The 53,161-nt window shown below is 68.0% G+C and carries 62 protein-coding genes and 1 tRNA gene (2 of these 63 only partly in view); 34 read left to right on the top strand and 29 right to left on the bottom strand.

Annotated elements, in window-relative coordinates; genetic code table 11:
• Positions 1-635, bottom strand: the 5' portion of a protein-coding gene (locus E0H75_RS11875; RefSeq protein ID WP_131513555.1) for a lysophospholipid acyltransferase family protein. The gene continues 169 nt to the left of window position 1, outside the view; only the first 635 of its 804 coding nucleotides appear in the window; the start codon lies at positions 633-635; its stop codon lies beyond the left edge, outside the window.
• 148 nt (positions 636-783) lie between these two features.
• Here E0H75_RS11875 and E0H75_RS11880 point away from each other — a divergent pair, with 148 nt between their 5' ends.
• The 9 genes from E0H75_RS11880 (at position 784) to E0H75_RS11920 (ending at position 12,764) form a co-directional block, all read left to right on the top strand.
• The gene (locus tag E0H75_RS11880) at positions 784-3,045 is read left to right on the top strand and encodes a M64 family metallopeptidase (protein WP_131513556.1); all 2,262 of its coding nucleotides are present in this window, start codon (positions 784-786) and stop codon (positions 3,043-3,045) included.
• Positions 3,046-3,145: 100 nt separating this feature from the next.
• Positions 3,146-3,640, top strand: a complete 495-nt coding sequence (locus E0H75_RS11885) for an anthrone oxygenase family protein (protein WP_131513557.1) — start codon at positions 3,146-3,148, stop codon at positions 3,638-3,640.
• Between the two features lie 12 nt (positions 3,641-3,652).
• Positions 3,653-4,480 carry a TIGR03936 family radical SAM-associated protein gene (locus E0H75_RS11890; RefSeq protein ID WP_131513558.1) on the top strand — a complete coding sequence of 276 codons (828 nt, stop codon included), beginning with the start codon at positions 3,653-3,655 and terminating at the stop codon, positions 4,478-4,480.
• Between the two features lie 150 nt (positions 4,481-4,630).
• On the top strand, positions 4,631-7,894 hold the full coding sequence (locus tag E0H75_RS11895) for an Rne/Rng family ribonuclease (protein ID WP_131513559.1): 3,264 nt from the start codon (positions 4,631-4,633) through the stop codon (positions 7,892-7,894).
• A gap of 137 nt (positions 7,895-8,031) precedes the next feature.
• Positions 8,032-8,373 carry a 50S ribosomal protein L21 gene (gene rplU, locus E0H75_RS11900; RefSeq protein WP_131514084.1) on the top strand — a complete coding sequence of 114 codons (342 nt, stop codon included), beginning with the start codon at positions 8,032-8,034 and terminating at the stop codon, positions 8,371-8,373.
• A gap of 6 nt (positions 8,374-8,379) precedes the next feature.
• Positions 8,380-8,640: a 50S ribosomal protein L27 gene (rpmA, locus tag E0H75_RS11905; protein ID WP_131349792.1), complete on the top strand. Its 261-nt coding sequence runs from the start codon at positions 8,380-8,382 to the stop codon at positions 8,638-8,640.
• Between the two features lie 156 nt (positions 8,641-8,796).
• The gene (gene obgE / locus E0H75_RS11910) at positions 8,797-10,380 is read left to right on the top strand and encodes a GTPase ObgE (protein WP_131513560.1); all 1,584 of its coding nucleotides are present in this window, start codon (positions 8,797-8,799) and stop codon (positions 10,378-10,380) included.
• 4 nt (positions 10,381-10,384) lie between these two features.
• Positions 10,385-11,497 carry a glutamate 5-kinase gene (proB, locus tag E0H75_RS11915; RefSeq protein ID WP_131513561.1) on the top strand — a complete coding sequence of 371 codons (1,113 nt, stop codon included), beginning with the start codon at positions 10,385-10,387 and terminating at the stop codon, positions 11,495-11,497.
• Between the two features lie 22 nt (positions 11,498-11,519).
• Entirely contained in the window at positions 11,520-12,764 is a 1,245-nt protein-coding gene (locus E0H75_RS11920; RefSeq protein ID WP_131513562.1) for a glutamate-5-semialdehyde dehydrogenase, read from the top strand.
• Here E0H75_RS11920 and E0H75_RS11925 read toward each other — a convergent pair.
• Together E0H75_RS11925 and E0H75_RS11930 are read right to left on the bottom strand one after the other, a co-directional pair.
• On the bottom strand, positions 12,736-13,368 hold the full coding sequence (locus tag E0H75_RS11925; protein ID WP_165553654.1) for a 4'-phosphopantetheinyl transferase family protein: 633 nt from the start codon (positions 13,366-13,368) through the stop codon (positions 12,736-12,738). The two genes, E0H75_RS11920 and E0H75_RS11925, sit on opposite strands and share 29 nt — an antisense overlap.
• Entirely contained in the window at positions 13,365-13,943 is a 579-nt protein-coding gene (locus E0H75_RS11930; protein WP_131513564.1) for a PadR family transcriptional regulator, read from the bottom strand. The genes E0H75_RS11925 and E0H75_RS11930 overlap by 4 nt, the downstream gene beginning before the upstream one ends.
• A 65-nt stretch (positions 13,944-14,008) precedes the next feature.
• Here E0H75_RS11930 and E0H75_RS11935 point away from each other — a divergent pair, with 65 nt between their 5' ends.
• A complete protein-coding gene (locus tag E0H75_RS11935) occupies positions 14,009-14,896 on the top strand; it encodes an alpha/beta hydrolase (protein ID WP_165553656.1) in 888 nt (295 codons plus the stop codon).
• On the opposite strand, the gene E0H75_RS11940 is transcribed toward E0H75_RS11935, so the two are convergent.
• Positions 14,883-15,770 carry a winged helix-turn-helix transcriptional regulator gene (locus tag E0H75_RS11940; RefSeq protein WP_238162972.1) on the bottom strand — a complete coding sequence of 296 codons (888 nt, stop codon included), beginning with the start codon at positions 15,768-15,770 and terminating at the stop codon, positions 14,883-14,885. The two genes, E0H75_RS11935 and E0H75_RS11940, sit on opposite strands and share 14 nt — an antisense overlap.
• A 65-nt stretch (positions 15,771-15,835) precedes the next feature.
• Between E0H75_RS11940 and E0H75_RS11945 the strand changes: the two genes are divergently transcribed.
• On the top strand, positions 15,836-17,035 hold the full coding sequence (locus tag E0H75_RS11945; RefSeq protein ID WP_131513566.1) for an MFS transporter: 1,200 nt from the start codon (positions 15,836-15,838) through the stop codon (positions 17,033-17,035).
• Here E0H75_RS11945 and E0H75_RS11950 read toward each other — a convergent pair.
• Positions 16,968-17,417 (bottom strand): Lrp/AsnC family transcriptional regulator, encoded by a 450-nt coding sequence (locus E0H75_RS11950; RefSeq protein WP_131513567.1) that lies wholly within the window; start codon positions 17,415-17,417, stop codon positions 16,968-16,970. The two genes, E0H75_RS11945 and E0H75_RS11950, sit on opposite strands and share 68 nt — an antisense overlap.
• A gap of 147 nt (positions 17,418-17,564) precedes the next feature.
• On the opposite strand from E0H75_RS11950, the gene E0H75_RS44605 reads away from it, so the two are divergent.
• From E0H75_RS44605 to E0H75_RS11970, 6 genes are all read left to right on the top strand, one after another.
• A complete protein-coding gene (locus tag E0H75_RS44605; protein ID WP_272948904.1) occupies positions 17,565-17,693 on the top strand; it encodes a hypothetical protein in 129 nt (42 codons plus the stop codon).
• 77 nt (positions 17,694-17,770) lie between these two features.
• Positions 17,771-17,929, top strand: a complete 159-nt coding sequence (locus E0H75_RS43005; protein WP_165553658.1) for a hypothetical protein — start codon at positions 17,771-17,773, stop codon at positions 17,927-17,929.
• Positions 17,930-17,949: 20 nt separating this feature from the next.
• Positions 17,950-18,561, top strand: coding sequence for a nicotinate-nucleotide adenylyltransferase (gene nadD / locus E0H75_RS11955; RefSeq protein WP_131349812.1), 612 nt, complete (start codon positions 17,950-17,952; stop codon positions 18,559-18,561).
• Between the two features lie 9 nt (positions 18,562-18,570).
• Positions 18,571-18,948 (top strand): ribosome silencing factor, encoded by a 378-nt coding sequence (rsfS, locus tag E0H75_RS11960; RefSeq protein ID WP_131513568.1) that lies wholly within the window; start codon positions 18,571-18,573, stop codon positions 18,946-18,948.
• Positions 18,945-19,592 carry a histidine phosphatase family protein gene (locus tag E0H75_RS11965; protein ID WP_131513569.1) on the top strand — a complete coding sequence of 216 codons (648 nt, stop codon included), beginning with the start codon at positions 18,945-18,947 and terminating at the stop codon, positions 19,590-19,592. The genes rsfS and E0H75_RS11965 overlap by 4 nt, the downstream gene beginning before the upstream one ends.
• A 584-nt stretch (positions 19,593-20,176) precedes the next feature.
• Positions 20,177-20,249 (top strand) — tRNA-Ala (locus E0H75_RS11970).
• Positions 20,250-20,308: 59 nt separating this feature from the next.
• Here E0H75_RS11970 and E0H75_RS11975 read toward each other — a convergent pair.
• Positions 20,309-20,950, bottom strand: a complete 642-nt coding sequence (locus tag E0H75_RS11975) for a macro domain-containing protein (protein WP_131513570.1) — start codon at positions 20,948-20,950, stop codon at positions 20,309-20,311.
• 739 nt (positions 20,951-21,689) lie between these two features.
• Complete coding sequence (locus E0H75_RS43010) at positions 21,690-21,851, bottom strand: hypothetical protein (RefSeq protein WP_165553660.1); 162 nt, start codon at positions 21,849-21,851, stop codon at positions 21,690-21,692.
• Positions 21,852-22,202: 351 nt separating this feature from the next.
• On the opposite strand from E0H75_RS43010, the gene E0H75_RS11980 reads away from it, so the two are divergent.
• Entirely contained in the window at positions 22,203-22,982 is a 780-nt protein-coding gene (locus E0H75_RS11980; RefSeq protein ID WP_131513571.1) for a class I SAM-dependent methyltransferase, read from the top strand.
• Positions 22,983-23,080: 98 nt separating this feature from the next.
• Here the strand turns inward: E0H75_RS11980 and E0H75_RS11985 are convergent, their stop codons facing one another.
• The 3 genes from E0H75_RS11985 to E0H75_RS11995 all read right to left on the bottom strand — a co-directional run bounded on the left by E0H75_RS11985 (position 23,081) and on the right by E0H75_RS11995 (position 24,817).
• Complete coding sequence (locus tag E0H75_RS11985; RefSeq protein ID WP_131513572.1) at positions 23,081-23,755, bottom strand: hypothetical protein; 675 nt, start codon at positions 23,753-23,755, stop codon at positions 23,081-23,083.
• Between the two features lie 132 nt (positions 23,756-23,887).
• The gene (locus E0H75_RS11990; protein ID WP_131513573.1) at positions 23,888-24,523 is read right to left on the bottom strand and encodes a hypothetical protein; all 636 of its coding nucleotides are present in this window, start codon (positions 24,521-24,523) and stop codon (positions 23,888-23,890) included.
• A gap of 6 nt (positions 24,524-24,529) precedes the next feature.
• The gene (locus E0H75_RS11995) at positions 24,530-24,817 is read right to left on the bottom strand and encodes a hypothetical protein (RefSeq protein ID WP_131513574.1); all 288 of its coding nucleotides are present in this window, start codon (positions 24,815-24,817) and stop codon (positions 24,530-24,532) included.
• A gap of 249 nt (positions 24,818-25,066) precedes the next feature.
• Here E0H75_RS11995 and E0H75_RS12000 point away from each other — a divergent pair, with 249 nt between their 5' ends.
• Complete coding sequence (locus tag E0H75_RS12000; RefSeq protein ID WP_131513575.1) at positions 25,067-25,492, top strand: hypothetical protein; 426 nt, start codon at positions 25,067-25,069, stop codon at positions 25,490-25,492.
• Between the two features lie 166 nt (positions 25,493-25,658).
• Here E0H75_RS12000 and E0H75_RS12005 read toward each other — a convergent pair whose 3' ends face one another.
• Together E0H75_RS12005 and E0H75_RS12010 are read right to left on the bottom strand one after the other, a co-directional pair.
• Positions 25,659-26,243 carry a GNAT family N-acetyltransferase gene (locus E0H75_RS12005; RefSeq protein WP_131513576.1) on the bottom strand — a complete coding sequence of 195 codons (585 nt, stop codon included), beginning with the start codon at positions 26,241-26,243 and terminating at the stop codon, positions 25,659-25,661.
• A gap of 52 nt (positions 26,244-26,295) precedes the next feature.
• Positions 26,296-26,769, bottom strand: coding sequence for a hypothetical protein (locus E0H75_RS12010; RefSeq protein WP_131513577.1), 474 nt, complete (start codon positions 26,767-26,769; stop codon positions 26,296-26,298).
• 141 nt (positions 26,770-26,910) lie between these two features.
• Between E0H75_RS12010 and E0H75_RS12015 the strand changes: the two genes are divergently transcribed.
• Positions 26,911-27,579, top strand: coding sequence for a GPR1/FUN34/YaaH family transporter (locus E0H75_RS12015; protein WP_131513578.1), 669 nt, complete (start codon positions 26,911-26,913; stop codon positions 27,577-27,579).
• Between the two features lie 66 nt (positions 27,580-27,645).
• Here E0H75_RS12015 and E0H75_RS12020 read toward each other — a convergent pair whose 3' ends face one another.
• From E0H75_RS12020 to E0H75_RS12030, 4 genes are all read right to left on the bottom strand, one after another.
• Positions 27,646-28,032, bottom strand: a complete 387-nt coding sequence (locus E0H75_RS12020; RefSeq protein ID WP_131514086.1) for an SHOCT domain-containing protein — start codon at positions 28,030-28,032, stop codon at positions 27,646-27,648.
• A gap of 169 nt (positions 28,033-28,201) precedes the next feature.
• Complete coding sequence (locus tag E0H75_RS44040; protein WP_238162973.1) at positions 28,202-28,483, bottom strand: hypothetical protein; 282 nt, start codon at positions 28,481-28,483, stop codon at positions 28,202-28,204.
• Positions 28,480-29,226: an NAD(P)-binding domain-containing protein gene (locus E0H75_RS12025; protein ID WP_238162974.1), complete on the bottom strand. Its 747-nt coding sequence runs from the start codon at positions 29,224-29,226 to the stop codon at positions 28,480-28,482. The genes E0H75_RS44040 and E0H75_RS12025 overlap by 4 nt, the downstream gene beginning before the upstream one ends.
• A 204-nt stretch (positions 29,227-29,430) precedes the next feature.
• A complete protein-coding gene (locus E0H75_RS12030) occupies positions 29,431-30,111 on the bottom strand; it encodes a hypothetical protein (protein ID WP_202872963.1) in 681 nt (226 codons plus the stop codon).
• Positions 30,112-30,148: 37 nt separating this feature from the next.
• Between E0H75_RS12030 and E0H75_RS12035 the strand changes: the two genes are divergently transcribed.
• Genes E0H75_RS12035 through E0H75_RS12045 form a run of 3 tightly spaced genes read left to right on the top strand, consistent with a single transcriptional unit; the run spans position 30,149 to position 32,611 of the window.
• A complete protein-coding gene (locus tag E0H75_RS12035) occupies positions 30,149-30,661 on the top strand; it encodes a CGNR zinc finger domain-containing protein (RefSeq protein ID WP_131513579.1) in 513 nt (170 codons plus the stop codon).
• 32 nt (positions 30,662-30,693) lie between these two features.
• A complete protein-coding gene (locus tag E0H75_RS12040; protein WP_131513580.1) occupies positions 30,694-31,128 on the top strand; it encodes a VOC family protein in 435 nt (144 codons plus the stop codon).
• 16 nt (positions 31,129-31,144) lie between these two features.
• Positions 31,145-32,611 (top strand): serine hydrolase domain-containing protein, encoded by a 1,467-nt coding sequence (locus tag E0H75_RS12045; protein ID WP_165553662.1) that lies wholly within the window; start codon positions 31,145-31,147, stop codon positions 32,609-32,611.
• A 10-nt stretch (positions 32,612-32,621) separates the two neighbouring features.
• Here E0H75_RS12045 and E0H75_RS12050 read toward each other — a convergent pair whose 3' ends face one another.
• Together E0H75_RS12050 and E0H75_RS12055 are read right to left on the bottom strand one after the other, a co-directional pair.
• Positions 32,622-33,002 (bottom strand): VOC family protein, encoded by a 381-nt coding sequence (locus E0H75_RS12050; protein WP_131513582.1) that lies wholly within the window; start codon positions 33,000-33,002, stop codon positions 32,622-32,624.
• Positions 33,003-33,078: 76 nt separating this feature from the next.
• Positions 33,079-33,663, bottom strand: a complete 585-nt coding sequence (locus tag E0H75_RS12055) for a dihydrofolate reductase family protein (protein WP_131513583.1) — start codon at positions 33,661-33,663, stop codon at positions 33,079-33,081.
• A gap of 248 nt (positions 33,664-33,911) precedes the next feature.
• On the opposite strand from E0H75_RS12055, the gene E0H75_RS12060 reads away from it, so the two are divergent.
• Both E0H75_RS12060 and E0H75_RS12065 read left to right on the top strand, forming a co-directional pair.
• Complete coding sequence (locus tag E0H75_RS12060; RefSeq protein WP_131513584.1) at positions 33,912-34,847, top strand: ATP-binding cassette domain-containing protein; 936 nt, start codon at positions 33,912-33,914, stop codon at positions 34,845-34,847.
• The gene (locus E0H75_RS12065; protein ID WP_131513585.1) at positions 34,844-35,593 is read left to right on the top strand and encodes an ABC transporter permease; all 750 of its coding nucleotides are present in this window, start codon (positions 34,844-34,846) and stop codon (positions 35,591-35,593) included. Before E0H75_RS12060 ends, E0H75_RS12065 begins: the two co-directional genes overlap by 4 nt.
• Before the next feature lie 3 nt (positions 35,594-35,596).
• On the opposite strand, the gene E0H75_RS12070 is transcribed toward E0H75_RS12065, so the two are convergent.
• Positions 35,597-38,929 carry an ATP-binding protein gene (locus E0H75_RS12070; protein WP_238162975.1) on the bottom strand — a complete coding sequence of 1,111 codons (3,333 nt, stop codon included), beginning with the start codon at positions 38,927-38,929 and terminating at the stop codon, positions 35,597-35,599.
• A gap of 134 nt (positions 38,930-39,063) precedes the next feature.
• Positions 39,064-39,960, bottom strand: coding sequence for a LysR family transcriptional regulator (locus tag E0H75_RS12075; RefSeq protein ID WP_131513586.1), 897 nt, complete (start codon positions 39,958-39,960; stop codon positions 39,064-39,066).
• An 82-nt stretch (positions 39,961-40,042) separates the two neighbouring features.
• Between E0H75_RS12075 and E0H75_RS12080 the strand changes: the two genes are divergently transcribed.
• Entirely contained in the window at positions 40,043-40,510 is a 468-nt protein-coding gene (locus E0H75_RS12080) for a cupin domain-containing protein (RefSeq protein ID WP_202872964.1), read from the top strand.
• A 19-nt stretch (positions 40,511-40,529) separates the two neighbouring features.
• Here the strand turns inward: E0H75_RS12080 and E0H75_RS12085 are convergent, their stop codons facing one another.
• Positions 40,530-40,976 carry an iron chaperone gene (locus E0H75_RS12085; protein WP_131513588.1) on the bottom strand — a complete coding sequence of 149 codons (447 nt, stop codon included), beginning with the start codon at positions 40,974-40,976 and terminating at the stop codon, positions 40,530-40,532.
• 168 nt (positions 40,977-41,144) lie between these two features.
• On the opposite strand from E0H75_RS12085, the gene E0H75_RS12090 reads away from it, so the two are divergent.
• Positions 41,145-42,158, top strand: coding sequence for an NAD-dependent epimerase/dehydratase family protein (locus E0H75_RS12090; protein ID WP_131513589.1), 1,014 nt, complete (start codon positions 41,145-41,147; stop codon positions 42,156-42,158).
• Positions 42,158-42,784 carry a TetR/AcrR family transcriptional regulator gene (locus tag E0H75_RS12095; protein WP_202872965.1) on the top strand — a complete coding sequence of 209 codons (627 nt, stop codon included), beginning with the start codon at positions 42,158-42,160 and terminating at the stop codon, positions 42,782-42,784. Before E0H75_RS12090 ends, E0H75_RS12095 begins: the two co-directional genes overlap by 1 nt.
• 42 nt (positions 42,785-42,826) lie before the next feature.
• Here the strand turns inward: E0H75_RS12095 and E0H75_RS12100 are convergent, their stop codons facing one another.
• The gene (locus E0H75_RS12100; RefSeq protein ID WP_202872966.1) at positions 42,827-43,030 is read right to left on the bottom strand and encodes an NAD-binding protein; all 204 of its coding nucleotides are present in this window, start codon (positions 43,028-43,030) and stop codon (positions 42,827-42,829) included.
• 118 nt (positions 43,031-43,148) lie between these two features.
• On the opposite strand from E0H75_RS12100, the gene E0H75_RS12105 reads away from it, so the two are divergent.
• Positions 43,149-43,487, top strand: coding sequence for a GNAT family N-acetyltransferase (locus E0H75_RS12105; protein ID WP_337589505.1), 339 nt, complete (start codon positions 43,149-43,151; stop codon positions 43,485-43,487).
• Here E0H75_RS12105 and E0H75_RS12110 read toward each other — a convergent pair.
• Positions 43,472-43,867, bottom strand: coding sequence for a VOC family protein (locus tag E0H75_RS12110; protein WP_131513591.1), 396 nt, complete (start codon positions 43,865-43,867; stop codon positions 43,472-43,474). The two genes, E0H75_RS12105 and E0H75_RS12110, sit on opposite strands and share 16 nt — an antisense overlap.
• A 41-nt stretch (positions 43,868-43,908) precedes the next feature.
• Between E0H75_RS12110 and E0H75_RS44610 the strand changes: the two genes are divergently transcribed.
• Complete coding sequence (locus E0H75_RS44610; protein ID WP_131513592.1) at positions 43,909-44,433, top strand: NUDIX domain-containing protein; 525 nt, start codon at positions 43,909-43,911, stop codon at positions 44,431-44,433.
• Here E0H75_RS44610 and E0H75_RS12120 read toward each other — a convergent pair.
• The 5 genes from E0H75_RS12120 to E0H75_RS44050 form a co-directional block, all read right to left on the bottom strand.
• Entirely contained in the window at positions 44,426-45,034 is a 609-nt protein-coding gene (locus E0H75_RS12120; protein ID WP_131513593.1) for a mobile mystery protein B, read from the bottom strand. The two genes, E0H75_RS44610 and E0H75_RS12120, sit on opposite strands and share 8 nt — an antisense overlap.
• On the bottom strand, positions 45,031-45,378 hold the full coding sequence (locus E0H75_RS12125) for a helix-turn-helix domain-containing protein (protein ID WP_131513594.1): 348 nt from the start codon (positions 45,376-45,378) through the stop codon (positions 45,031-45,033). The genes E0H75_RS12120 and E0H75_RS12125 overlap by 4 nt, the downstream gene beginning before the upstream one ends.
• A 425-nt stretch (positions 45,379-45,803) precedes the next feature.
• On the bottom strand, positions 45,804-46,631 hold the full coding sequence (locus tag E0H75_RS12130) for a MauE/DoxX family redox-associated membrane protein (RefSeq protein WP_131513595.1): 828 nt from the start codon (positions 46,629-46,631) through the stop codon (positions 45,804-45,806).
• 13 nt (positions 46,632-46,644) lie between these two features.
• Positions 46,645-47,247 carry a cell wall protein gene (locus E0H75_RS12135; protein WP_131513596.1) on the bottom strand — a complete coding sequence of 201 codons (603 nt, stop codon included), beginning with the start codon at positions 47,245-47,247 and terminating at the stop codon, positions 46,645-46,647.
• A 13-nt stretch (positions 47,248-47,260) separates the two neighbouring features.
• A complete protein-coding gene (locus E0H75_RS44050) occupies positions 47,261-47,494 on the bottom strand; it encodes a septal ring lytic transglycosylase RlpA family protein (RefSeq protein ID WP_238162977.1) in 234 nt (77 codons plus the stop codon).
• Positions 47,495-48,095: 601 nt separating this feature from the next.
• Between E0H75_RS44050 and E0H75_RS12145 the strand changes: the two genes are divergently transcribed.
• Positions 48,096-49,082: a TerC/Alx family metal homeostasis membrane protein gene (locus E0H75_RS12145; RefSeq protein ID WP_131513598.1), complete on the top strand. Its 987-nt coding sequence runs from the start codon at positions 48,096-48,098 to the stop codon at positions 49,080-49,082.
• On the opposite strand, the gene E0H75_RS12150 is transcribed toward E0H75_RS12145, so the two are convergent.
• Entirely contained in the window at positions 49,083-50,345 is a 1,263-nt protein-coding gene (locus E0H75_RS12150) for an MFS transporter (protein ID WP_131513599.1), read from the bottom strand.
• A 339-nt stretch (positions 50,346-50,684) separates the two neighbouring features.
• Between E0H75_RS12150 and E0H75_RS12155 the strand changes: the two genes are divergently transcribed.
• The 3 genes from E0H75_RS12155 to E0H75_RS12165 all read left to right on the top strand — a co-directional run.
• On the top strand, positions 50,685-51,422 hold the full coding sequence (locus E0H75_RS12155; RefSeq protein ID WP_131513600.1) for an SDR family NAD(P)-dependent oxidoreductase: 738 nt from the start codon (positions 50,685-50,687) through the stop codon (positions 51,420-51,422).
• A 161-nt stretch (positions 51,423-51,583) separates the two neighbouring features.
• Positions 51,584-52,483, top strand: a complete 900-nt coding sequence (locus E0H75_RS12160) for a phosphotransferase enzyme family protein (protein WP_131513601.1) — start codon at positions 51,584-51,586, stop codon at positions 52,481-52,483.
• Between the two features lie 340 nt (positions 52,484-52,823).
• Positions 52,824-53,161 carry the beginning of an ABC transporter permease gene (locus tag E0H75_RS12165; protein WP_131513602.1) on the top strand. The gene runs 661 nt beyond the window's last position, so only the first 338 of its 999 coding nucleotides appear in the window; its start codon is at positions 52,824-52,826; the stop codon falls past the right edge of the window.

Raw genomic sequence — 53,161 nt, forward strand, 5'->3', positions numbered from 1 at the left:
CCCTCGTACCGGGAGAAGTCCAGCGGATCGCCGAACTTGACCGTGGGGGAGGCGAACGAGGCGACCACCTTGCCGGGCGGGGCGACCACGTCGGTGCCGATCACGCCGCACGGGATGACCGGGACCTTGGCCTCCAGCGCCAGCCGGGCGACGCCGGTGCGGCCCTTGTACAGCCGGCCGTCGTGGGAGCGAGTGCCCTCGGGGTAGATGCCGAACAGCTCGCCGCGCTCCAGCACCTTCATCCCGGCCCGCATCGCACCCTCGGACGCGGATCCGCCGGACCGGTCGATCGGCACCTGGCCGGTGCCCTTGAAGAAGCCGCGCTGGAACCGGCCCTTGATCCCGGCACCGGTGAAGTAGTCGGACTTGGCCACGAACGTGACTCGCCGGCGCAGTACCAGCGGCATGAAGATCCAGTCGGAGTACGAGAGGTGGTTGCTGGCGATGATCGCCGGACCGAGGTCCGGGATGTTTTCGGCGCCGACGACGATCGGCCGGAAGATCCGCTTGACCGGCGGACCGACCAGCACGTTCTTCAGCACCCAGTAGATGCCCTTGCCGTCACCGTCACCGGCGTCGACCGCGTGTGGTCCGCGGTCCGGCTCGGACCGCGGCGCCTGGACCGGTTCCGTCATCGATGTCCTTTCCTCACAGTTCCCCGACCCCTCATGATGCCGCACCGCGGCCCGGTTGGCCCGCAAGTCGCCGCGCGGGAACTCCTGACACGGATCGCCGCCGCTTCGTAAGCTGCTGACGGCAGTGTCGCCCACACTGGGAGGGGTCATGCGGACCAGACGATTCGTGGCGGTTCTGGGGGTGGTCGCGACGGTGTTCGCGGGCCTGCCCACGGCGGCCGGAGCCAGTACGACGGAGGCCTCGGCGACCGTCGTCCCGATCCAGGTCACCGGTCCGGCGGCGTCCCGGTTCAACCTGGTGGTGATGGGCGACGGCTACACCGCCGCCGAGTTGCCGAAGTTCCGCGAGCAGGTCGACAAGCACCTGAACATCCTGTGGAGCATCGAGCCGTTCAAGTCGTACCGCGACTACTTCAACGTGTACGCCGTCGAGATCACCTCGCCGGAGTCCGGCGTCGACTGCGACCCCGACCTCACCTCGTCGCAGGTCGACACGCCGCTGCAGATGGGCTTCTGGGGCGGCTGCAACCCGGGTAGCGTTCAGCGCCTGCTCACCGTCGACACCGCCGCCGCGACCCAGTACGCCGACCTCGTCCCCGGCACCACCAGTGCCAACCGGCAGATCCTTGCCATCGGCAACAGCGACACGTACGGCGGTGCCGGAGGCAGCTATGCGACCGCGTCCGGCGGCAACGCGCTGTCCGCGCTGATCACCCCGCACGAGCTGGGTCACTCGCTCGGCGGCCTTCAGGACGAGTACGACTACTACGCGCGCGGCGAGCGTGGAGCGCCGTACGAGGGGCCGGAGCCGTCCTCCATCCACCACACTTTGCTGACGGAGCAGGAGATGCGGGACCAGCAGAAGCAGTGGTACCGCTGGCTCGGTGAGCCGTCCGAGTCCGGCGGCACGATCGGCCGGTACGAGGGCGGCATGTACGCCGGATCCGGGGTCTGGCGGCCGAGCCGGCACTCGATGATGAAGGCGCTCGGCTACTACTTCGACCAAGTGTCGCGGGAGCGGATGACGCAGCGGATCTCGTCCCGGACCAACCTCTTCCAGGACAGCACGCCGATCGGTCAGGTGGCCGGTGACCAGGTCGTCTGGTTGCAGACGCTGCACCCGCTGAGCCACGAGCTCGACGTCACCTGGACCTTGGACGGTACGGCGCTCCCGACCGCGAACGCCCGTGCCGTCGACCTCTCGGCCCTCGATCTCACGCCCGGCCGGCACACCTTGACCGCGAAGGTCGTCGACCCGACCGATTTCATTCGCGACCCGGCGGTCAGGCCGTCGGCGTCGCGATCCTGGACCGTCGACACGAGCCTGACCGCCCAGCCTCCGACCGCGCCGGTGACGTTCACCGGGTCGACGTCGACCGAGCATCCGGTCAGCGCCGACGAGGTGGTGTACGCCGAGACGACGCAGCCTTCGACCGAGCAGCCCTCGATCACGTGGCGGCTCGACGGTGCGCCGGTCGCCAACCCGGGCAGTGACCGGGACTTCGACCTCGAGCCGCTGCACCTGACCGGAAGGCACACGCTGACCGCGAGTGTGGGCGGCGAGACGCTGACCTGGTCGGTCGACGGGGTCGAGCCGGAGGTGAAGTCCACGCTGTCGAAGCCGTTGCTGACCGTGCAGAAGCCGACCGGGCCGGAGTACATCTACAACGACGCGTTCACCATGGGTCTGGCCGCTACGGACGACAGCGCCGGGTACGTCGTTCCGGAGTTCCGGGTCGACGGGGACGGTTGGTACAACTACTTCGGCTGGCCGACGGACGCGTCCGCGCCGTTCCGGTTCACCGCCGAGGGGACCGAGATCGACCAGCTCGTCTACGGCAAGCTCGGGGTGCCGCGGGTGGTGCCCTGGGACGACGTACCGCCCGGGTACGGCCGGCACCAGGTCGAGTACCGGGCCATCGATGCCACCGGCAACATCGGGACACCGCACCGGTTCGCGGTGACACTGCTGCGTCCGGCTCCGGCCTGTACGTCGACGGTGACCGGAGTCCACAACGGTCCGCTGGTGGTGGGATCCGGCGTCACCTGCCTGGTCGACGCCACGGTGAACGGTCCGGTGCTGGTCCAGTCAGGCGCGTCCTTGGTTGCCACCGGCACCCGGATCGTGGGTCCGGTCCGAGCCGACCGCGCGGCGGATCTCCAGTTGCTGCAGAGCACAGTCGCCGGGCCGGTGACCGCCGACGGCGTGACCCGGAGCGTGGTCGCGGTCGGGTCCTCGGTCAACGGGCCCGTGTCCGTGACCAGGGGACGTACGACGGAGGCCGCCGTGCTGGCTGGGAACACGGTCACGGGGCCGCTCAGCTGCTCGGGCAACGCACCGGCGCCGGTGAACCTGCAGGCGCCTAACCAGGTCTCGGGACTGCGTTCGGGACAATGCGCAGGGTTGTGAGTTGCGCGGACATGGACGTGAGATTCGCTGACATGTCCGTGGGCTGCGCGGTGCCATAGCTTTCCGGTGCGGGGCGTTCCCGCCGTACTGGAGGAGAGAGATGAACGGACTGCGGGTGGCGGCGCTGATGGCGGCCACGATCACCACCGGGCTGATGGCGGGCGTGTACGCGATCTACTCGAACGCCTTCATGCCCGGCTTGGCCACCACCGACGACAGGACCTTCGTCGGCGCGTTCCAGGCGGTCGACCGGGCGATCCTCAACCCGATCTTCCTGCTCCTCGGCTTCGTCGGCTCGGCCGTGCTCACACTGCTGGCCGGTCTGCTCACCCGGAAGGAGCCGGCGCTGCCCTGGCTCGCGGTGGCCTTCGCGCTCAACCTGGTCACGATCATCGTCACGATCGCGGTCAACGTCCCGCTCAACGACGCGCTCAAGGCGGCCGGCGACCCCGCCACGATCGATGTCGCCGCCGCCCGGGCGGCCTTCGACGAGGCCCGGTGGCGCGCGTTCAACCTGCTACGCACCGTGCTCATGTCGGTCTCCTTCGGGCTGCTCGGCTGGGGCCTCTACGTCACCGGCAAGTCCGTGGCCTGAGACAATGCCCGGGTGGCACCTGTTCAAGCTCCGCCGTCGCAGCAACTTCCCGCCGTCCAGAAACTGCGGGTCCGGTTCGCCAAGCGCGGCCGGCTGCGATTCACCTCACACCGCGACTTCCAGCGGGCGTTCGAGCGCGCCGTCCGCCGCGCCGAGCTCCCGGTGGCGTTCTCGCACGGCTTCAGCCCGCACCCGAAGATCTCGTACGCCGGTGCCGCGCCGACCGGAGCGGCGTCGGAGGCGGAGTACTTGGAGATCTCGCTCACACACGAGCGGGACGCCGAGCAGGTCCGGGCCGCGCTGGACGAGGCACTGCCGCCCGGGCTCGACGTACTCGAGGTGGTTGTCGCCGGCCCCGGAGCGCTGGCCGAGCGGCTGGAGGCGAGCGAGTGGCGGATCGCGTTGCCTGGGGTCGATCCCGAGGTAGCCACCGCTGCGGTGGAGGCGTTCCTGGCCCGGGAGGAAATTCTGGTCGAGCGCATGACCAAACGGGGTCTTCGCTCGTTCGACTGTCGGGGTGCCGTTCTGCGACTCACCGTCGCGCACGAACCGGCGCCGGTTGCGACGTGTGCGATACTGCAAGTGGTGTTACGGCACGGAACCCCGGCCGTGAGACCCGACGACGTTCTCGCCGGCGTGCTAGAGGTAGCGACGCTCCCGGTGACGGGCCCGGCTCTTCTGACCAGGCTCGCCCAGGGCCCGCTCATCGCGGCCACCGGCACGGTGGACGACCCGCTCGCTCGTGACCGCGACGCCACCCAGGCGACCGCGACCGGCCAGGCAGGTCCCCACCAGACGCATCCAGCGGAGGGCGACGCCGCCGCTCCCTCTGTGCCCTGAGCGCGGGCGGAGCGGATCCAGCAGGCTTCCGCCGCGCCGGCACCGACGATGTGCCGCACGGCGAACCGTGACCGTCTTTCGGAGTGGCTGCGCCGGACCCGTGACAGGGGTCGCAGGCTGCGCCGGAAGGCTTGAGGAGACCCGTACCGCATGCTCGACAACGAGCCGACTACCGAGGCAGCCGAGACGGCTGCCACCGCCCAGCAGCCCAGCAGCGGCAGGACCGCGAAGAAAGCTGCCGCGAAGAAGACGACCACCCGCAAGCGCGCGGCCAAGACGGCCGCCGCCGAGGCGGTTCCCACCCAGTCCGACGGCGAGACCGCCGACCCGGCCCCGGTGAAGAAGGCGGCCGCCAAGAAGGCCGCCGCCAAGAAGACCCCGATGAAGAAGGCCGCGGCCAAGACTGCCGCGAAGAAGACCACCGCCAAGCGCACGGCGAAGAAGACCGCCGCCCAGGACACGTTCCCGGAGCTGAGCGAGAACGCCGCGCCCGGCACGAGCACCGCCGACGCGGGCCCGGTCGTGGAGAACGCCTCGGCGCCGGCGAAGAAGACCACCCGGAAGCGCACCTCGAGGAAGGCTGCCGCGACCGACCTGACCAGCACGGATTCGCCCGTCACCGACGGCCCCGTCGCCGACGCCGGGGACCCGTCCGGCGCCGCGACCGAGGCTGCGCCGGCCGCGAAGCGGTCGTCTCGCCGCCGCGGCGCCAAGACCACCGCCACCGCCTCCGCCACCGACGGGGCGCCCAGCACGATCTTCCCGAAGGCTGAGGAAGAGGCCGAGATCCCGGCCGAGGAGACGACGACACGTCGTACCCGCCGGCGCGCTCCGGCTGCTGCGGCAGTCCTGTTCCAGGCGCCGACCGACGTACCGGCTCAGGCTCCCGCGCAGGCCGCGGCGACCAGCCCGGTCGAGGCGACCGCCCAGGCAACCGCCAAGACGACCCCTGAGACCACTCCGGAGACTGCCAAGGCGACGCCGGAGCCGACTGCCGACGAGCAGCCGACGACCACGCGGCGCCGCCGCAGCCGTCGCGGTCGTGACGCGGAGGCCCGTGAGGCCACCGCCGAAGAGACCGAGCAGACCGCTGTTGCGGTGGACAAGGCCGCCGAGGACGAGTCTGCGGACGCCCAGTCGGAGCCGGACGCGCAGTCCGAGGACGGCGAGGAAGGTGGCGAGGGCACGCGTCGTCGTCGCCGTCGCCGCGGTGGCCGTCGCCGCCGCAAGTCCGGTGACGCCGATGGCGCCGAGGACAGCTCGGACGAGCACTCCGACGAGGACGAGGCGGACGAGCAGGACGCCGAGACCGGCTCCGACGACGAGCAGGACGCGTCGGCCGACTCCGACGAGGAGGGCTCGGGCAGTTCGTCCCGCCGTCGCCGTCGCCGTCGCCGCCGCAAGGGCGAGGAGGGCGCCACGTCGCCCGACGACCCCGACGAGACCGTCGTCCGGGTGCGCGAGCCGCGCAGCAAGAACACCGCGAACGAGATCACCGCGGTCGAGGGCTCGACTCGGCTGGAGGCGAAGAAGCAGCGTCGCCGCGAGGGCCGGGCGGCCGGCCGCCGGCGCGCGCCGATCGTCACCGAGGCCGAGTTCCTGGCCCGGCGCGAGTCGGTCGCGCGGACCATGGTGATCCGGTCCCGCGAGGACCTGACCCAGATCGCCGTGTCCGAGGACAACGTCCTGGTCGAGCACTACGTCGCCCAGGCCGAGCAGACCTCGCTGATCGGCAACGTGTACCTCGGCCGGGTGCAGAACGTGCTGCCCAGCATGGAGGCGGCGTTCATCGACATCGGCAAGGGCCGCAACGCCGTTCTGTACGCCGGTGAGGTCGACTGGGCCACGCTCGGCGGGGCCAACGGCCCGCGCAAGATCGAGCAGGTGCTGAAGTCCGGCCAGGCGGTCCTGGTCCAGGTGACCAAGGACCCGATCGGCCACAAGGGCGCCCGGCTGACCAACCAGATCAGCCTGCCCGGCCGGTACGTCGTCTACGTGCCGCGCGGTGGCAACGGCGGCATCAGCCGCAAGCTGCCCGACACCGAGCGGAACCGGCTGAAGACGATCCTCAAGGACATCGTCCCCGACGAGGCGGGCGTGATCGTCCGGACCGCGGCCGAGGGTGCGTCCGAGGAGGAGCTGACCGCGGACGTCAGCCGCCTGCAGTCGTTCTGGGAGGACATCGAGAAGAAGTCCAAGAACGGCCAGGCCCCGCAACTGCTGTACGGCGAGCCCGACCTGCTGATCCGGGTCGTCCGGGACCTGTTCACCGAGGACTTCGCCAAGCTGGTGATCTCCGGCGACCGTGCCTACGACCAGGTCCGCGAGTACGTCACCAGCGTGGCGCCGCACCTGGCCGACCGGGTGGAGAAGTGGAGCGGCGACGGTGACGTCTTCGCCAGCTTCCGGATCGACGAGCAGATCAAGAAGGCGCTGGACCGCAAGGTGTGGCTGCCGTCGGGTGGTTCGCTGATCATCGACCGGACCGAGGCGATGACGGTCGTCGACGTCAACACCGGCAAGTTCACCGGCTCCGGCGGCAACCTCGAGGAGACCGTCACCAAGAACAACCTGGAGGCGGCCGAGGAGATCGTCCGGCAGCTCCGGCTCCGCGACATCGGCGGCATCATCGTGATCGACTTCATCGACATGGTGCTGGAGTCGAACCGCGACCTGGTGCTGCGCCGGCTGGTCGAGTGCCTGGGCCGGGACCGGACCAAGCACCAGGTGGCCGAGGTCACCTCGCTCGGCCTGGTCCAGATGACTCGCAAGCGGATCGGCACCGGTCTGCTCGAGGCGTTCAGCGAGAACTGCGACCACTGCGGGGGCCGCGGCCTGATCCTGCACGACGAGCCGAAGGAGTCCCGTCGCCGGGACAGCCGCAACGGCAACGGCCAGGACAACAACAAGCCCGCGGCCGCGCAGGCTGACGACGGTGGCCGCAAGAGCTCGCGCCGCCGGCGGGGCAAGGGCCGAGGCGAGGACGAGCAGCCGGCCGAGGACACCTCGCAGCACAACGCCGACGCCGCTCAGCGCCTGGCCCAGATCGCCGCTGCTTCAGCGGTCGACGCGAAGAAGTCCGACGACGACGCCGGTACGACGGAGACTCCGACCGGCTACCCGGCCTCCGGGTCGGACGACGTACAGGTGAGCCCGGAGGCGACCGGATTCCCGACCGAGACCGCTGAGTCGACCACCACGGTGGGCGCCGAGGTGGCTCCGGCTGGGGCGCCTGCGACGGCTTCGGCGGAGGCTGAGGCGGAGACGGCTCCGGCCGAGGCGGCGAAGAACGGGAGCAGCAGGCGCCGGCGGAGCAGCCGGGGCCGTGGCAAGGCGGCGACCGAGGGTGATGCTGGTAACACCGAAGCCGGTGCGACCAGCGACACCACGGAGCTCGTCTCCACGGGGAGCTGACCCGGTTTGACCCGTCTGTGAGCCGACCCGTAAACTTGAGCGTCGGCGCGCGTTCAGCGTGCCATGTTTGTGTGGGCCGCTAGAGGTCTGTGCAGGCCCCCGTAAGTTTTCCGAACCAGCAGAGAGTGAGATCCACGGTGTACGCGATCGTGCGCAGTGGCGGCACCCAGCAGAAGGTCGCCGTCGGCGATGTCATCGAGATCGACAGCCTGACGGACGAGGTGGGCGACACCGTGTCCCTCCCGGCGGTCATGGTCGTTGATGGCGACACCGTGACGACCGATGCCGCGGCGCTGGCCAAGGTGGCCGTGTCGGCCGAGGTCCTGGGTCGTACCAAGGGTCCCAAGATCCACATCCTCAAGTACAAGAACAAGACCGGTTACCGCAAGCGCCAGGGGCACCGTCAGCACTACACCCAGGTCAAGGTCACCGCGATCGACGCGAAGAAACTGTCTTCCTCTGAGAAGAAGGGGAGCTGATCTGAGATGGCACACAAAAAGGGAGCGGCGTCGACCCGTAACGGTCGCGACTCCAACGCGCAGCGCCTCGGCGTGAAGCGGTTCGGCGGTCAGCTGGTCAACGCCGGCGAGATCATCGTCCGCCAGCGGGGCACGCACTTCCACCCGGGCAACCTGGTCGGCCGTGGCGGCGACGACACGCTGTTCGCGCTGGCCGAGGGCAAGGTGGAGTTCGGCACCCGGCGCGGTCGCCGCGTCGTCAACATCGTCCCGGCCCCGGCGGAGTAACACCGCCACCCGGACGTTTCACGAGCTCTGAGAAGGGCGGGTCGCGGAATACCGCGGACCCGCCCTTCTGCTGTGTAAGACAGTTGCTGTGCAAGGCAGTTGCAAGAACCTCGCTCCGCTCGGGGCGGGAGGCGAAGACAGGAAGTAGAGACACCGATGGCGATTCCCAGCTTTGTCGACCGGGTCACGGTGCATGTCACCGCGGGCCGCGGCGGAAACGGCTGCGCCTCGGTGCACCGGGAGAAGTTCAAACCCCTCGGCGGCCCGGACGGCGGCAACGGCGGCGACGGCGGCAGCGTGATCCTGCGCGTCGACCAGGACGTGACCACGCTGGTCGACTACCACCGCTCCAGCCACCGCACCGCGACGAACGGTGCCCAGGGCAAGGGTGACCACCAGGCCGGCAGCAACGGCGGCGACGTGGTCCTCGGCGTCCCCGACGGCACGGTCATCAGTACGGCGGATGGCGTCGTACTCGCGGATCTCGTCGGGACCGGCGCGGAGTTCGTTGCGGCGCAGGGCGGCAAGGGTGGCCTCGGCAACGCAGCGCTGGCCAGCAGCGCTCGTAAGGCGCCCGGCTTCGCGCTGCTCGGCGAGGACGGCGAGGAGCGGACGCTCGTCCTCGAGCTCAAGGTGGTCGCGGACATCGGTCTGGTCGGGTTCCCGAGTGCCGGCAAGTCGTCGCTGGTCGCGTCGATCAGCCGGGCCCGGCCGAAGATCGCCGACTACCCGTTCACCACCCTGATCCCGAACCTGGGGGTCGTTGTCGCGGGTGACACGACGTTCACCGTGGCCGACGTACCCGGGCTGATCGAGGGTGCGAGCGAGGGCCGGGGACTCGGGTACGACTTCCTCCGGCACGTGGAGCGGTGCGCGGCGCTCGTGCATGTCATCGACTGTGCGACGTACGAGCCTGGGCGGGATCCGCTCAGCGACCTGGACACGATCGAGGCGGAACTGCAGGCGCACGGCGGTCTGGAGGACCGGCCGCGACTCGTTGCCTTGAACAAGATCGACGTACCGGACGCCCGCGAGATCGCGGAGATGGTGCAGGCCGAGCTGGAGCAGCGCGGGCTGCGGGTGTTCCCGATCTCGACCGCTTCGCATGCAGGCCTGGAGGCCTTGAAGTTCGCGATGGCGGAGATCGTCCTGCAGCGGCGGGCCGAGGAGGAGAAGCCCGACACCACGCGGATCGTGATCCGGCCGCAGGTGCAGGGCGGGCCCGAGTTCAAGGTGAAGAAGCTGCCGGACGACGGCGGCTGGCTGGTGCAGGGCGAGAAGCCCGAGCGCTGGGTCAAGCAGACCGACTTCGCGAACGCGGAGGCGACCGGCTACCTGGCCGACCGGCTGAACCGGCTCGGAGTGGAGAAGGAACTGCTGGAGCGCGGCGCGATGGAGGGCGACGCGGTCGTCATCGGCGACGGGCCGAACGCGATCGTGTTCGACTTCGCGCCCGAGGTCCAGGCCGGTGCCGAGATCCTGGCCCGGCGCGGCGAGGACCACCGGCTGGAGGAGGCACGTCCCGCGGTCCAACGACGGCGGGCGAAGGACACCGAGTACCACGCCCACCGGGCGGGGGACTCGACGACCGACCTGTCGGAGTACGGCGCGGGCTGGGTCGAGGACGAGGTGGACCTGTCCCCGGCCGAGTCCAAACGAGCAGCTGAAGCTGCGGCGAAGCTGGCGCGCAAGGAAGCACGCGAGCTCGAACTGCAGAAGGAACTCGACCAGAACGGTTGATTTCATGAAGGAACGCGCGGAGGTCGTCGAGGCCACGCGGATCGTCGTGAAGGTCGGCTCGTCGTCGCTGACCCAGCGCGGCAAGATCGACCTCGAACGGCTCCGGCTGCTCGTCGACGCCATCGCGGCGCGGCGGGTGGAGGGGACCGAGGTCGTGCTCGTCTCGTCCGGCGCGATCGCCGCCGGCCTGGCCCCGATGGGTCTGCGGTCGCGACCGCGGGACCTGGCGACGCAGCAGGCGGCGGCGTCGGTTGGACAGGGGCTGCTGATGGCCCGCTACAGCGACGCGTTCGCGGCGCATGGTCTGCGGGTCGGTCAGGTGCTGCTCACTGTCGACGACGTGACCCGGCGGAGCCATTACCGGAATGCTTACCGGACTTTCGCGCGGTTGCTCGAGCTGGGCGTCGTACCGATCGTCAACGAGAACGACACGGTCGCGACGACCGAGATCCGCTTCGGCGACAACGATCGGCTGGCGGCTCTGACCAGTCACCTCGTGCATGCCAATCTGCTGCTTCTGTTGTCTGACGTCGACGGGTTGTACGACGGGGATCCGCGCAAGCCGGGGACCTCTATGGTCACCGACGTTCGCGGGCCCGCTGATCTTGCGCCCTTGCGGATCGGTCGCACCGGCTCGTCGAACGTCGGCACCGGTGGCATGCAGACGAAGGTCGAGGCGGCCGCGATCGCCACGGAGGCAGGGATTCCGGTCGTCCTGACGTCTGCCGGTCGCGTGGGGGAGGCACTGAAGGGCCTGCCTGTGGGCACTCTCTTCCACCCCACCGGCCGTCGCCGCAAGACCCGCCTGCTCTGGCTCGCCCACGCCACGTCGGGTCAGGGTCGGCTCCACTTGGACGAGGGCGCCGTACGGGCGGTGACAGAGCGGCGTACGTCGCTGCTGCCGGCCGGCATCTCGAAGGTCGAGGGCACGTTCTCGGCCGGCGATCCGGTCGACCTCGTCTCGCCTGCCGGGACGGTCATCGCCCGCGGCCTGGTCAACTACGACGCGACCGAACTCCCTGACCTGCTGGGCCGATCGACGCGCGACCTCGCGCGGGAACTCGGCGCGGCGTACGAACGCGAGGTCGTCCACCGAGACGACCTGGTCCTGCTGTGAACCGATCGACCTAGGATGAATCATGAGCGAGATCATCGAGCTGGCCAGGCGGGCGCGGGAAGCGTCGTACGCGCTGGCTGAGGCTTCGCGGGCGACGAAGGACGCGGCGCTGCACGCGATGGCTGCGGCGTTGCGGGACAACACGGACGTGATCGTCGCGGCGAACGCGAAGGACGTCGCGTCGGCCCGCGAGGCTGGTACGCCGGAGTCCACGGTGGATCGGCTTGCGCTGGACCCGAGTCGGGTGGACGCGATGGCCGCAGGGCTCGAGCAACTTGCGGGGCTGACCGACCCGGTTGGTGCGGTCGTGCGCGGGTACACGCTGCCGAACGGGTTGGAGCTCCGCCAGGTGCGCGTGCCGTTCGGCGTCGTCGGGATCATCTACGAGGCCCGTCCGAACGTGACCGCTGACGCGGCCGGCATCTGCCTCAAGTCGGGCAACGCCGTGCTGCTGCGCGGTTCGTCGTCGGCCGCCGCGTCCAACGACGCGATCATCGACGTACTGCGGTCGGCCGCTGCATCGGCGGGATTGCCCGCGGACGTGGTTCAGGGTGTGCCGACTGAGCGGGCCGCGGTGAAGGAGCTCATGCAGGCGCGTGGGCTGGTGGACGTACTGATTCCGCGCGGTGGCGCCGGCCTGATCCAGACTGTGGTCAGCGAGTCGACCGTGCCGGTGATCGAGACCGGCGTCGGCAACTGCCACGTCTACGTGGATCAGGACGCTGACCTCGACCTGGCGCTGACGATCCTGCTCAATGCGAAGACTCAGCGCCCGAGCGTCTGCAACGCGGCCGAATCCCTGCTCGTGCACTCGTCGGTCGCCTCGGACTTCCTGGCGAAGGCGCTGCCCGCGTTGGCTTCGGCGGGCGTCACGGTGCACGGCGATCCGGCTGTAGTTGCTGTGGGCAAGGATGTGGTCGCGGCGTCGGAGGAGGACTTCGGCGCGGAGTACAACTCGCTGGACCTGTCCGCCGCCGTGGTCGACTCACTCGAGTCCGCGGTGCAGCACATCCGCCGCTACAGCTCCGGTCACACCGACGCGATCATCACGCGCTCGCAGGCGGCCGCGCGGCGGTTCGTGCAGGCGGTCGACTCGGCCGCGGTCGTGGTCAACGCCAGCACGCGATTCACCGACGGCGGCGAGTTCGGCTTCGGCGCCGAGATCGGCATCTCCACCCAGAAGCTGCACGCCCGCGGTCCGATGGGCCTGCCGGAGATGACCTCGACCAAGTACGTCGTCACCGGCGAGGGTCAGATCCGAACCTGAACGTCCTCACCACGGGCGGCTCGGCAGACACCACCGCCAGAGCCGCCACGTGGTCGGGATCCACGTCCAGTTCCTCGAGCTGGATTCCCGCCGTGATCTTGCCTGGCTTCGCGGGTAGTCCCTCGCCGGTCGCCTTCACCGCCGCCTCCCTGCGCGTCCAGTACCTGAGGAATGCGCGCACCTTCTCGTTCTCGTCGTGACGGCTGAGTTCGTGGATCTCCTCAGGAATCAGCGCCACCTTCGCGAGCCCGTCGACGTCCAGGTGCGGGTCGACCTTCTCCACGTCGATTCCGACCGGTCGATCACTGATCGCCACACCGACCAGGTCGCCGGCATGGGTGACCGACAGCTCGACGCCGTCCGCACGCACCTTGCCGTGGGGCTTCCCGCAGCGCGGGCAGGTCCGGTCCAGCCGGATACTTGCTGCTGGCAACGAGAACCGTGCCGCGAGCAACCGCCGTACCATCGTGCATCCGAGCAGGAACCGCTTGCGGTCGTCGGCGTGGATGTACGCCGCCAATCGCTCCCGCTCGACCGCGTCCAGATCTGTGGCGAACTCGTCGCGGGCCTGGTCGATCCGGGCCCACCAGACGTCGACCGTCATACCGGTCCGGGTGTCCAGGTCAGGCTCCCGCTGCGCAGCTCCTCGAGGATCCCGTCGATCCATTCCGCCTCGGCCACCGTGACGGCCCGCTGGTACTCCGTCTCGAGCAGCGCGAACCGGGGGATCGGCGCGCCCTCGACCTCCAGGGTCAGCTCGGCGTCCAGCTCCGCCATCCGCTTGGTCAGGTGGTCCCGCCGTTGTGCCAGCAGCTCGCCCGCGGTCTCCGGCGGAACCAGCATCACGAACGACAGTCCGGCCGGGAACTCGGGGAACTCGTTGCGCGGCGTGGTCAGGATCTCGGCCAGCCACTCCCGGCAGACCGTCCGCCCGTCCTCGGTCAGGTGGTAGACGGTCCGCTCCGGGTAGCGCTCGTCGCGCTCGGTCGCGCCGGCCGTGATCAGGCCGGACTCCTCCAGCCGGACAATCATCCGGTAGAGGCTGGTGCGTTGGCCGACGTTGACGACCTGGTCTTTGCCCCACTGCTTGATCAGCCGCTGGATCCCGTACGGGTGGAGCGGCCCGTTCTCCAGCAGGCCGAGGATCGCGAGCGCGAGGGGTGAGCGTCGGAAGGTCACGTCGCCAGCTTACGGGTCCGAGACACTAGTTGCAATGCAACTAGAGGATGTGTGACTATCGAGCCATGAGAACAGCAGAACTGACCCAGGGCGCGGTCGAGTCCCGCGACGGCACCGAGATCGGCTACTGGAAGACCGGGCAGGGACCGGCGGTCGTCGTACTGCACGGCAGCATGGAGTCCGCCCGCAGCCACACGCTGCTTGCGGAGGCGCTGGCCGGCGACTTCACCGTCTACCTCCCGGATCGCCGCGGACGCGGATTGTCCGGTCCACATCGGCCGGACCACACCGTGCGTACCGAGGTCGAGGATCTCGAGGCCGTCTTGACCGCGGCGGGTGCCGAGTTTGCTTTTGGCGTCAGCGCCGGGGGTGCCGTCGTACTGGAGGCGGCGCGGATACTGCCGGGCCTGCGGAAGGTCGCATTGTATGAGCCTGCGATTGTCGACAATCCTACGCCGCATCGGGAGTGGCTGGTCCGCTTCGACCGAGAGGTTGCCGAAGGCAATCTCGCCGGTGCGATGGTGACGAGCATGTACGGGTTGCAGCTGGCGCCGGCGTTCCTGAAGGTGGTGCCGCGGCGGCTGATGACGCGGATGACCGAGAAGATGCTGGTCAAGGAGGAGCGGCAGGCTGGGGCGGACGCCATCACGATGCGCAAGCTCGCGCCGACCATTCACTATGAGGGCGCGCTGATCGCCGAGTTGGCCGGGACGTTCGAAGTGTTCCGCGAGGTGCCGGCGGATGTGCTGCTGATGGGTGGGAGCAAGGGGCTCGCGGCGTTGAAGCCTTGGCGGGACACGCTCGAGAAGGTTCTTCCACACTGCCGGCGGGTCGAGTTCGACGGCCTCGACCATGGCGCGTCCAGCGACCCGGGCGGGACCAATCCAGGCGGCAGTACTCAGGCCGTCGGTCGCGTGGCCGACGAGCTCAAGTCGTTCTTCAGGCGGTCGTGAAGGCCCAATCGACGGCGTCCGCGATGTCCGTGACCGGGTACCGTGCGGCTTTCACGACGCGGTCCGCTCCGATCACGAGAACGACGCGCTTGAGCCGCTCGTACCCGCCGGCGCGGAAGGTCGGCAGCCGGAGGGCTGCGGTCAGTTCCAGCTCCAGATCGGACAGCAGGGCGTGCGGGATCCCCTCGGCCTCGGCGAATGCCTGCTGTTCGTCGGTGCGTTGGGTGCTGACACCGTGCACCGCGATTCCCTTGGCGACGAATTCGTCGTACCGGGCGGCGAAGAGACGGTTCTCCAGCGTGCAGCCGTTGGCACCTGCGATCTCGCCCCAGCCTTCCGGCAACGGAGTCGGCCGCCCGGTCGCCGGGTAGCCGAAGAGCACGGTCGCGCGGGCGTCCGCGTCCACCACATCGACCGTCGTACCGGCGACGGAGGGCAGGGCGATCGCGGGGACGCGGCGGCCGATCAGTTCGTGGATCCGGTGCGCGGGCGGCTCGTCGGCGTCGTTCGTGCCGGTGAGTGAGCCGTCGCCGAGCAGCCAGCGGTCGCCCCAGTCCTGCAGCGCGACCAGCACCGGCAGCAGCGCGCGGCCGCGTGGCGTGAGGCGGTACGCGTAGCGCGTCGGACGATCCTGGTACGCCGTGCGCTCGACGATCCCGCTCTCGAGCAGGCCGGTGAGCCGCTCGGTCAGGACCTTGCGGGAAATGTGCAGCGAGTCGGCGAGTTGGTCGAACCGATGGAGACCGCGGGCCAGGTCGCGCACGATCAGCAGTTCCCAGCCGTCGCCGATCACGCCGAGGGACTGCGCGATCGCACAGTCGGGCTCGGGGGAGAAGCTGCTCCGCCGCACATCGACCCCCAATCCGGTTGCCACCACGCTAACTGTCCCACTAAGTTCCTGTTAGGAACTCACTCTACTGTGCTCTGGCTGGGGGCAGCATGTACTGGCGTCGGATCGCTGAGCTGCCGGCATGGCTCAAGGCCGTCATGGTCGGGCAACTGGTCAGTGCGGCCGGTGCGCTGGCGTGGATCTACCTGACGTTGTACCTGGTCGAGGACCGCGGGATGTCGGCGCAGGAGGCCGGCTTCGCCGCGGCGGCGTACGGCGTGGGGCTGCTCGGAGGCAATCTGGGTGGTGGCTGGTTCGGCGATCGCTTCGGCCTCCGCCGGGCCGCGGTGGGCAGCCAGTTGGCCTGGTCGGTCTGCTGCTTGGCCATGCCTGTCGTGCCTGGCGGGCTGCTGATCGCGGTCGGGATGCTGGCCGGTCTTTTCGGTGGGGCTGGGCGGCCCAACATGAGTGCGCTGGTCGCGACGGCGCTCCCCGCTGAGCGCCGGCGGGAGGGGATCGCGTTGTCGCGGACCGCGAGCAACGCCGGATTCACCATCGGGCCGCCGCTGGGAGGGCTGCTGGCGGCGTACAACTTCTCGCTGGTGTTCGTGATCGACGCTGCGACCAGTCTGGTGCTGGCGGCCGTCATCTGGCGGTCAGTGCCGCAGGCGTCGCGTGCCGGTTCGGCTGTCGCTCGCGGCCTTTGGCGGGTCCTGCTTCGGGACAGGCAGGTGCTGGTTCTGTTGGTGTCGATCGTTGCCATCGACACCGTGTACCGGCAACTGTTCGCCACCATGCCACTCCTGCTCCGGGACGCTGGTACGCCGGCAGTCGCCTATGGACTGCTGATCGGCCTGAGCTCTGCCGTCATCGTGTGCTGCGAGGCGCCGCTCGCCGTACGGCTTCGCGAGCACCGATCGACTCGGGTGATCGCTGTCGGCTTCGCGCTCGTGGGTCTGGGGCTGGCGGTGCTGGGCGTCTGGCCGGCGCTGGTCGGGGCGACCGTTGCGATGGTGGTCATCACGGCGGGGGAGATGCTCTACAAGCCGACTGCCACGGCTCACGTCGCCGATGCGGCTCCGGAGGGCATGGTCGGGCGCTACTCCAGCCTGTACGCCGCGGCGTCCATCAGTGGCATGTTTCTGGCGCCCGCTCTCGGTGGTGCGGCCTATCAGCACGCTCCCGACCTGCTCTCCCCGGTTGCGGCTGCCATTGCCTTCGGTGCGGCCGTCGTACTACTGCTCACTCGGGCAGCGGCGCGGGACGCCCTTCCCATCGGGTCGACAGCACGACAGTCGTCCGGGTCCTGACCACGCCGTTCACCCGGCGCAGGGTGCCCACGACCGCCTCGAGGTGGGTGACGTCGGCAACGCGGACCTTCACCACCAGTTCCTGGTCGCCCGCGACGAACCAGCAGTCCTCGACCGCATCGATTTCCCGGACCTGGTCGACGATGTCGTCGGTCTCCACGTCGTCGCGCTGGAACAGCCCGATCAGCGCGCTCGTCCCGAGCCCGACGTGCTCGGGCGCCACCACCGCGCGGTACCCGAGCAGTACGCCGCGCTCCTCCAGCCGCCGGACCCGTTCCTGCACGCTCGGGCCGGACAGGCCGACCACGCGGCCCAGCTCGGCCCAGCTGGACCGGCCGTTCAGGCGGAGTGCCTCGATCAGCTGCCGATCGATCGCGTCCATGGCGCGAACCTCCCGTTCACCGCAGATTCGTAGGCATATCACTCGATCTGCCTTTAATTCGTTTGTATGCGCGGAACTCACGCCGTACAATATGAAGTGTCGAGGCCAGCCCGCCACGATGCCGCCGTACAACCCAGTGAAGGAATCATGATCACCCCCGAAGTTGCCCGTGCCCACATCGACGAGCGCCGGCGTGCCGCCGCGCAGGCCCGGCGTGCGCACGCCGTACCGTCCCCATGGCGCCGGCTGCTGACCCGTCACATCCGCCACAGCTGACGTCCTCCGCGCGACCGGCCGGCCGATGAGGCCACCGGTCGCGCTCGTGCGTCCGGCCACGAGATAGGCTCTGGGGCATGCAATCGCACATTCTGCCGCTGCTGGCGGCCGTCGAAGAGGCCGGCTCCGAGGCCAAGCACATCTCGGAGTGGTGGTACGGCGGGTTCGCCCTGTTCGTACTGGTCCTGCTGCTCCTCGTCACCGTCATCATGGGCAAGGGCCGGCCGCACTCCTGAGCGGCTGAGAACTGGCTGATATGGCTTCCGTCGAGCGGGTCCGTCGCCTGGGCGTGATGGGTGGCACGTTCGACCCGATCCATCATGGCCACCTGGTCGCGGCCAGCGAGGTGCAGGCGTACTTCGACCTGGACGAGGTGATCTTCGTTCCGACCGGCCAGCCCTGGCAGAAGACCGACCGGGCGGTCTCTCCGGCCGAGGACCGGTATCTGATGACGGTCATCGCGACGGCGTCGAACCCGCGGTTCTCGGTCAGCCGGGTCGACATCGACCGGCCCGGGCCGACGTACACGATCGACACCCTGCGCGACCTGTCGGCGCTGTACCCGGACGCGGAGCTGTTCTTCATCACCGGTGCCGACGCGCTCGCCCAGATCCTCACCTGGCGCGACGTGGACGAGATGTTCAAGCTGGCGCAGTTCGTCGGCTGCACCCGGCCCGGGACCGAAGGCCTCGAACTGCCGCTGGACAAGCTCCCGATGGATCGGATCACACTGCTCGAGGTGCCGGCGCTGGCGATCTCCTCGACCGAATGCCGGGCCCGGGTCGCCAAGGGCAACCCGACCTGGTACCTCGTCCCGGACGGCATCGTCCAGTACATCGCCAAGCGCGAGCTCTACACCAACCGTTAGAAGGAACCTATGCCAGCAAGCGATCGTGCCATCGAGCTGCTCACCGCGGCCGCCGAGGCCGCCCACGACAAGAAGGCCGAGAACGTCCTCGCCTTCGACGTGTCGGAGCAACTCGCCATCACCGACGCGTTCCTGGTCGCCTCCGCCTCCAACGACCGCCAGGTGCGCGCCATCGTCGACGCGGTCGAGGAGAAGCTGCGGATCGACTTCGACGCCAAGCCGGTCCGCCGCGAGGGCGCCCGGGAGGGCCGCTGGGTGCTGCTCGACTACCTCGAGATCGTCATCCACGTCCAGCACGACGAGGAGCGCAGCTTCTACTCCCTCGAGCGTCTCTGGCGCGACTGCCCGGCCATCCCGCTGCCCTCTCCGATCCCTTCGGCTGAATGAGCGCGGGACGACTGATCGTCTGGCGCCACGGCCGGACCGAGTGGAACCTGCAGGACAAAATGCAAGGCCAGGCCGACATCCCCCTCGATGAGGTCGGGATCGAACAGGCCCGCGTGGCAGCCGCGCGGCTCGCCTCCCTCGCCCCGACCCGCCTCTTCGCCAGCGACCTCCAGCGCGCCGCCGCCACCGCCGGCGAACTCGCTGCGCTCACCGGCCTCAAAATCGAGTACGACGAAGCCCTCCGCGAGATCCACGTCGACGACTGGGCCGGCAAAACCTCAGCCGAAATCGCCGCCACCCAACCCGAAGCCCTCGCCCGCGTCCGCGCCGGCCAGACCCAGCGCCGAGGCACCGCCGGCGAAACCACCGAAGAAGTCGCCGACCGCTTCTCCGCCGCCCTCACCCGGATCTCGGTCGAAGGGACCTCGGAAGACACCATCGTCATCACCACCCACGGGTTCGCGGCGCGCGTCGGGATCTGCCAGTTCCTCGGCATCCCCCAGGCGAACTGGTCCGCGTTCGGAGGGCTCGCCAACTGCAACTGGATCTCGCTGCTTCCTAGCCGTAGTAACGGCTGGCGCATCGAGGAATGGAACGCCGGCTCCCTCCCCGAACCAGTAATGAGCGACGACCCCCAACGCTGACCTGAAGCCGGGTTGGGGGATAGGCCCAAACGACACCGCTGCGCGGCGGCTGTCCTGTAGGCCGCCTCCGGCGGCGTCGGAGACCGCCCTCCGGCGCAATGCACTCGGCGAGTGATTCCCGCGACGGACAGTCGGATGTCTCTGCGCGGCGACACTCGGGCTCAGCGGGCTCCGATGGTCTGACAAGCGGCGTACTGCACTCGGGCTAGCCAACTCGGCGACGGTCGGTTGACACCGCTGTGGCCCGCCGCGTGCTAGCTGCCTGCGGTGGGCTCGCTGAACGCCCTCCGGCGTACCGCACTCGATGGATATGTCGTAGTCGTTTGAGGAGGGACTCGGTTTGGTTCAGCTGACTCAGACGACCGTCGTCGGCTGCGTCAGGCTTGCTGACCTCAGCGCATGAACTGGATGACGCGAGTCGCAGCTCAGGACCTGTGTCGTGGCGTCTTGAGGCTGTCCAGCCGCTGCATGCGGGACGGATCCGCCTGCTCACAGCCTGCTTCCAGGTGCCTGTGAGCGAGGGGGTATCCGATTTTTCTTTGGCGCCGGGTATCCGCTAAACTTCCGGAGTCGCAAGACACCGCGGGGCTTTGGCGCAGTTGGTAGCGCGCTTCCATGGCATGGAAGAGGTCAGGGGTTCGAATCCCCTAAGCTCCACCGCAGCTCAGAGGCCGGTCTCCCACTCGGGAGACCGGCTTCTGTCATGACCTGAGTGTCTATCGGTTGGCGGGCAGCTGTTCGTCCAGCGCCTCGGCATCCTCCGACACAACTCTGTGAAGCAGCTCCTCGCGTTGTGAGATGCGTGTGGCGGCTGGCAGACGCCACATGGTGTAGGCGGCGGCCATGAGCTGTGCGGCTCGGCCAGGCAGCACTCGGCCGTATCCCGTACCGAAACCAGGCGCGGCAAGTCTCTTGACCATGCTGGCTGCTGGATGACGGCTTAGAGTCACCAAGGCGGCCCAGAATGCGTCGTGTACGGCGATATCCATCCCGTCCAACAGCGGCATCGGCACGCGCATGGTCGGTGCGTAGACAAGCCAGCGGCAAGGCTCGCCGTCAGTAGGAACAACGCTCGCTGACCCGACCGGTTGGTAGCCGTGATCCTCGTCGGCCACCGCTGCCCAGACCGACCGCTGAACATCGGGCCAGTGGCCGGCGAGTGCTCGATCGACACCGCCGTCCATCTGCCCGTAGCTGTTTCCTGCCGTCAGTACGGCGTCGACTTCCGGTAGCACGTTCAGCAGCGATCCTTGCCGCACCTCGACCACGCCCTCGTCGATCTGAGTGGCGAAGACATCGCGCCAGGCTGATACGAGATCAGCGTCGAGGTCGACAAGGAGCAAGTGGGGCGGCGTCACACCGACATCCCGCAGGTTGAGGCGTGGCTGGCTTGGGCTGGTGACGTGGCGGGATTCGCGCCAAGGTGCGGGAAGGTGTTGACGACTCCGGTGCGTACCTCTTGGATCATGTGCCGACGTTACGACAAGGTCGTGGTCGCGACCACGGACATCTGCGGATGGTGGATCGTACTCCCCGCGAGCAGATCGCGGCTCGAACGTGATGGCATGGAAGAGGTCAGGGGTTCGAAGCCCCTAAGCTCCACCGCGGGCTTCGGTCCCCTCGGTGAGCACCGGCCGCAACTCGGGGCGGTACGCCGTGTCGGTCACTGACTTGTCGATGTTCGCACCACGCCGGCATCCGACCTGGAAAGGTGTCAGCCGATGAGGGATACACGACGTCTCGCGCCGGGCGGCCACCGACGTAGCGCCGATGACAGCGCTTCACTCTCGGCGGCATGAGCGGCCGCTTCGCCGTAGCGTTGCCCTCGTGGCTGACGACGGTGAGCGAGACGTGACCTGGGGTCGAACGGTGGGCGCACCCGCCCCTGGCGACCCTCGGGACGGCGAACTGCACCAGTTCCATGGTCCTCCGCCTACGGCGTTCGATCTGGAGCCATGGGACGACCACGCCGGTGGGATGGATGCTCACTATGTCCGGGAGGACGGGCCACCTTCCGTTGAAGAGGACGGGCGCACGGTCTGGCCTTACATCTACAGCCCGGGCTGACCGCGCACGGACAGCGGCATGAGCGGACGTTCACGTGGCGGCCTGCGCCCGCTTGATCGCCGCCTTCCATCCCCACACGTTGTGCACGGTGCCGACCTGCATGTCACGGAAGTTCGACGGCAGGCCGGTCGAAACCACCTCGGCGTGATCCACGACCTTCAGGCCGCCATCAGTAAAGAGTTCGATTCGCACGAGACCCTGCTCCGTGGCGGCGAGCCCGGCGACGGTACGGCGAGTTGGCGGCGCCTGACCGCGGCACGGCAGCCGGAAGGCTCGCATGGCACAGCGATGAGGTCGCCGACCTCGAGGGACGTAGTGCTGCGAGGCGACGAGGGACGGGAGCGACTCGGCATACCGGGCCCGACATACAGAACACCAGATCGTGATGCCTCCACCGACCGCGGAACGGTACGCCGAATCGGTGCGCCGGGCCGGTGTGGGACTGGGGAGCGAGTGTGCGCGCGCAGATCATCCGCTCGCTAGCTGTCTGCGGTACCCAGCCCGCATCGGGTGCCCTTGTGGCGGCCCCTAAGCTTTGCCGTTGTGACGGACAGCTTTGATCCCGTGGCGTACAACCGTGCCGCCTGGGACCGCGAGGTGGAGAACAGTAACGAATGGACCCAGCCGGCCGGGCCGGAGGTCATCGCCCGGGCACGGGCCGGCGATTGGTCCGTTGTCCTGATCGGCTACCAGGCAGTGCCGCGCGGCTGGCTTCCGGCTGAACTGGTCGGCGCCGAGGTGCTGTGCCTGGCTTCCGGCGGAGGGCAGCAGGGGCCAGTGCTCTCGGCAGCGGGCGCGGCCGTGACTGTACTGGACAATTCGCCACGGCAACTGGACCGGGACCGGGAGGTCGCCACCCGCGAGGGACTGGCCGTCCGTACCGTGCTCGGCGACATGCGCGACCTGAGCGTGTTCCCGGATGCCAGCTTCGATGTCGTCTTCAACCCGGTGTCCAACGTGTTCTGTCCCGACCTGGAACCGGTCTGGCGGGAGTCATTCCGCGTGCTGCGCCCGGGCGGAATCTTGATGGCCGGGTTCCTGAACCCTGACATCTTCATTTTCGACATCACGGCATTGGAGGAGCGGGATGAGCTCATAGTGCGCCATCGGCTCCCGTTCAGCAGCCTTGATCTCTCAGACGCCGAGCGGCAGCGCTCGTACGGGACCGGGCCGATCGAATACAGCCACTCACTCACCGGGCAGATCGGCGGCCAGCTCGCGGCGGGCTTTACCCTGACCCACTTCGACGAAGCCCCGCACCACGCGGATGCCACCGCCCGGTACATGCCTGGTTACTTCGCCACCCGAGCCATCAAGCCGTAACCGCTGCGCGATCGGAGAACGCCCGAACATGCCGATGATCGGGTGGCTCATTGACGCGGCCTGCGACGGCGATGGACCCGGACCAAGTGGGCGCGCTTTCAAGCGGATCGGCCGACGCCGTGGAAGTTGCGCCGCAAGAGCAGCACCGCCACCGTGAGCACCCAAAGCCAGAACAGTAGGTATGGCGCCAGCCAGATGTTGTTCGACCAGTCGATGCGGCAAAGGACGAGGCCCCCTCCGCTCGCGATGGCCAGCCATCCGACCCAGCGGGGCAGGAATCGGCTCGATGCGATGACCCAGCCGCAGGACACAGCGAAGCTGCCAAGCGCCACGCGTGCGTTGGCGAATGCCGCCTGCGACTCCTCAAAGGCGTACCTGGCGATCTGAGGGTCGAGATCATCGGCAAGGAACACGGCCGCGACCTCGTTCCCCGTGAGGACCAGAGCAGCGAACAACACCCCGGAGACCATCGCGATTGACGACCGCCACGGAGCCTCGCCCTCGGCGTGCCGCAACAGGATGGACAGCGCGACCCCGAACCACACGAAAGTGACCAGCCCGATCGTGAGAGCGAAAGACCGCAAGGGCGAGGCAACCGTGTTGGGTGACCGGTAGTGGGCGAGGAACTCGGCTGCCGGGGCGGTGAAGGACGGTTCAGCGCGCGAGCCGACAAGGACGACGAACAGCAACACCACGGCGGCCAGCCCCGCGATGCCGGTGACCCTGCCAAGGCGCTGCCACGCAGCAGCGTCAGAAATCGGGGCAGTGTTCATCTGGTGATGATGCACGAACTCGTGGCTTGCACGCACTCTCATGCCGCCGTCCGCGCGACCAATGTCGCCGAGTTGACCAAAGCGGTCGGGCCATGACCCAGCACGCGTCCTGCTCAAGAGCACTCAGCAACGTCAAAGTAGGTGTCGGTCCGCAGTGTGTCTCGGGGCTCGAGCATCGTGTTGTTCGATGGGTCGGTGGGGGATCGCGCAGGCGAGCATGAGCAGGGCCATGAACGAGTAGTAGTACAACGCGACCCACAGCCCCTGCGGTGTGTCGAGGGTCAGGTGTGGGGCGACGGACTCGACCGTCAGCGCCCAGATCGGAACGACGCTGAACGCCACGAACCCGGCCACCAGTCGTCCCGATCGTGGGCCGCGGCCGGAGATGGCGTAACCGCCGACCATGCCGTACAGGGGTACGCCGATGGCGCCGCCGCCGATGCCGTTCTCAAGGACGCCGAGTGGGTCCGGGATGAGCACGGCCGTGAAGAGCAGGGGCGAAAGCGCCAGCCACCGCCAGTGCCGCCGTCCGCCGGTACGGCGGACGTACTCCGCCCATGCCAGCAGAACCCCGGTGAGCATGCCAGGCAGCAAGATCCAGAGGAAGGTGCCGACCCATTCGACACCCGCCTCGTCGCCGGCGACCTGGGACATGAATCCGCGCAGACCGGCAGCCCACGCGAACCCACACAGTCCGCCGACGGTGAGCAACCTCGTCAGATTGACGGTCGACAGTTGATGCGAGGGATACGGCTCTTGTTTCGCCATCGGAACCTACCCGGCCATCTCGGCTGACGAGCCGCGACGACGGCGCAGCGCCGCGATCCCGACGATCACCGCCCACAGCGCCATACCGCTGGAGACTGGGAAGAAGGGGTCGGACGCGTCAGTGAGCAGGAAGGTGCCACCGGCAAGCGCGTAGGCCAGGCCGCCGATGACGCCGATCGTCGCCACTACCCAGTTGCCCAGCGTGCGGGTCATGGCGCCGACCGTGGCCGACAACGCCAACTGCCCGTCCATCGGCCACGACAGCTCCAGCAACTCCCGGTTCCGATCGGTCATCGTCACCCACCACCCCTTGGTCAACTCAGTCTGCGGTGGGAGTGTTCAGCCAGCCTTAAAGTCACTCGACCCACTAAGGCCACTCGCCGTTCGGTTGTTGCTCAAGCGCCGTCTCTCACTCCGGTGGCTCGTAGCTCGCCGAGGGCTTGGGTGAGTTGTCGTCGGAGTCGCTGGTTGTCTTCGGCGAGTTCGCTGTTGCGTGCGTTGTCAGGTGTCGGAGCGGCGGACGGGCCTGCTGATGTGCGGGCGATGCTGTTCGCCCGCGGCACGGGAAGATTGGGTTACTCGGTGGGTTCAGCGGACACGGGAGGTGCCCAGGTGGTGCGCCCAGAGACTGATCGCGACCGAGTGCGCTACTGGCGTGACCGCGATTGGCTTACCTACGCAGTGCACGAACTGCCGACCGGCGTTCTCGACGGGCCGCATGCCGCCACCGCGTCTCAGTGTCACGAGATGCTTGCGGGGCTGGAGGAATTCTCCCGCCTGTGCACGCGGCTCGGCTTGGACGACCACGAGGAATTCATTGAAGGGTGCCGCTGGCACTTCGAGCACTACCCGCACTATCTCAGCCGACACCGCCACTTCGCGGACTACGAGAAGTACACCCGAGACCGCAGCGGGCCAGTACGCGTGGTCGACCCGCCACCTCCGCCGCGATGGCTCGAACGACCCTGAATCTCTTCGGCCACTACCGCGGTGCCTTCGTCCGCCTGTGTGCAGAGACAGGGCGCCCGGTCGTGTGGGAGATGACGGAGTTCGCGACGCGGGAGCGGTACAGGGTCTTGATCGGCGTCAAGCGTGTGATTGTCGGGCAGTCGCGAGAGCGCGCCTCTGGGCCGGTTCAGCGCGTGCTTGGGGCCACCTCGCGGACCATGACGCAGTTGCCGAGGCCTTTGGGGCGGTCGTAGGTGAAGCCTTCGCGTTCGTACATCGTGCGGGTGCCGTTGTAGAGGAACGACGAGTTCTTCTTCCGGACCCCGCCGGTGTCGTGCGGGTAGCCCTCGACCAGGCCGCCGCCGGCCCGCGCGATCAGGTCGACGGCTCCGCGCAGGGCGACCGCTGCGAGGCCCTGACCGCGAAAAGCGCGCTCGACCAGGATGCAGGTGACCCGGTAGTCGGGCAGGCGCTCGGCTGTGGCCACGTACTCCTTGCGGTGCTGGATGTTGGGCAGTTCCTCGGGTGATCCGTACTCCGCCCAGGCGACGGCCCGGTCGCCGTCGTAGACCAGCGCCGCGTGCGCGATGCCTTCGGCCACCCAACGTTGCTTGAGCGCCCGGTTCCCCTCGGCGGTCACGCCCCGTTCCGCGCAATCGGGATGGAAGTGCGTGCACCAGCAGCTGGCGAACATGCCCTTGTTCCGCTCGACGAGAGCGGCGAAGTCATCGAACGTCTCCGGCGTGAGCGCCTTGATCGTGAAGTCGGACATGTCTGGAACGTACATCAGATTCCGGACGTTCGGCTTCCGGTAGCTCACGCTGTCAGGGCGAAATACGCGCCGTCGCAGACGAGATGCTCTCATTCAGGTTGCTCGTCCCAGCGCTGTCGGTCACCGCTGATGTCAGGGCGCCGTTGCTGAAGAGGACTTGCTCGTGCGCGGCTCGATTCGTGACCAGTACGTCCTCGCGCGTGGACCGACCGGTCCGGACCGACAACGGCGACAGGGTTTCCACGTCGAGTCCGGCGGATTCGGCAGGTTCCGCGTGGAGCTGGAAGGCCTGCGCGCGCTCCGACAGCTGCCCGGCCGGATAGGTCATCGCCCCGACATGCAGATCCACGAGGGTCCCGTACGTCGCGTTCAGCGTGGCCGCGATCTCGGTTGCCCACGCGGCCAGCTCGATGCGGAACGGTGGCTCGCGCCGCTCGGTATCGGGACTGGGCCATACCACGAGTGCGCCCGGTGACTCCTCGTGCAACCGGCGCAGGTCCACGCGCAAGCTCTGCCATCCGGCCATGGCCTGACGGTATCGAAACCGCGCACGCCGCAGGCAGCGCGTGCGGACCTGGATGCGTGCGGCGTCTCAAATCGAGACAGATCGGCGGAGCGAAATGGAGACCCTGATCGCATCCGGGATCCGCCCCGAAAGGAGTTCGCCATGACCACAATCGACGCCGATGCCTTCGGCGCCCACGAGCAACGCGCCCAACACGCCGCTGAGGTCGCTGAGGCTGAGGCCGCGGGCCCAGCGGTGACAGGAGACCCGTCTCTGATCGGTCTTCCCAGTTTCATCGTGGGATCGGTCGCGCTCGGTCTCGTCCTCGTCGGCTACGTGCCTGCGGCGGCGGTCGGGGCCTCGCTGTCCATCATCGTCGCGGCCACCGGCCTGGGCCTGGTGATCGCGGCCGTGTGGGCGGCGGGCGTCGGGCAGAGCGCGGTCGCCGGCGTGTTCGGCATCTTCGCGGGCTTCTGGCTCAGTTACGCGATGCTCGTACTGGGCCTCACGCACAACTGGCTCGGCATCGTCGCCGCGGACGCCGTCGACACGCAAGGCCTGTTCCTGATCTCGTGGCTGGTCGTGATCGGGATGCTGACCCTGGCCACACTTCGGCTGCCGAGCGCCTACACGGTGCTCTTCGCGCTCATCGAAATCGCCCTGGTGCTGGTCCTGGTCGGCACCCTGCAGGCATCAGCGGGCGTGCTCCACATCGCCGGTGTGGTGGTGTTCGTCTTCGCCGCGGTGGGTGTCTACCTGTTCTTCAACTCGGCGTCGCAGGCGACAGGCGGTGGCGCGCTTCCGCTCGGACCGCCGATCGTCCACGGTTGAGCCACCTGTCGCAGGTCGGAGGCCCTCTTCCCTTCGGAAGAGGGCCTCTGGCATCTGCCGGTGTGGTCAGGCAAGCGCCTTGATCTTGATGGATTCGTACTCCGCCTGCGTGATCGTTCCGGAATCGAGCAGTTCCTTCGCGCTGGCGATCTCGTCGGTCGGGCTCTTGGAAGTGCCGGCGACATCCTGGATGTACTTCTTCTGCTCGGTCTGCGCGTCCTCGAAATCCTTCCGTCGGCGCTCGTTCATGCTCCGGCCGCGAGCGATGAGGTAGATCAGTGCCCCCAGCCACGGTACGAAGATGAGCAGGATCGCCCAGCCGGCCTTGGCCCAACCGTTGAGCGAGCGGTCGCTGAACAGGTCCCACAGACACCGGAACCACACCATCAGTGCGGCGATCCAGATGAAGAACCAGAAGCTCCAGAGGAGCACTTCCCCGAAGTCATTCGTCATTGCGTCCACGGTCATTCCCTCCAGAGATGAGCGCACGCGCCAGCCGCTCACCCAGGTCGAGCCTCATGACCTGCGCCGCGGACAGGCGTTACGGTTCGCATTGCAGCAGATCCGGACAGTCCGGGGCGTCACCCATAGTGGATGAACTCCGTTGCCATCGGCAGAGAAGTCACCCCAGCATGTCGGTGATGGCGAGGTGGGCGGCCGACGGGCAGCCCTTGGTGAAGCCGTAGAAGGGACCGAAATCGCGGGTCGCCGCGAACCCCGTCAGGTAGAGCCCGGCCAAGGACGTCTCGAGGCCCTCGGTCAAGGCGGGGAAGCCCCAAGTGACCGCGACCCGATCCAGAACTCCGTCCAGGTAGGGCACGCGAGCCAGGTCAGCCCGGTAGCCGGAAGCGAAGTCGACGTGATCGGCTGTCAGCGTCTTGCCATCGGACAGGGCCAGCCTCACGTCGTGTTCGCTGACCGCTGTGGCGACCACCGCACACCCGGATGACTGGTCACGACGGCGTCAGGGATCCGCGGTACGAGCCAGAGTTCGAGGGTGAGACGGCCGACCTGCCAGAACTCGGCGGCGATTGCTCGCTGCCGCTCGACCGGGAGTCCTCGCCACCATCCCCGGTGTGTCAAGGTCTGGTCGACGTACTGGTCGACGAAGCGCCAGCTCACTTTGGCGAACGTCGGCATGCTGTGACGATGCACCACGTCCACGTGCGCCGCGTCGTGGTCACACAGCAAAGTGGCCCATTCGTAGGCGCTCTGCCGGCCGCCGATGATCACGACCCTGGCGCCGGCGAGCGCCTCGAAGGAGACCAGTTCACACGTATGCGAGCGGCGAGCCGCGGGCACCTCGGCATACCACTCCGGCAGGTTGAGGAAGTAGCCGATACCGGGTGAGGCGAGGACCTTGTCCGCGGTGATCGTCGTACCGTCGTCCATCGTTGCCACGAAGGCGGCGTTCGGCTTGGTCAGGCCGGTCACCAGACGCTCGTCGAGGCCGAGCCGCTTGCGCTCGCGGAACCACTCCGTGTAGTCGAGGAAGACCGAGATCGGGATCGGGTCGAAGTCTTCGGGGCGCAGGCCGCGCTCCTCGAAGAACGCCTCGAACGTGTGCTCGCCCTTCCCGTCGAGATGCCAGTCGGGGCCTGACCGCAGGAACATCTCCACCGGCATGTTCTTCCGCCAGAACGCCATCGGGTGGCCCACTGGATACCGTTGTCACGGGCAAGGGCCGCCGCAGAGTAGGCGTACGGCCCCGCGCCGACGACCAGCAGATCCGTCCGGTCCGGCATCGTGTCTCCTGAGGTACGACCAGGTGGCGACAACAACGAGTGGGGCGGTGGGGCCAAGAATCCTCTACCTGATCCGTTGGCGCCAGGAGGCGGACACCTCGGGCGGTCAGTCGTCGGACAGGAGCCAGCCGATGCGGAGTTCTTCCGCGCCAGGTCGGAAGGTGCGGATGAGCTCGGCGCGCTCGGGGTCGTCGTCGGGGAGGTCCTCGGCGAGGGCGGCCTGTGCGGCGATGGTCTGCGGGCGGGCGCCAAGTGCGGCGCGCAGATGGAGTGAGCGGCGCAGCATCGCGATCCGCTCGGTGGGCTCCTTGAGATGTGCGAGGTGCCGGATGATGTACGACTCGAGGTAGCCATCGCCGTACTTCGTGGCGATCTCGAGTGCTGTCTCGTAGCGTGCGAGGGCGCCGGCCGGGTCCTCGTCGATGTTGTCCAGCAGGACGCCCCAGTGGTACTCCGCCCAACCGCGCTGCAGCTCGTCGGCGCTCCGTGCCGCCGCGCGGTAGCCGGCCTCGGCCACGGCGCGGTCGTCCGCGCGGGCGTCACGCTGGAACAGCAGACGGCTGTACGCCATGCGTGCCGTGAGCAACTGCGCGGTCGGCGATGCGGGATCGAGTGCCGCGACCGCCTTCTCGGCCTCCTCATGACCGTCGATCCGGAAGAACCAGCGGTCGACGGCGATCTCGGCGCGCAGCTCGGGGTCGGCGTCCGGCTCCAGCACGGCGAGTGCGGCATCCCACTCCCCGAGCAGGTGCAGGCGTCGGGCGATGTAGGCGTCATCAGTTAGCATGACGCCTACGATAAGAACCGACGATGTAGGTGGTCAAGTGGAATACGGCGACTACATAGGGAATGTGACGCGGCTGGCCGTCGAGTTGGCCAACACCGGCACGCTCAACGAGCACGGTGAACTGGTTGCCACGTTCTTCGCCGAGCACGAGATCATTCCGCCGCCGGACGGCGACTACGGCGACCTGCCGGACCTCGTGCGTACGGCGCTCGCGCAGTCGGTGGACGGCGTCGCTCCCGACGCCGTCCACCGACTGCTGCGCGATTACCCGCCGGACATGCACCTGTCCGACCACGACGGCGGCTGGCACATCCACTTCAGCCGCAACGGCACCCCGGCCAAGCGCTGGGCCGGCCAACTGATCGCTGCAAAGCTCGCCCTGGTCGCGGCCGGGGATCCAGCGGTGACGCTCGGGCGGTGCGCCGCGGCCGGTTGCGGGAACTACTTCGTGGACCAGTCGCGGAACCGCACGCGCCGGTTCTGCTCCAACGCGTGCGCGAGCCGTACGACGGTCGCGGCGTACCGCGCGCGGGCGGCGAAAAACTCCTAGCAGCGTCGTCCGATGTCCAGCACGATGGGTGGATGGCATCGGTCAGGCAGTTCCAGGTCACCTTCGACTGCGCGGATCCTGAGCGCGTAGCTCGCTTCTGGTGCAAGGTGTTGGGGTACGTCGTACCGCCGCCACCCGAAGGTTTTGCCACCTGGGCCGATTTCGGTCGCTCGCTGCCGCCTGAGCGTCAGGGCGTGGGGTTCGCCTGCGGCGATCCCACCGGGGTCGGCCCGCGGCTGTACTTCCAGCGCGTTCCCGAAGGCAAGGTCGTCAAGAATCGGGTGCATCTTGACGTGCGGGTCGGTACCGGGCTAATTGGTGAAGAGCGCGTGGCCGTGCTCGAGGCCGAATGCGCACGACTGGTCGCGCTCGGCGCGAAGCGCGTGCAGCTACTGCGGGCCGATGGGTTCAACGAGTCCTGCCTGCCGATGCTGGATGTCGAGGGCAACGAGTTCTGTCTCGACTGAGTTGGGGGAGGTGGGCATGGATCTTCGGGGGAGCGTTGAGGCAGGGTTTTGGCCGCTGGTCGAGTCCTTTGCCGGCTCGCACGACGTGGCAGGCCTGGCCGTCGCGGTGGTGCGCGACGAGGAGGTCGTCGCGCGTGGGTTCGGCGTCCGTGACGTCGGGACCGGTGCGCCGGTCACGCCGGAAACGATGTTCCACCTGGCATCGGTGTCCAAGCCCTTCGTCGCGACCGCGATCATGTCGCTGGCAACCGCTCGGGAAGCCGGCGAACCGGCGCTGGATCTGGATGCTCCGATCACCGAATGGGTCCCTGAGTTCACGCTCGCCGATGGTCGCGCAGGCGACGTCACAGCCCGGCGTCTGCTGAGCCACACCAGCGGTCTTCCCGACGTCACGGACTATGGCTGGCACGACCCTCAGCTCGGCGACGACGCCCTCAGCGAGTTCGCTCGCAGCCTGTCGGACTGGCGACTGCAGGCGGAGCCCGGCTCGGCGTTCGCCTACTCCAACGCCGGGTTCGAGCTTCTCGGGCTGCTGTTGTCCAGGGTCACGGGTACGACGTTCGAGAACGCCGTACGGCGCGAGGTCCTGGCCCCACTCGGGATGCGGGACAGCACCTTCCTGCGCAGCGAGGTGCCCGCGCACCTGGCTGCATCACCGCACGTAGGGATGCCACTGTCGGTGCCCGAGGGCTCCTATCCGTACACCAGGCGCCATGCCCCGAGCTCGAGCCTCCATTCCAACCTGGTCGAGCTGTGTCGCTGGATGGTGGCCCACTTCGAGCCGGCGTCCGACGGGCGGTGGGCGCGGCTGGACCCTGAGCTGCTCGACCTGATGTGCCGGCCCGTGGTGTCGGTGGGCAACCCGCCCTGGCAAGAAGCGGCGGGACTCGGCTGGGCCTTAGGCAACTACCGCGGGCACCGAACACTGAGCCACAGTGGCTTGGACCCCGGCTTCGGGTCGAGGCTCGTGCTGGTTCCGGAGCGGCGTACGGGCGTCGTCGTACTGGCGAACTCCAACACGATCCCCGCCTCGCCCATCGCGAAGGCAGCACTCGACATCGCCCTCGCCGATCACCACGTCTCCAGTGCGACGCCGGAGAGCGTGGTGGCGATCCGCGCGTTGCTGCCCTCGATTGCCGGCCCCGTCGCCGAGGCGCTGAAGACGTCGGGTCGGGACGCGGCCGAGGCGGCGTACCACCGACTTGTCGCGGTCGAGCCGGCCGAGTTCGACCTCGACGACGAGGGGTTCGACGACGGCGTGTGGGGAGCGATCGAGCTGCACCGCACAGACCTGGTCTGGCCGCTGCTGCGAGTGTGGACCGAGTTGCGTCCGGACTCATCCGCCGCTTGGACGATGACCGGATGGGCCCATCAGCTGGACGGGCAGCTCGACCTGGCGAGGAGCGCGCTTCGACGTGCCGTCGACCTCGACCCCGGCAACGACGATGCCGCACAGCTCATGAGCGGCCTCCCGTCGGCGTGACTGCTGACGATCAGAGTGGGTTGAGGCGGGCGTTGAGCAGGCAGAACACATTGCCTTCGGGGTCGGCGAGCACATGCCAGTTCTCGTCGCCGGTCTGGCCGATGTCGGCCGGGCGCGCACCGAGCTTCAGCAGGCGTTCGAGCTCGGCGTCCTGATCGCGGTCGGTGGCATTGACGTCGATGTGCAGCCGGGTCTTCCCCGGCTCCGGTTCGTCCCTGCGACTGATGATGATCGTCGGCTGCGGACCGCCGAACCCTTCGCGCGGCCCGATCTCCGTCGAGCCGTCGTGCATGCGATCGAGGACGACGAAGTCCAGCACCTCGCACCAGAACCGCGTCAGCACCTCCGGGTCGCGGCAACCGAGCACCAGCTCACTGATCCGACACGCCATTCGCCAAACCTGCTCTCAGCCTCGGTGGAACAATCTCGCGAGCGTACCGAACGAGGTGAGCCCGGGCGACGTGATTTCACCCGTGCAGGATGGGACGGTAGGTGAGTTCCTGAGTGTGGCCGTCGAGGGTGCGTTGATCGATCAGCTCGAGGTCGAAGTCGGCCGCACCCTGGAAGACCGGGTCCGCTCCGGTCCGACCGCTGATGACGGGGAAGATTGTGAGCTGGACGCGGTCGACCAAGCCGGCGGCCATCAGCGACCGGTTCAGCGACAGGCTGCCGGCTGAGACCATCGGTACGTCGGACTCCTCTTTGAGCCGGGCGACGACGTCGACGGCGTCGCCGTTCTCCAGGGTCGCGTTCTTCCAGGCGAGGGGTCCTTCCAGCGTCCTCGACACCACCGTCGTCGGCAGGCTCCGCATCAGGGTGTTCACCGGGTCACGGACTTCGGATTCCTCGATGCTCGGGCCCAGAATCTCCAGGAACTGCCGGTAGGTGGTTGCCCCGAGCATCAATCGCGGCGTCTCGCCGTACAGGGCGAGGCGGCGGTCGAGGAACTCGGGGCCTTGCTTGCCCCAGTAGCCGCCCCAGTCGCCGCCTTCGCCGTACGAGCCGAAACCGTCGAGGGTGGACAAGACATCGAAGGTGTAGATGGCGGTCATGGTGTTCTCCTCGAATAGCTAAAAGGTGGATTGCAGTGGCCGTCCTGGGCGGCTCTCACCCCTTCCACGAACGCCGCCGCCTCGATCCGACACCGCCCCGCGGACTTCCTGAGAACCTCTGGTACGCCGATCGTGAGCTTCGCCGCTTTCAACCACCTTTCAGCGGTTCAAGGGCCGGCGTGGAGCCTGCCGGGGCCGTGTCAGGGGCGTGTCAGTGGGGTGTCTGGGCGGGCGCTGATGGTTGGGACATGAACAGCTCAGCGATTGCAGTCTCAGGACTGCGTAAGACTTATGGCGACAAGGTCGTGCTCGATGGCATCGATCTGGAGGTTCGCGCGGGAACGGTGTTCTCGCTGCTCGGTCCGAACGGCGCGGGCAAGACGACCACAGTGAACGTGCTGACCACCTTGCTGAAGGCGGACGGCGGGACGGCGCGGGTTGCCGGCCACGACATCGACACCGAGGCCAAGGCGGTGCGGTCGGTCATCGGCGTCACCGGTCAGTTCGCGGCAGTGGACGAGCTGCTGACCGGGCAGGAGAACCTGCAGCTGATGGTCGATCTGCTCGGGGTGAACTCCGGCGAGCAGGTCATCGCGGGGCTGCTGGCGCGGTTCGATCTGGTCGAGTCGGCGCAGAAGCCGGTGTCGACGTACTCCGGGGGGATGCGCCGCAAGCTGGACCTGGCCATGACGCTGGTCGGCAAGCCGAAGATCATCTTCCTGGACGAGCCGACTACCGGTCTGGACCCGCGCAGCCGGCGCACCATGTGGACGATCATCCGCGGGCTGGTGGCCGACGGCGTGACCATCTTCCTGACCACTCAGTACCTCGACGAAGCCGACCAGCTCGCCGACCGGATCGCCGTTCTCGACCAGGGCAAATTGGTTGCCGAGGGCACCCCGGACGAGCTCAAGCGCCAGCTGCCCGGGACGCACGTCCGGCTCCGGTTCAGCACCGTGGAGGAACTCGACGCGGCCGCCCGGATCTTCACCGACTCGACCCGGGACGACGAAGCGATGGACCTGCGGGTTCCGAGCGACGGCGGGACGAAGTCGCTGCGCGCCGTGCTCGACCGGCTCGACGAGTACTCGATCAGCGCCGAAGAGTTCTCCGTCCACACACCCGACCTTGATGACGTTTTCCTCGCCCTGACGGGCCACAACACGGAGGTAGCCGCGAAATGAGCGCCCAGAACCACTCGATCGTCATGCTGCGCCGCAACTTCAAGCACATCACCCGGAACCCGACCTCGGTGTTCAACGCGGTGCTGATGCCGGTCGTGATCATGTTGATGTTCGTCTACATGCTCGGCGACGCCTTCAACGTCGGCGTCGACTACGTCGACTACGCGACACCGGGACTGATGCTGCTGGCCGTCTGCTACGGGCTGGGGGCGACCGCGACCGCGGTGAACTCCGACATGACCAAGGGCATCATCAACCGGTTCAAGGTCATGGACGTCTCCCGTGGCGCGGTGCTGACCGGTCACGTGATCGCGAGCCTGCTCACAAATCTGATCGCCATCGCCGCGATCATCGGCGTGGGCTTCCTGCTGGGCTTCAGCCCGTCGGCGAGCTTCGTCGACTGGCTCGGCGTGATCGGTCTCGTCGTACTGCTCGGATTCGCGGCCGGCTGGTTGACCGTTGCCCTCGGATTGTTTGCGAAGTCGCCGGAGACCGCGGGTCTGGCCGCAGTACCGCTGGTCATGCTGCCGTTCTTCAGCAGCGCGATCGTTCCGGCGGACAAGATGGGGGCCGGCCTCAAGCAGTTCGCGGAGTACCAGCCCTTCACCCCGATCATCGAAACCCTGCGTGGGCTGCTGAACGGCACACCGGCCGCCGGCGACGTGATCCCCGCCCTCGCGTGGTGCGTCGGAATCGCTCTGGTCGGATACCTGTGGGCACGCTCCACCTTCGCGAAGCGAGCCTGACCCTTACGAGGCGAGTGTGACCTCGACCAGCTCGGACCAGTTCGACTCCGTACCTTCCTGCGTCACCTCGGCGAACCGTGCGTCGCCGAGGTGACGTCGTACGTCGTGCTCGATCCTGACCGCAGCCGGGCTGGACAGATCCGGCAGTCCGCGTACACCGTCGCCGGCCGCGAGCAGCCGCGCCGCCTGCTCGTACTGCTCGCGCCGTAACGCCAGATCCGCGACTCCGACGATGGCGTGTGCGAGCGCGGGTGCGTGCCCGGCCTCGGACGCCGCCTGGAACGCGGCGGCCCGGTGTTCACGGGCGTGGTCGAGATCGTCGGCGAAATCGCCGAGCTGACTCTGTACGGTCGCGCGGACGTTCGCCTGATCCGCTTCGTCTCCCAGCACAGTCGTCGCAACCTCGAGTTGCCGGCGCGCCTCGTCGGCGTCTCCGCGCCAGCCGGCCAGTTCCGCCTTCGCGAGGGCCAGCACGGCCAGTGCGCCCGGCCACGGGATCCTGTCCGCGTAGCGCTGCGCATCTGCCATCGCAGCCTCACTGGACTCCTCGTCGCCGCGCAGCCAGTACAGCTGAGCCTGTCGCGCGCGCAGCCGAATGACATCGTCGACAGCACCGAATTCGGTGACGACCCCGACCGCCTGTTCGAGGTACTCGCACGCGACCGCGAACTCGCCGCGCGTGGCGAAGCGGTCCGCCAGCTCGGCCAGGGCGAACGAGATCCCGAACCGTTCGCCGACGGCCCGGAACTCGGTGAGCGCCAGCTCGAGATCCTTGTCCGCGTCCCACCCGGCATAGCCGAGCATGATCCGCATCTTGCCGAGCTGCAGCCGCGCCATCGCGCGTCCCCAGGGATCCTCGTGGCTGAGCAGCGACTCCCACGCAGGCAGGATCTGGTCCGGCGCCTGCAACATCTTCTCCAGCGGCGCGATCAGGCCGAGCACCGGATGAGGATCCCTACTCTGCTGGCTGTAGCGGTACGCCTTGTGGATCCACTCCGCGACCTGGTGCTCGTCGCCCGGCCCGGAGGTCAGGAACTGCACGACCATGGCATACACCATGGCCCGGACCTCGTCGGTCACCTCGCCGGGCGTCTCGGTGGCCGCCATGATCAGTTCGTTGCCCTCGGTCTTGTCCCCGGCGAGCCACCAGTACCAGCCGGCGGACGCGGCCAGCCGCATCGCCCCCTGCGCCTCGCCGGCCGCCACCGCGGCACGCATCGCGGCACTGATGTTGTCGTGCTCGGCCGCGAGCTTGGCAAGCCACTCCAGTTGCTCGGCGCGGCGAAGATGCGGCTCCGCGGTCTCGGCGAACTCGGTGAAGTACGCGAGATGCGCATGGCGCGCGAGCTCCGACTCACCCGCCTCGGCGAGCCGCTGAGCGGCGTACTCCTTGATCGTGCCGAGCATCCGGTACCGCGGCGCCTTGTCGGTGTCGGCGACCAGCAAGGACTTCTCGGTCAGTGCGGTCAGCAGCTCGAGCACATCACCCGCCTCGACGGCATCTCCGGTGCAGACTCGCTCGGCTGCCTCAAGGCTCGCACCGCCGTAGAACACCGAGAGCCTGCGCAAGACCGTCCGCTCGGCGTCGGACAGCAGTTCCCAGCTCCAGTCGATGACCGCGCGGAGCGTCCGTTGCCGCGGCAGCGCCGTACGGCTGCCGCCGGTCAGCAGGCGGAAGATGTCGTCGAGCCGGTCGGCGAGCTGATCGAGGGACATGGTGCGGAGCCTGGCCGCGGCCAGTTCGATCGCCAGCGGCATCCCGTCCAGCGCGCGGCAGACCCGCGCCATGGTCGACAGCGTGTGCGCATCCACCGCGAAGTCCGTGCGTACGGCGGCCGCCCGGTCGAGCAGCAACTGGACAGCCGGAGAAGCCTCGATCTCGCTCAGGTCCGCTTCGCTCCTGGGCAGGGCCAGCGGTACGACGTGCCACAGCGCCTCACCGGTGATGCCGAGCGGTTCCCTGCTCGTCGCGAGGATCCGCAGCCGCCGGCACTCCCCGAGCACCCGGTGGGCGAACGTCGCGGCCGACTCGATCACGTGCTCGCAGTTGTCCAGGACCAGCAGGGCGTCCCGCTCGCGCAACGCGGTGATGACCCGGTCCGTCGGCTCCGAGTCCGATGCGTCGGTCAGCAGCCCGTCGCGCAGGCTCAGCGCGGCGAGCGTCGCCTGCGCCACATCGCCGTCCGCGCCGATAGGCGCCAGCTCTACCAGCCACACGCCGTCGGCTACGTCACCGACCAGGGTGCGCGCGGTTTCGGCGGCGAGCCTGGTCTTTCCCGCGCCGCCCGGCCCGACCAGAGTGGTGAGCCGATGACCGGCGACGAGCTCGCGAACCGTGGCGACGTCGGCGTCCTTGCCGATGAAGCTCGTCAGCTCGGCGCGCAGATTGGTGCTGCGGGTTTCCTCCCGTCGTCCCAACTCGCCTCGCAGCAGCGCGACGTGTACGGCGGACAGCTCGGGGGAGGGGTCGACGCCCAGCTCATCAGCCAGAGCTTCTCTCGTACTCTCGTACAGCAGGAGCGCGTCGGCGTTGCGACCGGCGGCGGCGAGGGCACGCATCAGCGCCCCGACGAGCCGCTCCCGGACTGGGTGCGCGGCAACCAAGTCGGTCAGTTCCGTGACCATCTCCGCGCCGTTCCCGAGGCTGATCTCCGCGTCGAAGCGATCCTCGAGGGCGGTCAGGCGCAGCCCTTCGAGCCGCGTGACTGCTGCGTCGAACGCCGTACTGTCCTGCAAACCGACGTCCTGCAAGGCCGCGCCGCGCCACAGTGCGAGGGCCTCGCGCAGTAGTCCTATCTGAGTCGGCTGGTCGTTGCGGGCCCGGCTGAGGAGGCGTTCGAACCGGATCGCGTCGACGGCGTCGGGCTCCACCATCAGCCGGTAGCCGTCGGTCTGGCCCTCGACCGATGCGTCCGGCAAAGCCTTCCGGAGCCGGGAGACCAAGCGCTGCAAGGCATTCGCGGCCTCGGCCGGCGGCTGCTCACCCCAGATCCAGTCGACAAGCGTCGCCTTCGGAACCACCTGTCCCGGGCTGAGCGCCAGCGCGATCAACAGCCCCCGCAACCGGGCACCCGGCACGTCGGCGACGACCCCGTCGTCCGACCGAACCTCGAATGAACCCAGTATCCCGATCTGCACCCGCCCGATCTTGCCATGCACCGCCGGCAGCCGTGCCGAGCCGGGCCCCGCGTCCTGCCGGACCGTGGAGAGCTGGTCCTTGCGGAGGATGGTTTCTTCGATGGTGGTGTTTCTGGCGGGGGCGAGCGCTCGGGTCGCGATGCCTTGTCCCCGGGCTGCCCGGTCGATCCAGTAGGTGACCTCGGTTTCGCCGTCCATGACGAAGGCAGCGTCTCTCCTCAGGTCAAGCGGGGCACGATCATGATCAAGCCCATGATGAGGGCGACCACCGACAACATCCGGCCGACGACGGCGAGGGCCTTGCCGCGGCGGCACCACGCAGCGGAACTGCTTCAACGTGGAGACGGTATCCCGCGACAGGTCTCTCTGGCCGTCTCCAGGAAGGCGGGCAGGGCGGTGTTCGCGTTGTCGGCGGCCCAGGCGAGTTGGAGCGTGAGCTCATGCCCGACGACAGGCAAGAACCGGACGCCCTCCAACGACACCGCCCGGTAGGACGCGGCCACGATGGTCACCCCGAGTCCGCCCGCGACGAGCCCCAACGCGGAGATGCCGCTCGCCTCCTGCACGATGGCCGGGCTGAAGCCGGCACCGCGGCAGGAGGCGATGAACTCGTCGTACGCCAGCACCGAGCGGTGACGCGGGAAGAACACGAACGGCTCGTCGGCGAGATCGCCCAACTCGATCCGGTCGTGCTGCGCGAGCCGGTGATCGGCGGGCAGCCCAGCCAGGACCGGCTCGGTCAGCAACGTCTCCAGTTCAACGCCGGGCGGCGCCGCAGCCGCACGCAGGAACCCGGCATCGATCCGCCCAGCCGTCAGCGCCGCCAACTGCTCGTCGTCGAAGCTCTCGCTGATCCGGACCTCGATCGCAGGGTGGGCGTCGCGGTACGAGCGAATGATCGCAGGCAACAACGCCAGCGTCACCGCCGGAAGCGCCGAGATGGCCAGCTCACCCCAGTCGCCCTCGGCGGCGAGTCGGGCCAGCCGGACTGCGCGGTCGGACTCAGTCAGCGCCCGTCGTGCCTGCCCGAGCACCGCCTGTCCGGCCGGGCTGAGTACGACCCGCCGGCTGGTCCGGTCGAAGAGTCTGACGCCCAGAATCCGTTCGAGGTCGCGGATCTGCCGCGACAGCGCGGGCTGGGTGATGTGCAAGCGCTCGGCGGCGCGGCCGTAGTGCAGTTCGTCCGCCACCGCGGCGAACGACCGCCACAATCGCGCGTCCACATCCATGCGCTGACGTTATCAATCAAGAACAGATCGGTCTTGGACAACATCGATGCGACGCGGTTGGCTGGTCACCGTGACTCGAGGTGTGATTTCGACCCAAGACACCCAGACGGCCCTCTGGTTCCTGGGCGTCCTGTCCCAGGTGCGCGTCAGCGGCGAACAGACCGGCGGAGCCTTCTCCATCACCGAGAACCTCGCCCGCCGCGGAAACGCCAGCCCGGTCCATTCCCATGACCACGAGGACGAGACGATCTTCGTCCTCGACGGTGAACTGCGCGTCGTCACCGGCGAAGCGGAACACTCCGCGGGACCCGGTACGGTCGCCGTCCTGCCGAAGAGGATCAGCCACGCGTACGTCGTCACGTCCGCAACCGCACGGTTCATCACCCTGCACATGCCGGGTGGGTTCGAGCAGTTCGCAGCCGAGGTCGGCCGGCCCGCTCAGACGCTCACGCTGCCGCCGGAACCCGCCGTACCGCCGGACTTGGCGGAGTTGACTCGGATCGCGGCCCGGCACGGCATCACGATCCTGGCCCCACCACCTCGGCCCTAGTGCCCTCCGCCGATGGGCACTAGCTCGCAGCCTTCTTCACCAGGGCGCGGAGCTGCTTCTCCCCGGCGGCGGTCAACTTCGTCAGCGCGAAGGCCGTCGGCCACAGCTCGCCGTCGTCGAGATTCGCCGAGTCGTTGAAGCCGAAGGTGCTGTACCGCGACTTGAACTTGCCCGCGGGCTGGAAGAAGCAGACAACCTTGCCGCCCTTGGCCCACCCCGGCATCCCGTACCAGAGCTTCGGCGTGAGCCCGGGCGCGTCCTCCTTGATGATGGCGCCGATCCGCTCGGCCATCGCACGCTCATCCGCGGGCATCTCCGCGATCTTCTCCAGCTGAGCCGCCTCCTGGTCCGCCCCGAGCGCAGCCGCCTTCATCTCCCGGGCGTGCTCTTTCATCGCCCCCCGCTCCTCGTCGGTGAACCCCTCGTACGACTTGCCCTGCGAGGCCGCGGCCTTCTTCGCGTTCATTGCTTGTCCTGTCTACGAGATCCACTGAGAACAATCCCCATGCTAGGAACGCCCTCGCCACCCGAGCTTCTTCAAACCTGATCGATTCTAAGCGGAGAGACCACCTCCGGTTCTGTGGTACGGTGAAAGCGGAGACAGGATCTCCGTTCAGCGATGGGGAGGGTGGAGATGACCGAGACGGTGCTCGTGACCGGTGGGACCGGGTACGTCGGGGGATGGGCGATCGTCGCGCTGCTCGGGCGCGGGTACGACGTGCGTACGACGGTTCGTGCCGCGAGCAAGGAGCAGTCGGTCCGGGAGGCGATGGGCGAGCGAGTCGGGTTCGCGATCGCGGATCTGATGAAGGATGACGGGTGGGATGCGGCGATGGCGGGCGTCGACTACGTGCTGCATGTCGCGTCGCCGCTCGGGGATCAGAGCGCGAAGGATCCGGATGCGCTGATCGTGCCGGCGCGTGATGGTGCGTTGCGGGTGCTGCGGGCCGCGACGCGTGCCGGGGTGAAACGGGTGGTGATGACCTCAGCTGCGAACGCCGCGAGCCCGGAGTCCTACACCGCGGAGGGCGTCACGGACGAAACGCTGTGGACTGTCGATTCGTCGTCGCTGCCGGCGTACCGGCGTTCGAAAACCCTTGCGGAGAAGGCGGTCTGGGACTTCATGGCGGGGTACGACGGGCCGACCGAGCTGACGACCGTGCTCCCGGGTGCGGTGTTCGGACCGATCCTGACGGCGCACAACGTCGGTACGACGCAGATCATCCAGCGGATGCTGATGGGGAAGATGCCAGGTACGCCGAAGATAGGTCTCGAGGTCGTGGACGTTCGCGACCTGGTGGAGCTGCACCTCCGCGCGATGGTTGCGCCGGAGGCGGCGGGGCAGCGGTTCCTCGGCACCGGTGAGTTCGTCTGGATGCGGGAGATCGCGGCGGCGCTCAAGGATGCGCTCGGCCCGCAGGCAGCGAAGGTGCCGACCCGTCAGCTCCCGAACTTCATGGTGCGGCTTGCCGCGATCACCGACCCGTCGCTGCGGGCGATCACGATCTCGCTCGGACGCCGCAATCGGCACACCACGGCCAAGGCTGAACGTGTGCTCGGTTGGAAGGCGCGCCCCGCAGCCCAGACGGTCGTCGAATGCGCCGAGAGCCTGATCGCGCACGGCGTCGTACCCGAAGTGGCCTCCTGATGACCAGGCGAGACTCTGTGCGGAATCGTGAGCGGCTTGTCGACGCTGCGCGAGAGGTGTTCGCTGAGCACGGGTTCGGCGCCACGCTCGACGACATCGCCCGGCATGCGGGCCTCGGCACCGGGACGGCGTACCGGAACTTCCCGAACAAGCGTGCGATCGCCGCCGAGGTACTGCGGGAAGCCACGGAACAGATCGCGGTCGACGCACGGGAGGCGCTCGAGGTCGAGGATCCCTGGGATGCGCTCGTGCAGTTCTTCGAGCGCACGGGCGCCCGGCAGGCCGCTGATCGAGGACTGTACGAGACCCTCACCGGGCAAGGCGATGACGAGGTCCAGGCCCGCATCTGGCCCGAGATCGTTGCCGCAGTCACCGAACTCTTCAACCGTGCGTACCGTGCCGGTGCGATCCGCCCCGACGCCGCGGTCCAGGACATCGCCGCGATCTTCGCCCTGCTCGGACCCGCCTTCGAGATGAGCCGCGCCATCGACCCCAACCTGTGGCGCCGCTACCTGGCCCTCCTCCTCGACGCCCTCCGCCCCGCGAACCAGCCCGACCTCCCCGTCGGGCCGCCACCCGTCGAATCCCTCGACCTCATCCTCCGCGTCGGTAAACGCAACCTCTAGGTCAAGGCGGTCAGCGCTGGATGGCGTCGGGCCTCGAGCCGATCATTGCCGCCCAGCGGCAGACCCGAACCGTCGACCGACGCCACCCGCACACCTTCGACGCGCCAGTTGATGCATCCGGACCCGCTCGACGAAGGTGTCCCGGGCGTTGACGAGCGTGACTGGCGCACCGGTACGACGAGCAGCCAGCTTGGCCGCGATCATGCCGGAGTACCCGGCTCCCAGTACGACGATGTGCGGTGTCATGTGCGCACTCCTTTCGACATGACTCCTGACAAATCGAAGCGGCCCGAACGTGACGTGACGACGGTCACGTCGGTGCCCTGTCACGAACGCGGACCGCTGCCTGGGCACCGAGCCGGGGCTGGGGTTGCTGCCGATCGAGCGGCGCGACACCGGCGAGTTCGTCGGGTACTGCGGGCTGACGGTGGGGCAGGGGTCGTTCGACGAGCCTGAGATCGCCTACGAGTTGGCGCGGCGGGCGCACGGTCACGGCTACGCCACCGAGGCGGCCCGAGCGGTAGTCGAGGCGGCCGAAGCCACCGGGCGGCGGCGCTTGTGGGCCGCCGTGCGGGAGTGGAACGCGCCGTCGTTCCGGGTGCTCGAGAAGCTCGGTTTCCACCGCAGCGAACGGGTCACCCACGACCCGGAGCGCGGCGACCTGATCTGGATGACGCGCGAGCTGGGTCAGCCGTCGGCGTAGAGACAGAACGGATGGCCGGCCGGGTCGAGGAGGACACGAACGTTCTTCTGTGGCTGGAAGTCGGCCAAGGTCGCGCCCAACTCGACGGCGTGGGCGACGGCCTGCTCGAGATCGCCGACCTCGATGTCGAGGTGCATCATCATGTGCTGTTTGCCGTCCTCGGCCGGCCAGGTCGGGCGGACCCACTCGGCCGAAGTCTGGGACTGGAAAGCCAGGTAGGTCTCGGAGTTCCCCGGCACGGCCAGGGTGAACTCGTTCGGCTCGTTCTTGTGAATCTCCCAGCCGAGCACCTCGTGGTAGAACAACCCGAGCGCCTGCGGATCCGGCGCATCGATCACGGTGCCGAACCAATGACCCTTCGACGAACGTCCCCGGAGCATGCGTCCTCCTCGTACTGAAGCGTGTACAGGACACTAGACCAGTGAACCGACAGGACGACCTGGCCGCCGAAGGTGAACCGGAGAAGGAATTCAACCCCGGGATCGCGGCACGGCTGCCGCGCAAGACGGTGGCCGGCGGCGCGCTGATCCGCGACGAGGCGGGCCGCATCCTCTTCCTCGAACCGACGTACAAACCGACCCTCGACATCCCCGGCGGCATCGCCGAGTACGACGAATCGCCGTACGACGCCTGCTGCCGCGAGGTTAAGGAGGAGATCGGCCTGGATCTGGAGATCGGCCGCCTTCTGGTCGTCGACTGGGTCCCGGTCCTCGGTGTCTGGACCGACGCCCTCGCTTTCGTCTTCGACGGCGGCACCCTCGACGACAGCCACCTGTCCGCCCTCACCCCGGACCCCACCGAGGTCCGCACCCACCACTTCCTCACCCTCCCCGAAGCCACCCCCAACCTCCGCCCCTCCATGACCCGCCGCCTGACCCTCGCCCTCCAAGCCCTCACCCACCCCACCCCTGTCTACGCCAACTTCGGCCGCACAACCTTCAGCTGACGGCGTTTGCGAGCAGAGCTGCGTAGTCTCCACCGTCCGCAGCACGGAGAGCATCGAGATAGTGGCGGCGGGCCTTGCTCGCCGGCAGGCCGCTGCGTGCGCCCCAGGTGAGATGGTCCGGACCGAGGCCCAGGGATTCCGCGAGTGCGCTCGCGACGAGTCGGGCATGCCGGCCGTTGCCGTTCACGAACGGATGGATGAACACGAGCCGATGGTGAAACCGCACGCAGGTCTCCGAAGAACCGAAGGTTCCCTGCTCGATCCAGAATCCGGCATCGCCGAGGAGGACCTGCAACTCCTCCTGAATGCGCGCCGGTGGAAGGCCGATGGTGGTGTCGCGCTGACGAAGCCTTCCGGCCCACGTCCACACCTCACCGAACATCCGGCGGTGAGCTTCACAAAGGAAGGTGTGGTTGAGCAGCAGATCCGTGGGCTCGAGGTTCTGATCGCCAAGCCAGAACAGCCCGTCGGCGATGTTCGACGCCTCGGCTTCGTTCAGCTCGTCCCGGGTTCGGATCCACGCAAACTCCTCGGTCAGGTGCTGCGCATCGTCGGCGTCGACCGGTGTCTGGCCGTCCTCGGAGCCGCCGAGCTCCGTCACGCGGCGGAGCGACCGATCCGGTGCGCGACGATCTTGCGCAGTACCCGCTGGAAGCCCTCATCCGTCAGCGGCTGAGCCTCCAAGGCCATCGTCCAAGCAACCTTTTGCGCCTTTGCGATGTCCGACTGGGTCGGCTGCTCGTCCTGCGCGAGAAGGCTGAAATCGAGGATCCGCAGAACGCTGATGACCTTGTCCGCCTCCAGCCGTGGGGCTCCGTTCTCCAGGCGGCTGAGCCATTCGCGCGAGACCCCGGCCTGGGCCGCGAGGGCAGCCTGCGACAACTGCCGCCGCCGTCGCTCGGCCCGGACGGCCGCACCGAGGTCGTCCATCTGCCCGATCGCCATCTCAGCGCCCTTCTCGTGTGATGGTACTGTCACATCCTAGCTGCTGTGACAGTACCATCACAACCGAGCATCGTCAGGGGAACTTGAGGCGGATTATGACGTTGTCGATGGTGGTGGGGGTGCCGCCGTTTTTGTCGTTGTTGGTGGAGGTCAGATAGAGAGCTCCGTCGGGCTGGCGGCGGGTGCTGCGGAGGCAAGTGCCAGGGCGGTGGCGAGGGCGACCGCGCCCGCCGGAGCCACGCGCCACAAGGGGCGAGGTGTCATCGAGGTCTCCTGTTGTTCCGGGGCGGAGGAGCTGCAGGGGAACCACTCAACCGTTAGGAAACTTTCCTAACTGTTATCGGCATCACACTACCGCCGGCCAACGGTGTCAACAAGAAAGCCCCCGCGGAGGCAGGCTCCGCGGGGGCTCGAGAGAACTCTCCCTAGGCAGTGGCCAGCAGGGTCGGCCGGTACAGCGTCTGACCCGACGTCTCGTCGACGACGGCGACCCGGACCGCTTCCGGTGTGCTGTCCTGGTGCGGTACGGCGAAGACGGCGGTCGCCGGGCGGCCGTCGTACCTGGCGGTGTAACTGACGAACCGCCAGTCCTCGTCGTCCCAGTAGTCGTGAATGTCGGACCGCAGCAGCCCGTTGACCGCGCGGTACGCCGGACTGAGCAACAGCCGTCGCTGAGTCGCAGCGAGCGGTACGTCGTTGGTCGCGGTGCCGGCGAGTGGATGGGTGATCTCCACCCGCAACCGCCGCAGCGGAAGCAGCCAGTACCGATCCAGCTCAGCCGACAGCATGACGAACGCGGCGGCCTCCAACACCAGCACCGCCACCACCGCGACGGAGCCGATCGACCACCACCCGTCGTCAGCAGTCGTCGCCGCCAAAGCTGTTGCCAGCAGCAACACCGTGCGCCCGATCGCCCGCCGGCCAACGGGTTTGGCCGACGAACCGATGCACCCACAGGACGCATCCGGCACCACGATCTTGGCGTAGATCAAGTACCCGGTGAACCCTCCGGCCAGCACTGCAGCCGCCACCGCCTCGATGGTCCATGCCGGCGGCAACAACAGCGCCAACGCGATCACAGCCTCGATCGCACCGACAGCGTGGTACGCCGGTGCGGCCCGCGTCTCACCGACCAACCTCGGCAGAGCTGTCCGCTCCGCGCTGTCCCGTCGGACGACTTTGCCGTACGACGACCAGAGCAGGAGCAATCCGATGAGCAGCGGCTGGGCAGCCGCCACCTGATGTGCGAACATCACGGCCTCCCGGTCAGTTCGAGGCGTAGACGGTCGCGATGTCGATCTCGTTGGTGCCCGGTCGCCAGGCGCCGATCACCTGGGCGTGCCGGCCGACCTTGAGCATCGACAGATCCGACACCGCGGGTGTGCCGTTGTAGACGGCCGCGGTGAGCCCGGGCTGCACGTACCCCACGACCTTCTGGCCGTGGTGCTCGAGCTGCAGAGTGGATCGCCCGATCGAGGTGATGCTGACGGTCAGGTTGACGATGTTCACCCAGACTGACTCGGCAGCCAGGGTGCCGTCCGGCATCAGCACGCCACGGGCGTACAGGCCGTCGCCGACCCGGACCTGGTCGAGTGTGGTGGGCCGGAGCTTCCAGACACTGGTGACGCCGGTCAGCTGGATCCGGTGCAGCCGGCCGTCGGATCCCTGGACCTGCAGGAGATCCTGGTTCCGGCCGATGATCAGGCCTTCGGCGAAGTTCGGGTCCGGCTGTCCGGGTTCGGGGTACTGCGTGGCCGCGGCGAACGCGGTCTCGGGGGCCAGTGAGCCCATGGCGCCGGCGGCGACCAGGCCGGTGGCGCCGAGTGCGGCGCGGGTGAGCAGGGACCTGCGGTCCATCGTTGTGGTCATCTCAGGTCACCTCTCAGCCGACGTCGATCGTGCAGGGGATCAGGCCGGCGCTCAGGCTCGCGATCGCGGAGAACGCGGCCGGAGTCAGGTCGACGATCCGGTTGGAGGCGCACGTGCCGCCGCAGCAGGCACGCTCGCCGCAGAACAGATCGGTCTGCGGACCGCAGTCCGCGATCGACGTGACCACCCGTGATCCGTTGCACAGGTTGGTCGTGGAGTGCCGGAACCCGCAGGTCCGGCGCGACATCCCGGTGACCCCGCAGGTGTCGGGGTGGGTGATCGCGAAACAGGCGTCCGAGGTGTTCGGCCACGCGTGCTGGAAGTTGCCCGAGTGGCAGGTTCCGCAAGCACCTCGTCCGGTGCTCGCGCAGGGTCCCCATGCGTTGCCGCAACAGAACCATGAGACTTCGCCGTTGAGTCCGGCCATGACAGATTCCTCCAGGTCTAGGGGCGGTAAGACCTACAGAAACGTTGTACTCCGATCCGGGGGAATCTCCCAGAGCTCAGGTCGAAACGGAAACTTTTTGCCAAGAGTTCATAGAAGTATTCGATCGGAGTCGAATGATTCAAACCCTGGTGCTGGAGTCTGTATGCGGTATACGATCCTGGCGAACGCGCTGGTTGTGACCTGGTGCACGGTGTGTTGCATCGGTACCGGATAGAATCGGTGTGTTTGTGGAGGGGAGTATTCCTCTCGGGCGCCGCCCCCGGTGCGCCCGAAGCGGCAGCGTCGTCATCACGGGAGGCCTGGGCGGCCGAACCGGTGCTGCCGGCCCGGAGTTCCGGGCGGAAGAGACCTCCGGACCAAGCTGTGCGCCGTCGTCCGGAGGTTAGTCGTGGTCTCTGTCATGTCCCCTGCAGTCTGGGTCTTCACCATCATCGGGTTGCTGGCGATCGTCGCCTTCGACCTGATCGTGATCGCGCGCCGCAATCACACGGTCACGATCAAGGACGCGACCCGATGGGTGCTGTTCTACGTCGGCCTGGCCGCCCTGTTCGCGGTCGGCCTGTTCGTGTTCAGTCCGGGTCAGACCGGCGGCGAGTTCGTGGCCGGCTACATCACCGAGTACAGCCTGAGCGTCGACAACCTGTTCGTCTTCGTCATCATCATGGCCCGGTTCGCCGTACCGAGCCTGGCGCAGGACAAGGTGCTCTACATCGGCATCGTGGTCTCGATGCTGCTGCGTGCGGTCTTCATCCTGGCCGGCGCGGCCGCGATCTCCGCGGCCAGCTGGGTGTTCTACATCTTCGGCGCGTTCCTGGTCTATACCGCGATCAGGCTCGCGCTGGAGGGTGAGAACGACGAGGCCGACTTCCAGGAGAACGCCGTACTGCGCGGCATGCGCCGGGTGCTGCCGCTGGCGCACGACTACGACGGCGACAAGCTGATCACCCGCGTCGACGGGCGCCGGCTGCTGACGCCGCTGGTGATCGTGATCTCCGCGATCGGGATGGCGAACGTGATCTTCGCGCTCGACTCGATCCCGGCGATCTTCGGGCTCACCCAGGACGCCTACATCGTGCTGACCGCCAACGCGTTCGCCCTGATGGGCCTGCGCCAGCTGTACTTCCTGATCGGTGGTCTGCTGGAGCGGATCATCTACCTGAACGTCGGCCTGTCGGTGATCCTCGCCTTCATCGGCGTGAAGCTGATCATCGAGGCGCTGCACGGCTCGCACATCGACGACATCGGCGCGATCCACCTGCCGCACATCGGCATCCTGACCTCGCTCGGCTTCATCGCCGGCACCCTGTTCGTGACCACGCTCGCCAGCCTGATCAAGTCGTCGTACGACCGGCGCCGGGTCGAGGTGAAGGTCCGGATCGACGACTGATCAGACCGGATCCACCTGCTTGTCCGCGTCCGTACGGCGTACCTCCCGCAGACGCAGGTAGAGGGCCGGGATCGGCGTCAGGATCAGCCCGGAGGTGACCAGGGCGGTCCGGAGGCCGGACCGGCCCGCCAGCGCACCGAGCGGTGGGCCGCCGGCGACCTGACCGATCGCGTTCGCCTGGGACACCATCGAGATGACCGTCGCCCGCGACCGGGAATCGACGTGGCGGTTCAGCCAGGCCGACTCGATCGGCCAGGCGAGGGTGTCGGCGATCGTCCGCAGCCACATCGCGGCCAGCGCCAGCCACAGGTGGTCGAGCAGCGCGAACGAGATCACGCCAACCACCTGCAGGAGGCTGAGCAGCGCGAGTACGCCATTCGGATGCGAGGCACCGACCCGCTCCGGGGACAGTTTGTTCAACCCCAGCGAACTGATGAGCGACAGCAGCGTCCCGACCAGCGCCAGTACGGCGAACCAGAACGCCGGGTCCGACGTACCGAAGACCGTCGGGAAGGTGAAGTTCAGGATCTTCACCGACCACAGCCGGTCGAACGCCTCGCTCGACAGGCCGGAGATGAGGCTGATCAGGACCAGGGTCCGGACGACGGGACGTCGCCGGGCGACCGAGAGGCCGTGCTTGAAGGTGTCGGCCATCTCCCGGAAGGTCTCCCGCTCCGCGGCCGGAGTCCGGTGGAAGTTCTCCTCGCGCATGAACGCCGCCAGGACCAGCGCGACCAGGATCATCCCGGCGCCGGACAGGACGAGGGGGAGCGGCAGGCTGATCAGGCCGAGCGCACCAGCGGAGACGATGCCGGCGATCGTGGCGGCCAGGCTCACCTGCTGGCTGCGAACCATGACCGAACCGACCCGGTCGGTGCCGATCTCGTCGGTGATCCAGGCCTGGTCGGCGCCGGAGGTGAAGGTGTAGCCGAGGCCCCAGAGCACCTGGGCGGCGAGGATCGCGAGGAAGGCCGGCACCAGGCCCTGGAGCACGTAGCCGGCGCCGATCAGCGCGACGCCGATGATGATCGACAACCGTCGGCTGTACAGGTCGGCGACGATGCCGGTCGGGATCTCGAAGAGGAAGCAGGCCAGCTCCAGCGTGGTCCCGACCAGGACCATCTGGAGTGGGTTCAGTCCGGCTTCGCGGACGTAGTACACCATGCTGAGCGTCGACGTCAGCGCGCCGAAGAACGCCCAGGCGGCGTTGTAGGCGTAGTAGGTCCGGACGGGGTCGGCGGACCGGAAGGCAGGATGAGACATCGCGGGTGGCTCCCGAAAGCGTGTGCGGGTATGACGAAGCGCGACCGAGTAGGTCAAACGCTTGACGTGACGCACTCGGCGGCCTACCGGCAGTGGCCCGGAACAGCGGCGGTGGTGCGCTTTCAGGAGCTACGTTGCATGAGGCTCAGAGTAGGGCCTCGGCGGCGAGTCCGCCGCTCAATTTCCCGCCTCAGAGTGGTGTTGAGGAGTACCATCAGTAATGCCTGGCCCGGCCGTTCCCCCGTGATGGTCGGGTCAGGTTTTCGTGTCAGGGATGTCGAGGACGACACGTCGGCTTCGTCCCCCGGTAGACAGTCAGTCCTACCGGAAGGAACAGCCATGCTGCTCGAGAACAAGGTCGCGATCGTGTACGGCGCCGGCGGTGCGATGGGTGGCGCGGTCGCGCGGGCATTCGCCGCCGAAGGAGCCACCGTCCATCTGGCCGGCCGCACTCTGGCCAACCTGGAGAAGGTCGCCGCGGACATCGGTGCGGCGGTCGGCTCGGTCACGGTGCTGGACGCGTACGACGTACAGGCGGTGAACGATCATGTGGCGTCGATCGAGGGTCCGATCGACGCCGTCTTCAACGGCGTCAGCATCCGGGTGAAGCAGGACATCCCGCTGGTCGACATGGACGTCGAGGACTTCGTCCGCCCGGTCCAGGACGCGGCCCGGACCAACTTCGTCACGTCGACGGCGGTCGCTCGCCGGATGATCGCGCAGCGCTCGGGCGTGATCATCCTGCTGTCCTCGTCGGCCGCGCGGGAGTCCGGGTTCGAGATGGGCGGGTTCAGCCTGGCGTGCGCCTCGATCGAGTGCCTGACCCGGTCGATGGCCGGTGAGGTCGGCAAGTACGGCGTACGCGTGGTCGCGCTGCGGCCGAACTTCACCCCGGACACACACCCGGAGTGGGACATCCCGGAGGACGGCCTCGACCACCTGCTCGAGCGGACCGCGCTCAGGCGGCTCCCGCAGAAGGCGGAAGTAGCGCGGACAGCCGCCTTCGCCGCCTCCGACCACGCCGGCCCGATGACCGGCGCCGTCCTCAACCTCAGCTGCGGCTCGATCGTCGACTAGAAGGCCTTGCGGCACTCGGCTGCCGGTCAGTGACCCGGTAGCCGAGGCTTTCGTAGAGCCCATCCGGCGAGGCGCTCGCCGTCCCAAGCCAGCGTCCAAAGCGCGTCTTCCGGGAAGTTCATGCCCGCACTATTGGAACCCCCGGGTGCGACGATGGCCGGATGCCTTCCCCCACTGCGTCGCTCACCGCTGCCCTCGGACTCGATGTGACGCGGCTCGAACCGACTCGCCCGGGCGACGACGACTCACCAGGCAACGGCAACTGGCACCTGTGGACCAGGGACGGCGACCACCACATTCTCCGGCGGTACCACGTACTCCGGACCGAGGAGGATCTCGCTTACGAGACGAAGGTGCTCGAGCACCTCACCGAGCGCGGCTGGTGCGTGCCGACGAAACTGGCCGGCCCGATCCGGTACGACGGCCGACTGTGGGCCGTGACGCGGTTCGTACCGGGGAGCCCTCATGAGGAGGAGACCGCGGATCAACGCGCCGAGCGTGGGGCAGCGCTGGCCAGGTTGCACGAGGACTTGCGCGATCTCGAGCTCGGCCATCGGCCGGGGTTCTACGAAGCATGCGACCTGGACGCCATGGCTGCCTTCCAAGGCTGGGACTCAGGCGTCGAAGGTCTGCGCGAACTTCGACCGGATCTCGCCGACCGGTCGGTACGGGCGATGGGCGGCGCGAAGAAGCTGATCAGCGAGCACGGGCTCCGCGAGTTGCCGCAGACGATCGTGCACGGGGACTTCGCCAGCTGGAACCTGCACTTCGACGCGGACCCCCGGCTGGCGGGTGTGATCGATTTCGACCTGTGTCACCCCGACATCCGTGCCTGGGAGTTCGTGATCGCGCGGGTGCACCGCGCACCGGAGCTGCTGGCCGGTTACCAGCACGCGACGAGGACTCCGCTCGCTGCCGATGAGCTGGCTGCGATCAAGCCGCTACAGGTCGTGTTCAGAGTCCTGATGGTGATGGCCGAGCTCTGGAAAGGCCGCCAGAGCGGGCAGTTCGACGAGGCGATGATCGAGCGGCAACTGGGGCTTGGTCAGGCCTTGACATAGGCGGGTGACGCCGGGTTGACTTCGACATAGTTCACAGGGGAAATAAATTCCGGTCCGGACCGAAGTCGTCGGCTCAGAGCGACTTCTGCCGGGACTGTTGTCTGCCCGGATCCGCTGGCGAGGCCAGCGGATCATTCGGCGTTTGCCGAGAGTCGTTGCTCTCAGCAACCCGGGGAAACCCTTGTAAACAAGCGATCTGAGCGCATCGGTCAACGTCCGGTATCGACCCGGCGCAGAAGTCTTCCGCTGCCGGGGGTTCTGTGTCATTCTCCGGGATAGCGAAACCCGAGATCCTATCGGATATCGGTTCCACTCCAGTGCGTGACGGAAAGGATGCGGAGTGAGCGCAACCTTCGAGGTGAAACCGGCGCCGGCGGCACCGGCCAGGACCGAGGCGGTGAAACGCACCCCGCCGCCTCGCCCGAGCCGGCGGACCGCGGCCGGCCGGAGCCTGCGCCGGCACTGGCAGCTCTATCTGCTGATCGTCGTACCGCTCGCGTACTTCGTCATCTTCAAGTACATCCCGATCGCCAACGCCGTGATCGCGTTCAAGAACTACAGCCCGGTCAAGGGCCCGTGGGGCAGTGACTGGGTCGGGTTCAAGAACTTCGAGCTGTTCTTCCAGAACCCGGTGTTCTGGACGCTGGTGAAGAACACCTTCTTCCTGGCCGCCTACAC

Source organism: Kribbella capetownensis (genome assembly GCF_004331485.1).
GTDB classification, from domain to species: Bacteria; Actinomycetota; Actinomycetes; order Propionibacteriales; family Kribbellaceae; genus Kribbella; species Kribbella capetownensis.

Excerpts from the sequence above, each read along its gene's own strand:
- E0H75_RS12070 (WP_238162975.1), bottom strand. The coding sequence starts at position 38,929 with ATGGACGGCGAAACCGAGGTCACCTACTGGATCGACCGGGCAGCCCGG.
- E0H75_RS12095 (WP_202872965.1), top strand. The coding sequence starts at position 42,158 with ATGACCAGGCGAGACTCTGTGCGGAATCGTGAGCGGCTTGTCGACGCT.
- E0H75_RS12065 (WP_131513585.1), top strand. The coding sequence starts at position 34,844 with ATGAGCGCCCAGAACCACTCGATCGTCATGCTGCGCCGCAACTTCAAG.
- E0H75_RS12135 (WP_131513596.1), bottom strand. The coding sequence starts at position 47,247 with ATGACCACAACGATGGACCGCAGGTCCCTGCTCACCCGCGCCGCACTC.
- rsfS (WP_131513568.1), top strand. The coding sequence starts at position 18,571 with ATGCCAGCAAGCGATCGTGCCATCGAGCTGCTCACCGCGGCCGCCGAG.
- E0H75_RS11950 (WP_131513567.1), bottom strand. The coding sequence starts at position 17,417 with ATGGACGCGATCGATCGGCAGCTGATCGAGGCACTCCGCCTGAACGGC.
- E0H75_RS12050 (WP_131513582.1), bottom strand. The coding sequence starts at position 33,002 with ATGGCGTGTCGGATCAGTGAGCTGGTGCTCGGTTGCCGCGACCCGGAG.
- E0H75_RS12160 (WP_131513601.1), top strand. The coding sequence starts at position 51,584 with ATGCCTTCCCCCACTGCGTCGCTCACCGCTGCCCTCGGACTCGATGTG.
- E0H75_RS11965 (WP_131513569.1), top strand. The coding sequence starts at position 18,945 with ATGAGCGCGGGACGACTGATCGTCTGGCGCCACGGCCGGACCGAGTGG.
- E0H75_RS12090 (WP_131513589.1), top strand. The coding sequence starts at position 41,145 with ATGACCGAGACGGTGCTCGTGACCGGTGGGACCGGGTACGTCGGGGGA.
- E0H75_RS12010 (WP_131513577.1), bottom strand. The coding sequence starts at position 26,769 with ATGGCCGGATGGCAGAGCTTGCGCGTGGACCTGCGCCGGTTGCACGAG.
- E0H75_RS12145 (WP_131513598.1), top strand. The coding sequence starts at position 48,096 with ATGTCCCCTGCAGTCTGGGTCTTCACCATCATCGGGTTGCTGGCGATC.
- E0H75_RS11880 (WP_131513556.1), top strand. The coding sequence starts at position 784 with ATGCGGACCAGACGATTCGTGGCGGTTCTGGGGGTGGTCGCGACGGTG.
- rpmA (WP_131349792.1), top strand. The coding sequence starts at position 8,380 with ATGGCACACAAAAAGGGAGCGGCGTCGACCCGTAACGGTCGCGACTCC.
- E0H75_RS12025 (WP_238162974.1), bottom strand. The coding sequence starts at position 29,226 with ATGGCGTTCTGGCGGAAGAACATGCCGGTGGAGATGTTCCTGCGGTCA.
- E0H75_RS11945 (WP_131513566.1), top strand. The coding sequence starts at position 15,836 with ATGTACTGGCGTCGGATCGCTGAGCTGCCGGCATGGCTCAAGGCCGTC.
- E0H75_RS12150 (WP_131513599.1), bottom strand. The coding sequence starts at position 50,345 with ATGTCTCATCCTGCCTTCCGGTCCGCCGACCCCGTCCGGACCTACTAC.
- E0H75_RS11920 (WP_131513562.1), top strand. The coding sequence starts at position 11,520 with ATGAGCGAGATCATCGAGCTGGCCAGGCGGGCGCGGGAAGCGTCGTAC.
- E0H75_RS12100 (WP_202872966.1), bottom strand. The coding sequence starts at position 43,030 with ATGACACCGCACATCGTCGTACTGGGAGCCGGGTACTCCGGCATGATC.
- proB (WP_131513561.1), top strand. The coding sequence starts at position 10,385 with ATGAAGGAACGCGCGGAGGTCGTCGAGGCCACGCGGATCGTCGTGAAG.
- E0H75_RS11990 (WP_131513573.1), bottom strand. The coding sequence starts at position 24,523 with ATGGCGAAACAAGAGCCGTATCCCTCGCATCAACTGTCGACCGTCAAT.
- E0H75_RS43005 (WP_165553658.1), top strand. The coding sequence starts at position 17,771 with ATGCAATCGCACATTCTGCCGCTGCTGGCGGCCGTCGAAGAGGCCGGC.
- E0H75_RS11885 (WP_131513557.1), top strand. The coding sequence starts at position 3,146 with ATGAACGGACTGCGGGTGGCGGCGCTGATGGCGGCCACGATCACCACC.
- E0H75_RS12045 (WP_165553662.1), top strand. The coding sequence starts at position 31,145 with ATGGATCTTCGGGGGAGCGTTGAGGCAGGGTTTTGGCCGCTGGTCGAG.
- E0H75_RS12110 (WP_131513591.1), bottom strand. The coding sequence starts at position 43,867 with ATGCTCCGGGGACGTTCGTCGAAGGGTCATTGGTTCGGCACCGTGATC.
- nadD (WP_131349812.1), top strand. The coding sequence starts at position 17,950 with ATGGCTTCCGTCGAGCGGGTCCGTCGCCTGGGCGTGATGGGTGGCACG.
- E0H75_RS12040 (WP_131513580.1), top strand. The coding sequence starts at position 30,694 with ATGGCATCGGTCAGGCAGTTCCAGGTCACCTTCGACTGCGCGGATCCT.
- E0H75_RS12020 (WP_131514086.1), bottom strand. The coding sequence starts at position 28,032 with ATGACGAATGACTTCGGGGAAGTGCTCCTCTGGAGCTTCTGGTTCTTC.
- E0H75_RS12030 (WP_202872963.1), bottom strand. The coding sequence starts at position 30,111 with ATGCTAACTGATGACGCCTACATCGCCCGACGCCTGCACCTGCTCGGG.
- E0H75_RS12015 (WP_131513578.1), top strand. The coding sequence starts at position 26,911 with ATGACCACAATCGACGCCGATGCCTTCGGCGCCCACGAGCAACGCGCC.
- E0H75_RS12005 (WP_131513576.1), bottom strand. The coding sequence starts at position 26,243 with ATGTCCGACTTCACGATCAAGGCGCTCACGCCGGAGACGTTCGATGAC.
- E0H75_RS12000 (WP_131513575.1), top strand. The coding sequence starts at position 25,067 with ATGCTGTTCGCCCGCGGCACGGGAAGATTGGGTTACTCGGTGGGTTCA.
- E0H75_RS11895 (WP_131513559.1), top strand. The coding sequence starts at position 4,631 with ATGCTCGACAACGAGCCGACTACCGAGGCAGCCGAGACGGCTGCCACC.
- E0H75_RS12125 (WP_131513594.1), bottom strand. The coding sequence starts at position 45,378 with ATGGCGATCGGGCAGATGGACGACCTCGGTGCGGCCGTCCGGGCCGAG.
- E0H75_RS44050 (WP_238162977.1), bottom strand. The coding sequence starts at position 47,494 with ATGTCGCGCCGGACCTGCGGGTTCCGGCACTCCACGACCAACCTGTGC.
- E0H75_RS11935 (WP_165553656.1), top strand. The coding sequence starts at position 14,009 with ATGAGAACAGCAGAACTGACCCAGGGCGCGGTCGAGTCCCGCGACGGC.
- E0H75_RS11985 (WP_131513572.1), bottom strand. The coding sequence starts at position 23,755 with ATGAACACTGCCCCGATTTCTGACGCTGCTGCGTGGCAGCGCCTTGGC.
- E0H75_RS12075 (WP_131513586.1), bottom strand. The coding sequence starts at position 39,960 with ATGGATGTGGACGCGCGATTGTGGCGGTCGTTCGCCGCGGTGGCGGAC.
- E0H75_RS44605 (WP_272948904.1), top strand. The coding sequence starts at position 17,565 with ATGATCACCCCCGAAGTTGCCCGTGCCCACATCGACGAGCGCCGGCGT.
- E0H75_RS12085 (WP_131513588.1), bottom strand. The coding sequence starts at position 40,976 with ATGAACGCGAAGAAGGCCGCGGCCTCGCAGGGCAAGTCGTACGAGGGG.
- E0H75_RS12155 (WP_131513600.1), top strand. The coding sequence starts at position 50,685 with ATGCTGCTCGAGAACAAGGTCGCGATCGTGTACGGCGCCGGCGGTGCG.
- E0H75_RS12130 (WP_131513595.1), bottom strand. The coding sequence starts at position 46,631 with ATGTTCGCACATCAGGTGGCGGCTGCCCAGCCGCTGCTCATCGGATTG.
- E0H75_RS12055 (WP_131513583.1), bottom strand. The coding sequence starts at position 33,663 with ATGACCGCCATCTACACCTTCGATGTCTTGTCCACCCTCGACGGTTTC.
- obgE (WP_131513560.1), top strand. The coding sequence starts at position 8,797 with ATGGCGATTCCCAGCTTTGTCGACCGGGTCACGGTGCATGTCACCGCG.
- E0H75_RS11995 (WP_131513574.1), bottom strand. The coding sequence starts at position 24,817 with ATGACCGATCGGAACCGGGAGTTGCTGGAGCTGTCGTGGCCGATGGAC.
- E0H75_RS12060 (WP_131513584.1), top strand. The coding sequence starts at position 33,912 with ATGAACAGCTCAGCGATTGCAGTCTCAGGACTGCGTAAGACTTATGGC.
- E0H75_RS11925 (WP_165553654.1), bottom strand. The coding sequence starts at position 13,368 with ATGACGGTCGACGTCTGGTGGGCCCGGATCGACCAGGCCCGCGACGAG.